General features: G+C 71.2%; 37 protein-coding genes, 1 tRNA gene and 2 pseudogenes (1 of these 40 cut by a window edge). 24 read left to right on the forward strand and 16 right to left on the reverse strand.

What is annotated here, in order from left to right:
* On the forward strand, positions 1-391 hold the 3' end of the coding sequence (locus HCR68_RS01725; protein WP_243858871.1) for a LacI family DNA-binding transcriptional regulator. The gene continues 632 nt to the left of window position 1, outside the view; only the last 391 of its 1,023 coding nucleotides appear in the window; the start codon falls outside the window, past its left edge; its stop codon occupies positions 389-391.
* Between the two features lie 137 nt (positions 392-528).
* Here HCR68_RS01725 and HCR68_RS01730 read toward each other — a convergent pair whose 3' ends face one another.
* Positions 529-1,080 carry a SprT family zinc-dependent metalloprotease gene (locus tag HCR68_RS01730; RefSeq protein WP_167145576.1) on the reverse strand — a complete coding sequence of 184 codons (552 nt, stop codon included), beginning with the start codon at positions 1,078-1,080 and terminating at the stop codon, positions 529-531.
* A 320-nt stretch (positions 1,081-1,400) separates the two neighbouring features.
* Here HCR68_RS01730 and HCR68_RS01735 point away from each other — a divergent pair, with 320 nt between their 5' ends.
* Both HCR68_RS01735 and HCR68_RS01740 read left to right on the forward strand, forming a co-directional pair.
* Positions 1,401-2,525: a hemagglutinin gene (locus HCR68_RS01735; RefSeq protein ID WP_243858872.1), complete on the forward strand. Its 1,125-nt coding sequence runs from the start codon at positions 1,401-1,403 to the stop codon at positions 2,523-2,525.
* Between the two features lie 425 nt (positions 2,526-2,950).
* Positions 2,951-4,477 carry a phospholipase D-like domain-containing protein gene (locus HCR68_RS01740; protein WP_167145578.1) on the forward strand — a complete coding sequence of 509 codons (1,527 nt, stop codon included), beginning with the start codon at positions 2,951-2,953 and terminating at the stop codon, positions 4,475-4,477.
* 291 nt (positions 4,478-4,768) lie between these two features.
* Here HCR68_RS01740 and HCR68_RS01745 read toward each other — a convergent pair whose 3' ends face one another.
* Positions 4,769-9,544, reverse strand: a complete 4,776-nt coding sequence (locus HCR68_RS01745) for a DUF3418 domain-containing protein (RefSeq protein WP_167145580.1) — start codon at positions 9,542-9,544, stop codon at positions 4,769-4,771.
* 136 nt (positions 9,545-9,680) lie between these two features.
* Here HCR68_RS01745 and HCR68_RS01750 point away from each other — a divergent pair, with 136 nt between their 5' ends.
* Positions 9,681-10,766: an endonuclease/exonuclease/phosphatase family protein gene (locus tag HCR68_RS01750; RefSeq protein WP_167145582.1), complete on the forward strand. Its 1,086-nt coding sequence runs from the start codon at positions 9,681-9,683 to the stop codon at positions 10,764-10,766.
* A gap of 81 nt (positions 10,767-10,847) precedes the next feature.
* Here HCR68_RS01750 and HCR68_RS01755 read toward each other — a convergent pair whose 3' ends face one another.
* The 3 genes from HCR68_RS01755 to HCR68_RS01765 form a co-directional block, all read right to left on the reverse strand.
* Positions 10,848-11,669: an alpha/beta hydrolase gene (locus HCR68_RS01755; RefSeq protein WP_167145584.1), complete on the reverse strand. Its 822-nt coding sequence runs from the start codon at positions 11,667-11,669 to the stop codon at positions 10,848-10,850.
* A 329-nt stretch (positions 11,670-11,998) separates the two neighbouring features.
* Positions 11,999-12,910 (reverse strand): copper homeostasis protein CutC, encoded by a 912-nt coding sequence (locus tag HCR68_RS01760; RefSeq protein WP_208320474.1) that lies wholly within the window; start codon positions 12,908-12,910, stop codon positions 11,999-12,001.
* A gap of 56 nt (positions 12,911-12,966) precedes the next feature.
* Positions 12,967-13,881, reverse strand: a complete 915-nt coding sequence (locus HCR68_RS01765) for a cation diffusion facilitator family transporter (protein ID WP_208320468.1) — start codon at positions 13,879-13,881, stop codon at positions 12,967-12,969.
* Positions 13,882-14,092: 211 nt separating this feature from the next.
* Here HCR68_RS01765 and HCR68_RS01770 point away from each other — a divergent pair, with 211 nt between their 5' ends.
* On the forward strand, positions 14,093-14,887 hold the full coding sequence (locus tag HCR68_RS01770) for a trimeric intracellular cation channel family protein (RefSeq protein ID WP_243858873.1): 795 nt from the start codon (positions 14,093-14,095) through the stop codon (positions 14,885-14,887).
* Positions 14,888-14,904: 17 nt separating this feature from the next.
* Here the strand turns inward: HCR68_RS01770 and HCR68_RS01775 are convergent, their stop codons facing one another.
* From HCR68_RS01775 to HCR68_RS01800, 6 genes are all read right to left on the reverse strand, one after another.
* Positions 14,905-15,222: a YtxH domain-containing protein gene (locus HCR68_RS01775; protein WP_167145589.1), complete on the reverse strand. Its 318-nt coding sequence runs from the start codon at positions 15,220-15,222 to the stop codon at positions 14,905-14,907.
* A 147-nt stretch (positions 15,223-15,369) separates the two neighbouring features.
* Positions 15,370-15,708, reverse strand: coding sequence for a hypothetical protein (locus HCR68_RS01780; RefSeq protein ID WP_167145591.1), 339 nt, complete (start codon positions 15,706-15,708; stop codon positions 15,370-15,372).
* Positions 15,709-16,094: 386 nt separating this feature from the next.
* The gene (locus tag HCR68_RS01785) at positions 16,095-17,360 is read right to left on the reverse strand and encodes a phosphatase domain-containing protein (protein ID WP_167145592.1); all 1,266 of its coding nucleotides are present in this window, start codon (positions 17,358-17,360) and stop codon (positions 16,095-16,097) included.
* A gap of 316 nt (positions 17,361-17,676) precedes the next feature.
* Positions 17,677-19,074 (reverse strand): glycosyltransferase 87 family protein, encoded by a 1,398-nt coding sequence (locus HCR68_RS01790; protein ID WP_167145594.1) that lies wholly within the window; start codon positions 19,072-19,074, stop codon positions 17,677-17,679.
* Between the two features lie 60 nt (positions 19,075-19,134).
* Positions 19,135-20,421 (reverse strand): MFS transporter, encoded by a 1,287-nt coding sequence (locus tag HCR68_RS01795; protein WP_167145596.1) that lies wholly within the window; start codon positions 20,419-20,421, stop codon positions 19,135-19,137.
* An 81-nt stretch (positions 20,422-20,502) separates the two neighbouring features.
* A complete protein-coding gene (locus tag HCR68_RS01800) occupies positions 20,503-21,801 on the reverse strand; it encodes a hypothetical protein (protein WP_167145598.1) in 1,299 nt (432 codons plus the stop codon).
* A gap of 414 nt (positions 21,802-22,215) precedes the next feature.
* Here HCR68_RS01800 and HCR68_RS01805 point away from each other — a divergent pair, with 414 nt between their 5' ends.
* The 14 genes from HCR68_RS01805 (at position 22,216) to HCR68_RS01870 (ending at position 36,220) form a co-directional block, all read left to right on the forward strand.
* Complete coding sequence (locus HCR68_RS01805) at positions 22,216-23,073, forward strand: protein phosphatase 2C domain-containing protein (protein ID WP_167145600.1); 858 nt, start codon at positions 22,216-22,218, stop codon at positions 23,071-23,073.
* Entirely contained in the window at positions 23,070-24,554 is a 1,485-nt protein-coding gene (locus tag HCR68_RS01810) for a hypothetical protein (RefSeq protein ID WP_167145601.1), read from the forward strand. Before HCR68_RS01805 ends, HCR68_RS01810 begins: the two co-directional genes overlap by 4 nt.
* A 203-nt stretch (positions 24,555-24,757) precedes the next feature.
* On the forward strand, positions 24,758-25,591 hold the full coding sequence (locus HCR68_RS01815; protein ID WP_167145603.1) for a hypothetical protein: 834 nt from the start codon (positions 24,758-24,760) through the stop codon (positions 25,589-25,591).
* 16 nt (positions 25,592-25,607) lie between these two features.
* Positions 25,608-26,501, forward strand: a complete 894-nt coding sequence (locus tag HCR68_RS01820) for a DUF2993 domain-containing protein (RefSeq protein WP_167145685.1) — start codon at positions 25,608-25,610, stop codon at positions 26,499-26,501.
* 218 nt (positions 26,502-26,719) lie between these two features.
* Entirely contained in the window at positions 26,720-28,048 is a 1,329-nt protein-coding gene (locus tag HCR68_RS01825) for an AAA family ATPase (RefSeq protein ID WP_167145605.1), read from the forward strand.
* A gap of 23 nt (positions 28,049-28,071) precedes the next feature.
* Complete coding sequence (locus HCR68_RS01830; protein WP_167145607.1) at positions 28,072-29,076, forward strand: DUF58 domain-containing protein; 1,005 nt, start codon at positions 28,072-28,074, stop codon at positions 29,074-29,076.
* A 3-nt stretch (positions 29,077-29,079) separates the two neighbouring features.
* Entirely contained in the window at positions 29,080-29,601 is a 522-nt protein-coding gene (locus HCR68_RS01835; protein ID WP_167145608.1) for an alpha-amylase, read from the forward strand.
* Complete coding sequence (locus HCR68_RS01840) at positions 29,595-30,707, forward strand: VWA domain-containing protein (protein WP_167145610.1); 1,113 nt, start codon at positions 29,595-29,597, stop codon at positions 30,705-30,707. Before HCR68_RS01835 ends, HCR68_RS01840 begins: the two co-directional genes overlap by 7 nt.
* Positions 30,704-31,807 (forward strand): VWA domain-containing protein, encoded by a 1,104-nt coding sequence (locus HCR68_RS01845; protein WP_167145612.1) that lies wholly within the window; start codon positions 30,704-30,706, stop codon positions 31,805-31,807. The genes HCR68_RS01840 and HCR68_RS01845 overlap by 4 nt, the downstream gene beginning before the upstream one ends.
* A complete protein-coding gene (locus HCR68_RS01850; RefSeq protein WP_243858875.1) occupies positions 31,807-32,763 on the forward strand; it encodes a hypothetical protein in 957 nt (318 codons plus the stop codon). Before HCR68_RS01845 ends, HCR68_RS01850 begins: the two co-directional genes overlap by 1 nt.
* Positions 32,760-33,257, forward strand: coding sequence for an NUDIX domain-containing protein (locus HCR68_RS01855; protein WP_167145616.1), 498 nt, complete (start codon positions 32,760-32,762; stop codon positions 33,255-33,257). Before HCR68_RS01850 ends, HCR68_RS01855 begins: the two co-directional genes overlap by 4 nt.
* Positions 33,258-33,336: 79 nt before the next feature.
* Positions 33,337-34,029: a TetR/AcrR family transcriptional regulator gene (locus HCR68_RS01860; RefSeq protein WP_167145618.1), complete on the forward strand. Its 693-nt coding sequence runs from the start codon at positions 33,337-33,339 to the stop codon at positions 34,027-34,029.
* A 54-nt stretch (positions 34,030-34,083) separates the two neighbouring features.
* On the forward strand, positions 34,084-34,791 hold the full coding sequence (locus HCR68_RS01865; RefSeq protein ID WP_167145620.1) for a M50 family metallopeptidase: 708 nt from the start codon (positions 34,084-34,086) through the stop codon (positions 34,789-34,791).
* Between the two features lie 211 nt (positions 34,792-35,002).
* On the forward strand, positions 35,003-36,220 hold the full coding sequence (locus HCR68_RS01870; RefSeq protein WP_167145622.1) for an extracellular solute-binding protein: 1,218 nt from the start codon (positions 35,003-35,005) through the stop codon (positions 36,218-36,220).
* Positions 36,221-36,278: 58 nt separating this feature from the next.
* On the opposite strand, the gene HCR68_RS01875 is transcribed toward HCR68_RS01870, so the two are convergent.
* Positions 36,279-36,352 (reverse strand) — tRNA-Gly (locus HCR68_RS01875).
* A 217-nt stretch (positions 36,353-36,569) separates the two neighbouring features.
* Here HCR68_RS01875 and HCR68_RS14115 point away from each other — a divergent pair.
* The 3 genes from HCR68_RS14115 to HCR68_RS01890 all read left to right on the forward strand — a co-directional run bounded on the left by HCR68_RS14115 (position 36,570) and on the right by HCR68_RS01890 (position 39,073).
* A complete protein-coding gene (locus HCR68_RS14115) occupies positions 36,570-36,914 on the forward strand; it encodes a TM2 domain-containing protein (protein ID WP_243858876.1) in 345 nt (114 codons plus the stop codon).
* Between the two features lie 399 nt (positions 36,915-37,313).
* Entirely contained in the window at positions 37,314-37,949 is a 636-nt protein-coding gene (dcd, locus tag HCR68_RS01885) for a dCTP deaminase (RefSeq protein ID WP_167145624.1), read from the forward strand.
* Complete coding sequence (locus HCR68_RS01890; protein ID WP_167145625.1) at positions 37,946-39,073, forward strand: hypothetical protein; 1,128 nt, start codon at positions 37,946-37,948, stop codon at positions 39,071-39,073. Before dcd ends, HCR68_RS01890 begins: the two co-directional genes overlap by 4 nt.
* Here the strand turns inward: HCR68_RS01890 and HCR68_RS14120 are convergent.
* Positions 39,073-39,858 (reverse strand): annotated as a pseudogene (locus HCR68_RS14120) (3'-5' exonuclease); the annotation flags it as partial. The gene HCR68_RS01890 and the pseudogene HCR68_RS14120 sit on opposite strands and share 1 nt — an antisense overlap.
* A gap of 219 nt (positions 39,859-40,077) precedes the next feature.
* Between HCR68_RS14120 and HCR68_RS01895 the strand changes: the two are divergent.
* Positions 40,078-40,926: a serine hydrolase domain-containing protein gene (locus tag HCR68_RS01895; protein ID WP_167145627.1), complete on the forward strand. Its 849-nt coding sequence runs from the start codon at positions 40,078-40,080 to the stop codon at positions 40,924-40,926.
* Positions 40,927-40,968: 42 nt separating this feature from the next.
* Here HCR68_RS01895 and HCR68_RS01900 read toward each other — a convergent pair whose 3' ends face one another.
* Together HCR68_RS01900 and HCR68_RS01905 are read right to left on the reverse strand one after the other, a co-directional pair.
* Positions 40,969-41,688 carry an NPCBM/NEW2 domain-containing protein gene (locus HCR68_RS01900; protein ID WP_167145629.1) on the reverse strand — a complete coding sequence of 240 codons (720 nt, stop codon included), beginning with the start codon at positions 41,686-41,688 and terminating at the stop codon, positions 40,969-40,971.
* Between the two features lie 338 nt (positions 41,689-42,026).
* A complete protein-coding gene (locus HCR68_RS01905) occupies positions 42,027-43,526 on the reverse strand; it encodes an MFS transporter (RefSeq protein WP_208320469.1) in 1,500 nt (499 codons plus the stop codon).
* Positions 43,527-43,670: 144 nt separating this feature from the next.
* On the opposite strand from HCR68_RS01905, the gene HCR68_RS01910 reads away from it, so the two are divergent.
* The gene (locus tag HCR68_RS01910) at positions 43,671-44,546 is read left to right on the forward strand and encodes a helix-turn-helix transcriptional regulator (protein ID WP_167145633.1); all 876 of its coding nucleotides are present in this window, start codon (positions 43,671-43,673) and stop codon (positions 44,544-44,546) included.
* Here HCR68_RS01910 and HCR68_RS01915 read toward each other — a convergent pair.
* A pseudogene (locus HCR68_RS01915) lies at positions 44,543-44,894 on the reverse strand (transposase); the annotation flags it as partial. The gene HCR68_RS01910 and the pseudogene HCR68_RS01915 sit on opposite strands and share 4 nt — an antisense overlap.

Raw genomic sequence — 44,894 nt, forward strand, 5'->3', positions numbered from 1 at the left:
GCGAGGGCTCGATCCTGGGGAGGTGCTTCTGGAGGTCGAGTCCGAGGTCGGCTCGAAGAGCTTCGATGCGGCTTCCGGGGCGGCCGGAGCGGCCAGGCTCCTGAGTGAACCGCACCCGCCGTCGGCGATCTTCTGCGCTAACGACCAGATGGCGATCGGCGCGATGCGGGAGATACGCCGTCGCGATCTGTCGATTCCCGGTGATGTAGCGGTTGTCGGCTACGACGACATCTCCTTCGCCGCCGAGCTCATCACGCCGTTGACCAGTGTGCATCAGCCGATGCGTGAAATGGGTGCGGCCGCCGCCGAGCTGCTTCTCGCAGAGGATGGCCGGACGCGCAGCGAGACCTTCATCCCGACGCTGGTGGTCCGGGAGTCAACGCTCGGGTGATCGGTCCGCGGCGTCGGGTAAGGCTCTTCCTGCCCGGACTGTTGTCGCCGGTCGCGTGAGAAGCGTGCTCAGGAGGCGGAGAAGCGTACGGCTGTTCCGCATGCCGTCACCATGAGCATGCCGTTGTCCGAGCACGCCTATAGGCGTCCTGACATCTCCTTGTGATCTTGTCCTGCCGCTCGGAGTCGCGCACCGTTGAGGAGGCGGCCGTAGCGCTCGCTGATCTCCTCGTGGGCGACTGGCCTGCCGTCGAGGCTCCAGGACAGCAGGTGCTCCAGGTTGAATCGAGGGGCGCAGCGCGAGCAGGAGACGGGAGAGGCCGGACGGCGCATTCGATCCACCTCGTGGCCGGCCGGGCACCTGCCCACCCAGCGTCCACGCAGTCTCGGCGCCCGGGCGTCCACGAGTCGTCGGCCCGTGGCTCCCAAGCGGATCGCCTCGGCGGCCCAGACGGCGTCGTGCCCGTGACGGGGGCCCACGCGCGCATGGGCGATCTCATGCAGGATCGTCTCGCGTACCTCAGCCTCGTCATACAGCCCCATGAGGTGGCGGCTGAGCGTGAGTCGGCGTCGCGCGTGATCCGTCTGACCGGCCCGGCGCCGTGCCCGGTCGAAGGCCAGGTCCCAGTCCCCGACGTCGGCCTCCTCCATGAGGGTGCGCGCCAGGCTCAGGACGTCGGGAAGGTTCACGTCCCCACAGTACGCTCCGCTGTCTTTTGCCAGGATCTCTACTGGGATCGGGGACTGCGATCCTCCTCGAGGACTGCGTTCTGTCGCAGACGACTGGGGGCCGGCCCCAGTGATCTGCGGGAAAACGCAGTCCCCGTCGGAAAAGTACGTCCCCGACCAGGGGCAGGCTCATGCCTGGAGTTGCCAGGCCGGCACAACCTCGCTACCCCGGCACCCGCTGACCCGGGCTCCGGCGCAGCGCCCTGGATGGCCGGTTGTTCCGGGAACTCCTGGAGTCGTGGGGGCGGTGCATGCGGTCTTTGTATGACACGATGATGCCGATGTCCCACCATCCCTCCAGTCGACGATCGCGGGCGCGCCGAGGCGCCGGCGGTTCCACGTCGTCCCAGCCCGCCCGTGCCTCGCAACGCGCCCGCCCGACGGCGCAGCGCGGCACCGACCGTGCCCGTCCCGGGAGTCAGGGGCGTCATCCCGGGCGGTCCCAGGAGCGCCGAGGGGAACGAGGGGATACTGAGCGTCCGGGCCGTCTCAGGGCCAGCGTCAAGCGTCGCAGATCGGGGCGGGCCGGCTCCGTCCTGTCCTTTCTGCGCAGTCCGGTCGGCGTCGTTGTCGCAGCCTTCCTGGTCACGCTCCTGGTGGGCCTGATCGCGCTGCGCGCGGCCGGCTCCTCGCTCAGCGGGCTGATCAACCTGGGGCGGCAGACCTCCGGGACCACCAGCTCCGCACCGGCCCCGTTGGCGCCCGATACGAGCGGCTTCGACGCCGCCCGAATCATCGACGACGAGGTCTTCTACGACGCCGACGCGATGACGCGCGAGGAGATCGCGGCCTTTCTGACGCGGGTCAACGCCGGGTGCCAGCCGGGCAGTGACGGCACCGAGTGCCTGGCCACGGCCACCTTCTCCACGCAGGCCCGTGAGGCCACCTCCTTCTGTCCCGGCGGCATCGAGTCCGCCTCCGGGCTCAGCGCGGCCGACGTCGTCTGGGAGGTCTCGCAGGCGTGCGACATCAACCCCCAGGTGCTCCTCGTCCTCATCCACAAGGAGCAGGGGCTGCTGACCGCCTCCGGTCGGACCCTGAGCGCCCGCGACTACGAGGCCGCGGCCGGTTACGCCTGTCCCGATCACGGGACCTGCGACCCTCAGTGGGCAGGCTTCTCCTCCCAGCTCTACGGGGCGGCCTCCCAGTTCCAGCGCTACCGTCTCAATCCGGGAACCTACGACGTGGTGGCGCAGCGGCCGACTCAGATCGCCTTCTCGCCCGACGCGCAGTGCGGCAGCGGCGAGCTCACGGTGATGAATCAGGCGACGGCGGGCCTGTACAACTACACGCCCTTCCAGCCCAACGAGGCCGCCGGCAGCGGAGGAGACCAGTGCACCTCGTGGGGGAACTGGAACTTCTACGGCTACTTCAAGGCGCTTTTTGGAAGTCCGACGTCGGACTGAAGGTTCTCGAATGTGCTACGACTCCGGCGCCGTTCCAACGATTCTGAGGTAGGGTGTTGTCACACCCGGAAGGCCGTGACCATATCGTCACCAAGCGTCATCATTTAGATGCGTTATTTCCAGCCTTCTCTCAGACAGCGTCGGCAGAGTCATAGTCACCGCTGGACGGTGGCGACCGCGAGGTACTGGGGAGTACCGCTGACCGGCCACCATCGAGTCTGGGCCACAGCCAAGGGAATGTGCTCGGACGTTCCAGTGAAGGAGGACCCGCTGCCGAATGGGAACCGGTAAGCGACCTCGTTGCGAAGGGCCCGGCCCGGTGGTTCAACCGGGGCGGGCCTTCGCAGTGCCTGGGCGCAGGGCCATCCGGCCCGCGCCCAGGCTTCCTTCCGGAAGGTCCTTCGAGGGCATGACATGATGCGAGCATGACGTTGCCGCCGGTACTGGCGACCACCTGGGTCGTCATCGAGTACCTCATCAAGATCGCCGCGCTGGGCACGGTTCCCGAGAACCGTCGCCCGTCGTCGTCGACCGCGTGGCTGCTGCTCATCTTCCTGCTGCCCCTCGTGGGGCTCCCGCTCTACCTGCTCATCGGCAGCCCGTGGGTCCACGGCACCCGCCGCCGCCAGCAGCACACCGTCAACGAGATCACGCTCGACTACACCCGCGCCATGCCGGACCTGCCCAAGGGGGCCCGCCCCTCGACCTACCTGGCCGGGGCGCTGCGCATGAACCGCCGGCTGACCGGACTGCCCTGCGTCAGCGGCGAGGTGGTGGCCGTCCACGCCGAGCCGAGTACCACCTACGAGGCCATGGCCCGCGCCGTCGATGCCGCCACCGACCATGTCCACGTCGAGTTCTACATCATGAGCTGGGACGAGGTCACCGACGTCTTCTTCGCGTCCCTGGAGCGCGCGGCGGCCCGCGGGGTCACGGTTCGCCTCCTGCTGGACCACCTGGGCAGCCGCAAGTACCCCGGCTGGAAGCAGTTCTGCCAGCGCATGACCGACGCCGGCATCCGCTGGCGGCTCATGATGCCGCTGCTGCCGCTCAAGCGCCGGTGGCGCCGCCCGGACCTGCGCAACCACCGCAAGATTCTCGTCGTCGACGGCGAGAAGGCCTTCATCGGCAGCCACAACGTCATCGACCCCACCTACCGGACCCGACGCAACGTGCGGGCCGGGCGTCGCTGGGAGGACCTGTCCGTGGAGGTCACCGGCGAGATCGTCCTGGAGGCCCAGGCCGTCTTCGCCATGGACTGGTACTTCGAGGCCGGCGAGCAGCTCGAGGCCTTCGACCTGGCCCTGGGGACGCCGGTGGAGACCCTGCCGGAGATGGCGGGGCTGCCGGGCGTCCCGGTGGGGACGCCGGCCCCGCGGCCAGGGCGGCCCGACGCCGTCGTCAACGCCATGCAGCTCATCCCCTCCGGGCCGGGCTACCCCACCGAGCCGAATCTGCGGATGTTCCTGGCGCTCATCAACGGCGCCAAGCGGCGCGTGTCCATCACCAGCCCCTACTTCATCCCCGACGAGGCGCTGCTGTCGGCGATGACCTCGGCCGCCTACCGGGGGGTGGAGGTCGAGCTGTTCGTGGGCAAGGAGTCCGACCAGTTCATCGTCAGCCACGCCCAGCGCTCCTACTACTCGGCGCTCCTGGCGGCGGGGGTGCGGATCTACCTCTACCCCTCTCCGACCGTCCTGCACTCGAAGTACATGACGGTCGACGACGAGGTCGGGGTCATCGGGTCCTCCAACATGGACTTCCGCTCCTTCGCCCTCAACTACGAGGTCATGCTGCTGGCCTTCGGCGGGGACCTCGATGACCTGCTGCGCATCAACGACGCCGACTACCGGGCCATCTGCACCGAGCTGACCCCGGAGGTGTGGGCCACCGAGCCCTGGTACAACCGCTACGTGGACAACGTCTGCCGCCTCATGTCCGCCGTGCTGTAGCGAAAGGGCGTCGGCCCCCGCACCTCGGTGGTGCGGGGGCCGACTGTGTGGAACCGGAGAAAGAGGCTGCGGAAGGCGTGGACGGAGAGTTCGAGCCTCCCGCAGCAGGTGTTCTGATGACGTGACTTCAGAGTAGGGGAGCCGGCTCCCGGTGTGATCATCCCGGTGGGTGAATGTGGTGCTGTCCGATCTCCTCCCTTTGGGGGAGGAGGCGGTCATCTCTGTAGATGACGGCTCCCCGCATCCTGCCTCCGCGCGGGGAGAAGCCAGACCGGCGCGTGGTCTGAGACGTCAGGCGATCTGGGCGCAGAGTTTGGTGATGCGCTGGAGGCTCACCTTGCGGCTCGTGCCCAGGGTTTGTGCGAACAGGCTGACTCGCAGCTCCTCCACCATCCAGCGGGCCTCCTCCAGAAGGGCCTCGCGCTGCGGGTCGGCCGGCAGCGAGGCCGCCTTGACGCGGGCCTTGTCCACGACCTCCTGCGCCTGGGAGACCTGGAAGGCCAGGGCCGCGTCCTGGGAGGCGGCCGACGGCGAGGAGGCCGCCTTCTCCACTCGCATCACCAGGGCCCTCAGGTATCGCTCCAGGTGCGTCAGGTGCTCCGGCGGGGTCGCGGTGAGGAAGCCGTCCGGGACCAGGGCCGCCGCGTGCTCGCGCACCTCCTGGAGCGTGCCCAGCAGGGTCAGCGACGTGTGCTCACCCACCACGCGATCCACCTCCCGGGCCGCCTTGAGCGCCGCGACCGCACACCGGGCCACCCGGTAGACCTCGTCCTCGAGCTCGTCGCGCATGAGACCGACGAGGGATTCGAAGACCTCCCGCCTGCGCACCTCGGCCAGCGGTTCACCCTCCGCCGAGTCCGCCCAGCGGCCGGCCACGATCCGGGCCGCAGCCGCCTCCATGTCCTCCACCAGTGCCTGCGTGCTCCGGTAGGGGCTCGCCGCCAGGATGAGTGACTCCTGCGCACTCCATCGGCTCGTCACCCGAGCCGTCGGCAAGGCCGTGCGGGCCAGGGCCAGGGCCGTGACCCCGGCGCCGTGCGCGCCCGCCTGGGCGACGGCGTCGGGCAGGATCCTTAAGTTCGCGCTCCTGGCCGAGGCGGCCACCAGGGCCGGGTAGCCGCGCACCACCAGGCCGGCCCGACCCGCCGACTCCACCGAGGCCGGGATCGTCGAACCGTCCGGCTCTCCCAGGCCCGGAACACCGCTCGGCCAATCGGTCAGACCCCGCCGCTCCTCCAGTCCGGAGGTCGCAGCGCTCGACCCGCCGACCTCGCCTGCCCCGGCAGCGCCGTCGGAACGCCGGGCGGCGGACTGCTGACCGCCCCTCTGCGCGCCCTTCCCCCTGCGGCCCTTACGGCCGGCCTTTCCGCCCGCGCCCCGGGAGTCCTGCCGCTCCTGGGCCTCGGCCATCGCCTGCGCCAGGGCGCCGCGCACCACCGAGCGCACGGCGGCCTCCGTCCTGCCCGACAACCTCTGCTGGAGCGAGACCAGGTCCCGGCTGCGCCCAATGACCCGGCCCCGGGCATCCAGAGCCGCGAAGCCCATCGCCAGGTGGTCCGGCAGCCGCTCGGCGGCCTCGGTCCAGTCGGCCTCCGTGATCTCCACGCCCCTGAGCCGGGAGACCACCTGGGCGAAGGCCTCCTCGAAGGGGGCCTCCGGGCAGCTCGCGCCGGGCGGCGTCGGGAAGTCCTCCCTCAGCTGTGCCCACACCTGGGCGCCCACGTCCGGGGCCGGCACCAGCTGGCGGCGCACCCGCTTGGGCAGGGCTCGGATCGTGGACACGCACAGCTCGGGGCGCATCCCCGGCACCAGCCAGTCGAAGCCCTCCGGGGCCAGCCGCCCCAGCACCTCCACCGGAATCTGGACGCTGACCCCGTCCTCGGTGCGGCCCGGCTCGAACACATAGTCCAGGCCCAGGGTGAGGTCGCCCTGCACCCACGTGTCCGGGAATCCGCTGGCGTCGCCCCCGCCGGGCAGCAGCAGCTCGCGGGTGAAGTCCAGCAGGTCCGGGGTGGTGCGCCGCTGGTCCTTCCACCAGGCGTCGAAGGCCGCCGCCGAGGTCACCTCCTCGGAGACGCGGTCGTCGTAGAAGTCGAACAGGGCGGTGTCATCGGCCAGCAGGCCGTGCTCGCGCCGACGCCGCTCCACGTCCTGAAGCTCCTCGATGAGCGCCCGGTTGCGCTCCACGAAGCCGTGCCGGGCGTGCCAGCCGCCCTCCACCAGGCCCGAGCGGATGAACATCTCCCGGGCCACCTCCCGGGCAGAGTCCGTCCCCACGCTCGCCAGCGTCGCCGGCCGGTCCGCCACCAGGGTCATCCCGTAGAGCAGCACCTTCTCGTGAACCATGGCCGCCCCCTGGCGGGTCGACCAGTAGGGCTCGCCGAAGACATGACGGGTCAGGCCCGCGCGGTCGGCCACCTGCTCGATCCACCGGGAGTCCACCTTGGCCACCGTCCGTGCGAAGAGCCGGGAGGTCTCCACCAGCTCGGCGGTCATCACCCAGTCGTAGGTCTTGCGGCGCAGCCCCGAGCCCGGCCAGATCGTGAAGCGGGTCCCGCGCGCGCCCGCGTACTCCCGACGCCGCTCGTCCCAGTTGCCCACGTTGGACAGCAGCCCCACCAGCAGCGAGCGGTGGATGGCGTCGGCGTCGGGCGTGTCCGCGCTGCGCCCCAGGGCCACGACGGCGGCCGCCACGCCCCCGTTGGCGACCTGGGCCGCGTGGCTGCCCGGATCCAGGGCCTGGGTGGCGGCGCGGATCGAGCGGGCCGTCGGCAGCTCCACCGGGGCGGCGTCCAGGCCGAGGGGCCGGGCGAGCTGGCGCAGCTGGGCGTGGACGTCCTGCCACTCGCGCACCCGCAGGTAGTGCAGGAACTCGGCGCGGCACATGCGCCGGAAGGCCGAGCCGGACAGCTCGCGGCTCTGCGTGCGCAGGTAGCGCCACAGATTCAGGTAGGTCAGGAAGTCGCTCGTCGGGTCGGCGAAGCGCCGGTGCAGGGCGTCGGAGGCCTCCTGCTTGTCCGCCGGGCGCTCGCGCACGTCCTGGATGGACAGGGCCGCCACGATGACCATGACCTCCCCGACGCAGCCCAGCTCGCCGGCCTCCAGGAGCATGCGCCCCAGACGCGGGTCGATCGGCAGGCGCGCCAGGCGCCGCCCGATCTCGGTCAGGCGCGGTCCCCGGCGGCCCCGCCCGGCGTCGTCGGACCGGGAGGAACCGGCCCCGGCCGGCTCGATCGCGCCGATCTCCGTGAGCAGCTGCAGCCCGGAGCGGACCTGGCGGGAGTCGGGGGCGTCCAGGAAGGGGAAGTCCTCCACCGCGCCCAGCCCCAGGGCCGCCATCTGCAGGATGACGCTGGCCAGCGAGGTGCGCAGGATCTCCGGCTCGGTGTACTCCGCTCGCGCCTCGAAGTCGGCCTGCGAGTAGAGGCGGATGGCGATGCCGTCGGCCACGCGCCCGCAACGGCCCGCGCGCTGGTTGGCGCTGGCCCGGCTGATCGGCTCGATCGGCAGGCGCTGGACCTTGGTGCGGTTGGAGTAGCGGGAGATGCGCGCCAGGCCCGGGTCGATGACGTAGCGGATCCCGGGAACCGTCAGCGAGGTCTCGGCCACGTTCGTGGCCAGGACGATGCGGCGCGCCTGGTGGGCCTCGAAGACGCGGTGCTGCTCGGCGGCGCTCAGGCGCGAGTACAGGGGCACGACCTCGACGGCGCCCGGCGTGCGTGAGCGGCCGTCGGGGGTGTAGCGCGCCCCCAGGTGGTCGATGAGGGCCGCCTCGGTGTCTCGGATGTCGCGCTCACCGGCCAGGAAGATGAGGATGTCGCCGCTGGGCTCGCCCATGAGTTCGTCGACGGCGTCGAGGATCCCCGTCACCTGGTCCTTGGGCTCACCGGGCTCGGGGTTCGCCCCGCCGGAGGCGGCCCGCCCGCGACCCTTCCCACGAGCGCCCTGGTTGCGGGGGCTGAGCGAGGTGGAGTCCGCTCCCGAACGGACGGCCTCACGGCGGGCCCGCGCCGCGGCGCGCACCGCCGGGTCGGGGGAGGTCAGGGCCTCCAGCTCGGCCTCGCTCAGCTCCCCGGGCGCCGCAGGGCCGGGCCGGGTGCTGCCGGCGCCACTGGCGTCGTCGGGGGAGGGGGTGACGTCGTCGGGAGTCAGCGGGCGGTAGCGGACCTCGACGGGGTAGGTGCGCCCGGAGACCTCGATGACGGGGGCCGGTACCGTGAAGGGCCGGCCCCGGTCGCCGGTGAGCTCGCGGCCGAAGTGCTCGGCGAAGCGCTCGGAGTCGATGGTGGCCGAGGTGATGATGACCTTCAGGTCCGGGCGCTGGGGCAGCAGGCGCGCCAGGTAGCCCAGGATGAAGTCGATGTTGAGACTGCGCTCGTGGGCCTCGTCCACGATGATCGTGTCGTAGCGGCGCAGCTGGGGGTCGGACTGGATCTCCGCCAGGAGGATGCCGTCGGTCATGAGCTTGACCAGGGTGTTCTCGCCGACCTCCTCGGTGAAGCGCACCTGGTAACCGACGACGCCGGCCGGCCCGATCGGGGTGCCCAGCTCGGAGGCGATGCGCTCGGCCACGGAGCGGGCCGCGATGCGCCGCGGCTGGGTGTGGCCGATCATGCCCGTCACGCCCCGGCCCAGCTCCAGGCAGATCTTGGGCAGCTGGGTGGTCTTGCCGCTGCCGGTCTCGCCGGCGACGATGACGACCTGGTGGTCGCGGATGGCGGCGGCGATCTCCTCGCGGCGGGCCGAGACCGGCAGCTCCTCGGGGTAGACGATCGCCGGGACGGCCGCGGCGCGGGCGGCGAGCCGCTCGGGGGAGTAGCCCGTCCAGGTGCTCCGACGTCGGCCCGGACCCTTACCCGGGCGCCGACCCCGGCGGCCCCCGCCACGGCGGGAGCGCCGGCCCTGCTCGCCCCTCGCGTTGTCGCTGCTGCCGTGGCTGTCGCGATCGGGGTGCCCCTCGTTCTGCCCGGTGCCCTGCTCGCGGTCCTGCTCGTCGCCGTGATGGCTGTTGTGCCGGTCGGCCCGATCGCCGTCGTGACCCCGGTTGCGGTCCTCGCCCTGTTCCATAGGTGACCCATTGTCCCCTATGCGCGCCCTCTGACCCGCCCGGGGACGCTGAGGGCGCACACGACTGCGGTCTGCGTCGGGTTCCTGGCGGTCCTGGGGCCTGGCCGGCGATGGTGGTGTCTGGTTGAGTGGGGTCATGAACCGTCGTCGACAGATCCTGCGGTGGATTCCCGCCGGCGTCCTCATCGCCCTGGCTCTGGCGAGCCTGTTCCTGCCGACGACGGCCCTCGTCCTCGCCCAGCTCATCGCCATGCGCTCGCTGCTGGCACTGGGTGCGGTGCTCACGGGCGTCGCGTTCCTCGCGGCCGCCGGTGGGCTGCGGTGGCGAGTGCGCCGTCGACCTGTGCAGCCGGGGCAGGGAGTGCGCGGGGCGGGGCTGCGCACCGGGGTGGTCGGTCTGGTCCTCCTCCTGGTGGCTGGAGCCCACGGCGGTGTCCTGCTGGCCCGAGGCGTGCGGGAGAGTCCTGTCAACGCGGATCACACCGGTGCCATCGGCGTCCTGAGCCTCAACACCGAGCGGGAGGGCGCCGACATCGAGACGGTCACCGGGCTGGCGGACGATGCTGGGGTGGACGTCGTGGTCCTGCCGGAGACGACGCAGCGCTACGGACAGCAGCTGGCCGAGGCCCTCAAGGAGGCGTCGTCGGCCAAGGGCGGGGAGACCTTCGCGGTCTTCTCCACCAGCGGGATGCCGCCTGGCCTGGCCGAGCAGGGGGTCGACGTCGAATCGGACCCGGCCTACTCCACAACTGTCCTCGTCTCCTCGCGCCTGGGCGAGTACCGGCAGGTGCAGGGACCCACCGACACGGGCTTCGGCGCGGTCCGGCTCGAACCGGCTGACGGGGACGGTCCCGTCATCGTGGGCGCCCACACCTACCCGCCGGTGCCGGGCGCTATGACCTGGTGGCGGAGCTCGGTGGCGGGTGTGGCCTCACTGTGCAGTCGCCCGCCCGGTGGACTCATCGTGGCCGGCGACCTCAACGCCACCCGCGACCATGCCCCGCTGCGAGACCTGGGAGGGTGCGCGAGCGCCGGGGAGCAGGCTGGGATCGGGGGCCTGGCCACCTGGCCCAGTGCCACCGGTACCAGCCGGCTCGGCGCCACCATCGATCACGTCCTGGTCGACGACAGTGCCTGGCGGGGGAGCCACGGAACAGTGGTCACTGTTCCCGGGACGGACCACCGCGCCGTCGTCGTCCGGCTCGTCGCGGACGCGCCTTAGGGCTCGGCGACTGACACCTGTGGACCCGTCCGCGGGCTCCAGGGTGCGTCCGCGAGGCCCGACGGACCCTCGCCACACGATTCAGCGCAGGCGGCGGCGAGCCCACTCCAGGCTCAGGCGGGCGACCTCCTCCTGGGCCTGGTCCAGGGTCTCGGCGTGAACGTGCACCATCTGGCTGGAGTCGGGCAGCAGGGGGAAGCCCTCGGCCGTGGCCTCGGCGGTGTCCGGCAGCTCGTTGGACAGCACCCCGTGCACCATGAGCACGGGCCAGGGCAGGTCGGCCAGGGTGCGCTCCGGCTCCTGCATGGAGAAGTCCGCTAGCGTCTCCTTGGACAGGATGTTCCACTCGCGCGAGTTGGGGTTGTCGTCCACCAGGCGCGTCAGTCCGTGCTGGGCGAGCTCGTCGAGCTGCTCGGGGGAGAAGACCTCCTCCCACAGGATCGACTGCGGGCCCACGATGGCGCCCACGAGCACGGCCGTGCGCACCTGCTCGGGGCGGGCCAGGAGAGCGGCCGTCGCCCCGAAGCCGTTGGCGTGGATCATCTGCCGGGTGAAGCCCAGGCCGGCCAGCCAGCTGGAGGCCGCACGCAGGTCCTCGGCCTCGCCCGCCAGAGTGATGACGTCGTCGTCGGACTCGCCCAGACCGGAGAAGTCCAGGCTGAGGGTGGCCAGGCCCGCCTCGCGGTAGCGGGCGCCGATGCGGTCCAGGCGGCCGTTCTGGCCGTGACGGTCGGTGAGGAAGTCATGCGCCAGCAGGACCACGCCCTCGGCCCGTGCCTGCGGGAGCTGGGCGTCGTCGGGCGTCGTGGAAACCTCCAGATCGATCGGAGCGGCCCCGGCGGGCAGGAGAAGGGTGCCGGCCAGGGTGATCCCGCGAGGGGTATCGATGCGGACGTCGCTCATGGGGTCAACCTAAGACAGAAAATAGGGGCGGTCATGGGGGTCGTGGGTGTCGTTGTCCCAATTGCGCTTCCAGCGTGATGGAGACGTCGAGGCGTCCGATCGCACCGGGTGTTGTGAATATCTACGAACCGTGAGGATTACTCGACGGCGACGGCGATGGGGACGTGGGCGGGGACGGTCGGGAGGCGCGGATGCGACGAGGGGAGTCGAGACAAGGGCCGGGGGAGACGACGACGCCGGGCGCCTCCCCGGATCGCCCGGGGGCGGCAGCCGGCGTCGGCAGCCGGATGGGTCAGGGCCTGTGGAGAGGGTCCGGCGGGGTTGCCGGGCTACTCGGGCAGCGGGACCGCGCGGACCGCCTCGACGGCGCGGCGCACCAGGGCCTCGTCGGTGCGCTGGGGCTCGTCGGGGGTCATCCCCTCACGCGGGCAGCGCATGTGGACCTCGCGCACGCCCGTGGACTCCACCAGGTCGACCAGGCCGTCGGGACGCACGGCCCCGGCCGCGACCACGGTCGGTCCGCCGCTGGTGACGAGCCCGGCGATCACCGAGGCGCCGTCGGCCGCGGTCTGAGCGGCACCACTGGTCAGGACGTAGCGCACGCCGAGGCCCTCCAGGTCCCCGTAGGCCTCGACGGTGTCGCGGCACTGGTCGAAGGCCCGGTGGAAGGTGACCGGGGCGCCGTTGGCCATGTCGACCAGCAGGCGCACCAGGCCGCGGTCGACGGCGCCGTCCTCGGTCAGGGCGCCGACGACGAAGCCCAGGTCCACGGCCGGCGGCAGCGCCCCGCGCCCCCCACCGGTGGCCTGGGGGCGGGTGAACTCGGCCATCTCCAGGGCCAGGGAGGCGATGCGCCGCACGTCGGCGATCATGGCCCGGCCCTCATCGGCGTCGTAGACGAAGGACCCGCCGCGGGGGCGGATGAGGACCCGCAGACCGAAGGGGGCGGCGGCCTCGGACTTGTCCGCCCAGTGGGCGCCGGCCTGGGCGCGGCGCTGCTCCACCTGCTCGGCGGCGGCGAAGATGGCGGCCTCGACGGTCCCGATCGAGGGGGTGGTGCCGGCGGCGGTGAGGTTCGCGCCCAGCTCGGCGCGGTCGGCCCCGGCGCGAGCGGAGATCCTCACGCCCTCGACGTCCTCGACACAGGTCTCCAGGACGATGTGGTCCGGACGGCGCCAGGTGGGGGTGGGAGCGGTGATCGTGTGCTGGCGCAGCGACGGTGCTGAGCCGGTGAGCCTCATTGCGTTCATGAGGCTGAGTCTGACATGTCCGGACGTTGATGAAAACCGGGTAGATGTCAGATGTCTTCAAGATCCTCGTAGGACTTGGGGTCCTCGATCGGCTCCAGGTGCGCCGAGATGCGCAGGCTGGAATCGGCGTCGACCAGCTCGTCAATGATCTGCTCGGTGAAGTCGTGCCCCTGCTTGACGCTCCAGACCGCGGGAACCAGCACGTGCAGCTCCATGAACCGTCGGTTGCCGGCCTCGCGCACCCGCACCGCGTGAAAGTCGATCATGCCCTGGCGACGGTGACGGGACAGGACCTTCTCGACGCTCTGAAGCACCTCGGTGGACGGGGCGATGTCCATCAGCCCGCCCACCGAGTCCCGGATGAGGGTGAAGCCGGTCCACATGATGTTGAGCCCGGCTCCCAGGGCGACGACGGCGTCGAGCACGGCCGAGCTGAAGACCTCCACCAGCGCCACCCCGACCAGGACCGCCGCGGAGGTGACGACGTCGGTGGCCAGGTGCTTGGCGTCGGCCACCAGGGTCATGGAGCGCTCGCGGCGCCCGGCCCGGTAGAGCACCCACGCCGCCGCGCCGTTGAGGATCGAGGCGATCACCGAGACCGCCAGGCCCAGCCCCAGCTGCTCTGGCATCCGCGGGTCGATGAGGCGTCCGATGGCGGAGATGATGATGAAGGCGGCGGCCACGAAGATCATGACGCCCTCGACGACGGCCGAGAAGTACTCGGCCTTGGAGTGGCCGAACTGGTGGTCCGCGTCGGCGGGCTTGGCCGCGATCTTCAGGACGATGAGCGCCACGATCGCCGCCACCAGGTTGACCACCGACTCGGCGGCGTCGGAGAGCAGACCCACCGAGCCGGTCAGCCAGGCCGCGGCCCCCTTGAGCGTGATCGTGCCCAGGGCGGCGCCGATGGAGAGCCACGCGTAGGAGCTGAGGTCCTTGGGGGGTGCGTATCGTGAGGACACCTCCTGATCATCGCGTGGGCCGGTGCGCCCTGGCCACCTGAGGTTTCGCATCGCCGCAACGCGCGAGTCGCAGGCGCCCGGTGCCCGGCCGACGGGCCGGGTGTGGGCTAGTGTGGCTCGCGACGGCGGCTGCCGGGCCCGCACCGGGGCCGACACCGTGGCCGACGTCGGGGCGCAGGAACGACAACATCGGTGAAAGGCGGGGGATCGGGTGCTGGACGTCTCCTCCCTCCTCCCGCCCGCGCTTCACATGCCGGCCTCCCTCACCGACACCTTCCGGGTGCTCGACCTGTGCGGCGTCCTGCTCAACGGGATCCTGGGCGGGCTCATCGCCCGGCGCAAGAACTTCGACCTCGTGGGCTTCGTCGTCCTGGCCATGCTGACGTCCACCGCCGGCGGCATTCTGCGCGATGTCATGATCCAGGCCGGCCCGCCCTTCGCCCTGACCGACCCCTACTACCTCTACACCGCCTGCCTGGGCGCCACGGTGGCCTGGTTCGTGCCCCTGACCTCGCGCCCCACCCGGCGCCTGCTCGTGGTCGCCGACGCCGTCATCCTGGGCTGCTGGGCCGCCACCGGCGCCTCGAAGGCCCTCACCCACGGGCTCGGCGTCATGCCGGCCCTCCTGCTGGGCTGCCTCACGGCGATCGGGGGCTCCATGATCCGCGATGTCGCGGTGGGGGAGACCCCGGCGGTCTTCGGCGGCAACAAGCTCTACGCGATCCCGGCGCTCATCGCCGCAGGCACTCAGGTCGTGGCGGTGAAGGCGGGGGTGGCCGACGCGCACGCCATGCTGGTGTCCACCGCCGTGGGGGCGGGACTGTGCGTGCTCGCCTACTGGCGCTCCTGGCAGCTGCCGGTCATCGCCGACCGGGAGCGGCGCCGGGCCGGACGCCGCAGCGGGGCGGGCGCCCTGGTCGGCTGGCGCCGGGCGCTCATGATGGGGCCGCTCAAGCCTCCGGCCTGGCGCGGTCGCGGTGGAGGGCCGACCGGCCCCGACGAGTAGCCGGCCAGTAGCCGGCCTCAGACCTCCTCGCCGACCGGGCGAACGCTGGCCTCGCCGGCGTCGACGGGCTGGGACTGGCCACCGCTCCTGGCCGACGGCGCCCCGAAGAGCCGCTCCTTGACGGCGTCGGCCACCTTCTCGGTGACGGCCTCGCCCTGGGTGCGCACGGCCTGCTTGACGTGGCTGGAGGCGGCGTCGACCCGGGTGCGCACGAAGGGCTGCTCAGCGACCCTCGAGGCGGCGGACTTGATGCGCTCGTACTGGGCGCGCCCCGCGCGGGTCCCGAGCACGTACCCTGCGCCGAGTCCGAGGATGAAGGGGATCTTGCCGGCCATGTATGTCTCCTGAGCTTGAGGGAAGCGCTGGTTGATGAGTCATCACCATACCGGCCCCTGACCGCGGCGGCCGCCGCGAGGAGGTCCCGGCGGCGGCCTGATCGCCCACAGCGTCACGTGCGGGGGCGTTCGCACGATGCTGTGGAATCACATGGCTGCCGGCGAGGAGTCGTCGCCGGCCTGGCTCTCGGTGCTGGTTCCGTGGGCGCCGGGCTGGGCGCTGACGAGGCCGTCAGGTGAGACGGTGGTGATGTAGGAGCGCCCGCCCAGGACCACGCCGAGGGCCACCAGCAGACCGGTGCCCATGAGGGTCGCTACCTGCAGCACGTTGAGGTCGGCCAGGATCGCGTGGCGGCGCAGCGAGGCGGCGGTCGAGGACGTTGAGGACGCCGAGCGGGCTCTCGGGGCCGCAGTACCCGCGGCGGACGTGGCGGTGGGCTCGGTCGAGGAGTCCTTGGCAGAGACGTCAGTGGAGAAGGGGGACATTGTGGTTCCTCCTGTTCGGTGGGGATGGGAACTGGGCGTGCGCCCCATGTGGAACCAGATAACCGCCGGGACCTGTCGGCCTCGTAGGGCACGTCTGTGGTCTTCCTGTGAAGAGAGGAGGGAGCTGGTCGAACCGCATGCTGCCGGGGATCGGCGGAGTCGGAGGAGGCGGCGTGAGACATGCCGCACCGGGGGAGAGGGCCGCTGGAACCGGCGGGGCCGCCTCCGTTGCCTCCGGTCGCGCGGCCGTACCCTGTGGGGCGCAGGCTGGTCCGAGAGTTCAGGATCCGCGCCGCAGGGCACGGTCGCGAGCTTTTCGGTGACCGACTCTGACCGTCGGTGACCGTCGGCGGCCACCGGTGACGTTCGGTGACTCCCCGAGGTCGTCAGCGGCGCGGCGGGGCCTCCAGCAGCCAGCGGGGCAGGAGCCGGGCCAGCTCGTAGCCGTCGGCGCCCACGACGACGGGCACGTCGGCCTCGGCCAGGGTGCGGGCCTCGGGGCCGATGCCCATGGGGTGAGCGGTCAGCCCGCCGGCGAGCACCTGCTGGGTGGCGGTCAGGCGGCGGATGGCGACGGCGGCGATCCGGTCGGCGTGGTGGCGGGCGGCCTCGCCGTAGATGTGCGGGTCGTGCTGGCCGTCGTCGCCGAAGAGGATCCAGGTGATCTGGGGCAGGTCGATCATGAGCCGGCGCAGCTCGGTGCGCTTGTGCTCGATGCCCGAGCGGAACCAGCCGGTGTTGGTCGGCCCCCAGTCGGTCATGAGCGCCGGTCCCGAGGGGAAGCCGTGGCGGGAGAAGAAGGAGCGCAGCGTGGGCATCACGTTCCACGCGCCAGTGGACAGGTACATCATCGGGGTGTCCGGGTGGGCGGCCCGGATGCGCGAGTAGAGCTCGGCCATGCCGGGGACGGGCTCGCGCGCCGAGGAGTACTTGACGAGCTGGTTCCAGGCGGCCACGAGCACGCGGGGGACGTGCGTCACCATGGCAGTGTCGTCGATGTCGGAGATGATCCCCAGACGCGGGCCCTCGGGGATGATGAGGACCTTGGCGGCGACGGCCTCGGCCCCGGTCGCCTCGATCCGGGCCTCGTGCCAGCCCGGCTCCAGCCCGTGATCGCGCACGACGACGTCGATGTAGCCGCTGCGGTCCGCCCTGGTGCGCACGCTGGCCCGACCCACGTGGACGGTCACCGGCAGGAAGGCCACCGGCACCTCGATGAACAGGCGCCAGCCGCGCTGGGCGTCGAGCAGGCTGGTCAGGGCGAAGTCGCGGGCCTGTGCGGGGCTGACCGGCAGGGAGGCCGGCAGGGAGCGGAACAGCGGGCCCTCGGCCGGGGCGTCCTGGGGGCGCATCACCATGCGGGCCAGTACCCGGGCCATGGAGGCGGGCCGGGAGGCCTCGGCCGCGCGGGACACCGAGGGCGTCCCCGGGCGGCCGCCGCCTCGGGCTCGCGGGTGGATCGCCCTGTGGCGCTGATCCGACGTCGGCCCTGACGGGTTCGATGGGGCTGACGGTTCCGGCCGAGTCGGTGCGCTGGTGCCGTAGCCGTCGTAGGGGATGACGCGGGGGCGCCAGCCCTGACGCTTGAGGACGGGGACGGAGTCGCGGTGGAACTGGTCCTCGACGGCGCGGGCGATGTCGGAGAGGGGCACCCCCCGATCCTAGGCGACGGGCCGAATCCGGGGGCCGATGTGAGGGGGCGTTCTGAGCGTTCTGAAGCGGGGCGCCTCGGATTCCGCCGCCAGGGGGCGGGCTACTCCACGAGCCTCGGGACCTACTGGCCAGGGGTTGGGTGCACTGCACGAGACCCCGGACCTCGTGGAGTACCCCCGCGTCCCGGCCAGTGGACTCCTGGGCTCGTGCAGTGCCCACGGGGCACCACGAGGCACCGCGGGGCGACCGCCCTCGCCCCTCATGTCATCGCAGCGCCCCGCATCCAATAAGTCATCCAATAAGTCATCCACTGAGTCATCCACTGACGCGACCGCTTAAAGCCGCCAGGCGCCGGCCGGACGCCCACCACAGGGTGGCGCCGCAGCCCAGGGCCCACCAGGTATAGCTCGAGCCGACGACCTTGGCCCAGGCGGGCCAGCCCTGCTCGACATGGTTCTGCTCGGGGAACCACCACTGCATCGCCAGGACGAAGACGAGGACCCCGGCGACCCCGGCGACCCCGAGCGCGGTGGAGCGCCAGCGCCAGGACGCCGCCCCCACCGACATGAGGGCCGGCAGGCACCACACCCAGTGGTGCGACCAGGAGATGGGGGAGATGAGCAGGCCCAGCACCATGACCACGCTGACCTGAAGGGACAGGACCAGGCCGGCCTCTGCGGCGTGAGCGGAGTCCGCGGTGCCGGCCACGCCGTCGTCGGTCGTGCTGCCCGAGCCCCGCAGTCGGTCCAGCCGGCGGCACAGGAACCAGGCCGCGACCACCGTCAGCAGTGAGCACGCCGCCCAGGTCGGGTTCCAGGCCGACTCCGGCAGCGCCCGGGCGATCGCGCCCTTGAGGTTCTGGTTGCCGGAGTAGTCGGCGAAGCCGGCGCGCCCCGGGTCCCACATGGCCGAGGTGAAGAACTCCCACGTCTCGGCGGGAGCCATCAGCCCGGCCAGGACCGTCAGCCCGACGGCGCTGCCGGCCATCGTGGAGGCTGCCCGCCACTCGCGTCGCGCCAGGAGCACCAGGATCGCCACCGCCGGCGTCAGCTTGATCGCCGCGGCCAGGCCGCTGAGGACGCCGCGCCACCGTGATCGGGTGGGCACCACGAGCAGGTCGACGGCGACCAGGGCCATGAGGATGGCGTTGACCTGCGCGTACTCCATCGTCTTGGGGAGGGGCTCCAGCACGACCACCCCGACCAGTGCGAGCCACGGCGCCAGGCCGTGCGCCGTGCGGACCCTGACCCTCAGCTGCCTGAGCACCGCGTACACCGTCACAGCGGCGCACAGCGGGGTGGCCACCATCAGCAGCACGGTGGCCGACTGGTACGACATCCAGGTCAGCGGCGTGATGACCCAGGCCGCCAGCGGCGTGTAGGTGAAGGGCCACAGGTGCTGGGGCGGGTTGGCGTACCAGCTGTAGAGGTCTCCTCCCTCGTGCCACTGGCGAACAGCCTCGTAGTAGACGAAGGAATCGAGCTTGAAGAGCCACTGGCCGTTGCCGTCCACCAGGGACCAGTAGGCGGGCACCAGCAGCACGAGCCACCCCAGGACGGCCACGACCGGTGCGCGTGCGGCTGCAACCAGAGGCGCGAGCCGGGTTGCCGGTGCGCGGCGGTCCGTGCGGTGGTCACGGTCCTGACGGTCCTCGGCCTCGGAGCCGGACCGTGCGGATTGGGCCTCGTTCAGTGAATTCCCTGCGATGGACATCGCGCTGAGTGTAGAAGAGGCGCGGAGCCTGCCGGGAATCGAGAGTCAGTCCCCCGGTCGTCAGTGGGCCGACAGGGGGCGAGTGGTCCGCGCGCGCCTGAGGGCGGGCAGGCCCACGATCCCGGCCACGACGGCGGCCCAGGCGAAGCCGGCGACCGTCAGGTACCCGGCCCGCGATCCGCCGGCGTCCGCGGCCTGACCCGCCAGCAGCGACCCGACCGAGACCCCGACATTGAGCGCCGTACTCACCCAGGCCAGCCCCTCGGTGAGCTGGGACGGGGCCACCGTCACCTGCACGATGTTGTTGCCGCTGGTCAGGGTGGGGGCGATGGCCAGTCCCGTCATCAGGGCCAGCACCGAGAGGATCACGAGGTTCGGCGCCAGGGAGAAGGTCGAGGTACCCACGGCCAGCGCCACCGTCCCGGCCATGAGCTGCTTCCACAGCGGCCACCCCCACGTGCGCGATCCGTAGAGGAGGGCGGCGGCGAAGGACCCCACGCCCCAGACCGCCAGCACCAGGCCGGAGGCCGACTTGTGTCCGGCCTCAGTGGCGAAGGCGACCGCGGCCACGTCGTTGGCCCCGAACATGGCGCCGGCGAGCAGGAAGACGACGACGGCGGCCACGACGGCCCCGTAGCGCAGAACCGGACGGTGCCGCGCGGGGTCATGAGCCGCGTCGGCGGCGGAGCCCTTGGAGCTCTCGGCGTCCTCGGCGACCTCAGTCCTGTGCTGCGACCGGTGAGGATGCGGGGCGGGCTCGGTGGCGCGCCGGCTGAGGAACCACAGCCCGCCGAACAGCTGCATCGCCAGGCAGGTCACCCAGCCCGAGGTCACCGGGAGGAACGGCGTCGTGCACAGGGCGGTGGCCAGCACCGGGCCGAGGATGAAGGCCACCTCGTCCAGGGCCGCCTCCAGGGAGAAGGCCGCGTGGACGTCCTCGGGGCGAGTGAGCATCGCCGTCCAGCGCGCCCGCACCAGTGAGCCCATGGAGCCGGTCAGCCCGCCCGCCAGGGCGGCCAGCACCGCCAGAGCACTCAGATGCATGTGCGTGGAGGCGGCGACGACCAGCCCCGCCAGGCTCGCCGACGACGCCGTGATCGCCGGCAGCATGACGCGCGACTGGCCGTAGCGGTCGACGCACCGGGCCAGGATCGGCGCCCCGATCGCCATCGCCACGAAGTTCGCGGCGCTGACCAGCCCGGCGGCCGTGTAGGAGCCGTAGAGCTCCTCGACGGCGAGAATCGTGGAGATCCCCACCATCGACATGGGGAACCGGGCGATGAGGCCCGCGGTCGTGAAGGAGCGGGCGCCGGGGCGAGTGAGTATCGCGTTGTAGGAGGTGGCCATGTCGAGAGCTGCTGGGAGTAGGTGCCTGCTGGTGGCCGGGCCGGTCCGATCCGGTCGAGGGACCGACCCGGGCGGGAGCGCTCAGCGGCCGTGGGTGGTGGATTCGACCCCCTCGCGGCTGAGGGTGAAGCCCTCTCCGCTGACCTGGCTCCAGCACTGCATGCCGTTCTCGGTCGAGGTGCAGGCGAAGCTGGAGTTCTTGGCCGAGAAGTTGTAGTTGAGGCTGCTGCCGCTGGGGGTGAAGGTCGATCCGCAGGACTGGCTGGACTGCCCGTTGGTGCCGACCTTGACTGTCAGGGGCCGTGAGGCGGGGCAGGCGGGCGTCGCGGCGTGCTCGTTGATGGTGCAGGTCACCTCGTTGTCGCCCAGTGTGCAGGTGATGTTGCCGCTGGGGGCGTTGAAGGCGGACATCTCCTGGGCCCCGTTGGGGGCGGGCGCCTTGAGAGTGGGCGTTGCCGAGGCGCTGGGAGTGGCCGAGGCCTTGGGGGAGGCTGAGGCGGCGCTCGGGGCGGCGCCGGCCCCCTGGCCGCTCTGGGCCGTGGCCTGGGTCTGCGAACCGGTCGCCGAGTCGCGGCCGTCGCCGCCGGAGAAGTACCAGGACGCCAGGAAGATCAGGATGATGATCACGATGAAGGCCAGGATCAGCAGGATGCGGTTGGACGTCAGGAAGGAGGACGGGGTCGAGGGCTCGTCGTCCTCGGTGCCGACGCCGAAGACGCCGGCACCGCCGTCGGTGGCGGCTGAGGCCTGCGTGGCGGCGGGAATGACCGGGCTCTGGGCCTGAGAGACGTTCGCCGACTGCTGGAAGGTCTGCTGCAGGGCCGGCTGGACCGGCCTGGCCGGTGACTGGGACGGAATGGCCTGGGTGGGGTGGAAGGTGGGGTCGGAGACGGTCGGGTCGCCCGAGGCCCGGAAGCGGTCGACCTGGGTGTTGGCGCCGGCCGCGCTGAAGGCGCTGGACGCGCTCGCGGCGCTCCTCGAGCTGGTTGCGGAGATCGCGGAGGTCCCGGAGGACCCTGAGGTTCCAGAGGATGCGCTGCCGGGCTGGAGCGAGCGCGGCAGGGTCACCTGAGTCGGAGCCTCCGAGGACCCGGCCGACGGCGACCCCGGCTGGGTGCCGGGGGGCGAGACGACCGCCAGCTGGGGCTCGCCCTGAGGCGACTGGGCCGACTGAGGCTGTCCACCACGAGAGGCCAGGGCGGCGTCGACCGCGGGGTCGCCCAGGGTGCCCAGCCATTCCAGGAGGGCGGGATAGGTCCGCGGGTTGGCGGCGATGTAGGGGCGCAGGCCGGGGTAGTTCTGTGCCAGCTGGTGGAGGGTCTCCAGCTCTGCGTTGGGATCTTGCGCGCGCGCGACAAGCTCGTCCTTGGCCTGAGACATGCTGGGTCCTTCGGGGGTCGGGAAAATTGCGTCGGTCCAGGTTGTGACCGGCACCTGGCTCCGTCGTGGATAGGGTGTCGGGACCACCTGCGGTGCCGAGTCAGGGAACGCGGTACCGCACTGGTGGCGCATGGGCCGGAGAACCGGCCGCGCAGAAAGACTACCTGAGGAGCCTGCGGTGCTGACTGCCTGACGGGTCACGGCCACCCGTGACAACCCGTGAGAAGCGGTCGGGGACGAAGAGGATGGAGGAAGGAACGGATGCCCCGTGCCGGAAGGAGGCGGCGGCGCTGCCGACCGCCTCCGGCACGGTAGAGTCTCCCGTATGGTGGAATCTCCGCCGTGGTGCGGTGGTTCAGGAACGGGTGCTGGGGTTTACTAGGGGGGTGCAAGCAACGCAGGGAAAGGGAGACGATGACCGAGCACGTTCGTGCTGACGCCGAGGCCCTCGTGATCCGCGGCGCAGACGGCGCCGGGCCCTCCGAGGTCGTCGTCGGCGCGGCCACTGACGTGGGGCGCCTGCGCACGATCAACGAGGACGGCTACCTCGCCATCGCCCCGGCCTTCGTCGTCGTCGACGGCATGGGCGGGCACGCCGCCGGCCGGATGGCCACGCAGGTCGCCCTCGACTCCCTCTACTCACTGGCCGGGACGACCGTCACCGACGTGGGGACCGTCGTCCACGCGGTGATGGCCGCCCAGGAGGCGATCGTCTCCATCCCGTCCCACGCCGCCTACCTGCCCGGCGCCACGATCGCCGGCGTCGTCCTGGCCTGGATGGAGGACGAGCAGGGAGTCACCCGGCCGACCTGGATCATCTTCAACATCGGGGACGCCCGGGTCTACCTGCTGCGCGACGACATGCTCTCCCAGGTCACCCGGGACCACTCCCGGGTCCAGATCCTGGTCGAGACCGGGGAGATCACCCCCGAGCAGGCGCGGCGCGACCCTCGCCGCAATGTCGTCACCCGCGCGCTGGGGGGAGGCATCGCCGACTCCGCGGTCCCCGATCTCTACAGCGTCCCGGTCGCCGCCGGAGACCGGCTGCTCATCTGCTCCGACGGCCTGAGCGACGAGCTCGACGACGAGGCCATCGCCACCGTGCTGGCCGCCGGCTACACGGCGCAGCGCACGGCCGAGCTCCTGGTGGCGGCCTCCCTGGAAGGGGGTGGCCACGACAACACCACGGCCGTCGTCGTGGACTCCGTCGAGCTCCCGGTCTCCGCCCCGACAGCCGCCCTCGACGGCACCCCGACCCAGGAGGCGCAGTGACCGCATCACCTCTGCCAGGCGAGCGCGTTCCGCTGCCCGAGGGGCTCACGCGGCTCTCGGACGGCTCTCTGCGGGCCGACGGCGTTGATGGCGTCGCCGTCATCACTCCGGCTGCCGGGGCCGCCTCGCGCACCGTCTCCGTCGAGGCGGGACTGCGGGTCCTCCAGGCCCTGGGGGGCACCTACCTGCCCAGGGTGGGGCCCACGGCGTCGACTGCGCAGGCCGAGGGGGACACGACGTCGACCACAGCACCGACCACGACGGCGCGGCAGACCGGCCTGCGGCCCGTGGAGGCCTGGGATGACGAGGAGGCCTCCGACGGCTCCGTCGGCATCGTCCCGGCGGATCCCGGTGACGAGACCACCCTGCTCAGGCCGGTCGCCCTGGTGACGGAGCTGCCGCAGGACCGGGATACGGCCCCGACGCTCCTGGAGACTGAGGACGTCTGGAGTCCGGACACCGATGAGGACCCTGGTGAGGACTCTGATGACGTCGTGCCCGTCGCGCATGCCGCGGAGCCCGCCGGTAACCGCAGCGCGGAGGCGAGCGCCGCAACGGGCCGGCTGGGCCGCGATGAGGACGGGGAGAACGAGAAGGACAGGGAGGACAGGGAGGACTCTGCCGCGGAGCCCGTCGTGCCGAGCCTCGCCGAATCCTCTCCCGAGATGCTGGAGACGGGCGTCTGGGAGGATCCCGACGACTCCCCTGAGCCTGTGGGCGCGAGCCGGCAGGACGCTGAGGCCGACGGTTCTGACACTGATGGCATTGGCCTGTTCCCGGACTACCCCGAGCCGGAGCCCGGATCGGGGCGTCGACGTCGAGGCGCTCACCGGGCCCCGTCGGCACCCTCGGCGAGCTCGGGAAGCCAGCCGACGGCCGACACCCCCACCGCGCCGGACAACTCCAAGAGCAAGCAACCCCAGCCGGTTCGTGCCCCCCAGCCTCTGGAGGCACTGCCCAACACCGAGGTCGTCTCCGCCTCCGAGGCCGCTCTCATCGCGGCGCCGCCGGTGCGGGCGTCGATCTGTCCCCAGGGGCACGCCAACCCGCCCGAGCTCCGGGACTGCCTGACCTGCTCCCTGCCCCTGACGGGCGTGTTCTCCTACGTGCGCCGACCGGCGCTGGCCACGCTGACTCTGTCGACGGGAGCCGCCGTCGAGGTCGCCGGTGACGTCGTCGTGGGACGGGCCCCCCAGCTGCAGCACGGGGGTGATCCGCACATCGTGGCCCTGGTGGCGGTGCCCAGCCCGCAGCACATGGTCTCGCGCTCCCATCTCATGCTCACGACCTCGGGGTGGAGCATCCTGGCTCAGGACCTCGGCTCCTCCAACGGCACGGTGCTGGCCCGCCCCGGTGCGACCCCCGTCCTGCTGGGCTCGGGGATGCCGACGCCGGTCTTCATGGGGGACCTGATGGATATCGGCGACGGTGTGACGCTTCGTGTTGATCCACCGGCATGGCTGCGACCACGAAGTGGGTGAGGTCATATTCTGCTCGACGATGCTTCGCCGGTGCGGAACCGGGTTCTCGGCAAGACTTGTCGTAGGCGCCGACAGCACCTCGTTGCAACGTCAGACAAGATCAGACAGCACCAGACGGCACTGGACGGATTGGTGCTACTGCGGCCCCGTCGCTCCGTTGCTGACCGCTCCGGAACGAGACCGGAACTGTGGAAGGAGAACTAATGAGTGACCTGACCTGGACGGAGATGCCGGAGGTCAGTCCCGAGCAGCCCGACGAGCTCGTCCTGGACTTCTCCGGCGAGATCTACCGGGTCGCTTCCACCGACACCTTCGTCATCGGCCGAGGCGGCGACCTGGACATCGACGACAACCCCTACCTCCACCGCCGCTTCCTGGTCTTCGGCTTCTCCGAGAGGCTCTGGTGGATCGCCAACGAGGGGAGCCGGCTGTCGGCCACGCTGACCGACGGCGAGGGGCTGGTCCAGTCGCGACTGGCCCCCGGAGCCCGCATTCCCCTGGTCTTCCCCCGGGTGATCCTCACCTTCTCCGCCGGACCCACCACCTACGAGATCATCCTCATCACCTCCGGGGAGGACCACTTCTCCGGGATCGACGGCGTGCGCCAGTCCTCGGGGCAGACCACTATCGGGGTGACCCCGATGACCCGTTCCCAGCTGCTGCTCGTCCTGGCCCTGTCCGAGCCGGTGCTCAAGCGGGCCGGGACCGGAGCCGCCGAGATCCCCTCCTCCGCGGCGGCCGCGGCGCGCCTGGGATGGCCGTTGACCAAGTTCAACCGCAAGCTCGACAACGTCTGCGAGAAGCTCGACCGGGTGGGGGTGCGCGGGCTGCGCGGCGGACGCGTTGCGGGAGCGGCCTCCAACCGGCGCACAGCACTGGTGGAGCACGCCGTGTCCACCCTCATGGTCACGGCCGAGGACCTCTACATGCTGGATGAGGAGCAGGCCGCCAACCAGGCGCCTGGCGACCAGACGGCCGAGCGCTCGGTCAGCACTGCTCCAGTGGCGCAGAGCTCGTCATCGGCACCGAGGCGATGACGTGGCACGAGGTGAGATGCGCGACCGGGGTGACGCCGATCTGCCCGAGGGGTCGGAAAGCGAGAGTGAGACGGGCGGGTCCCGGGAGGCCTTCTTCGAGGAGGTCCTGGAGGGCGACGCCGAGGAGCGTGATTCCGCGGAAGGTGGTCGACGCCGTCCCGCGCGTCGCCGGGGGCGACGCTGGATGGTGGTGCTCCTGGTGCTCGTCGTCGTTCTGACGGCCGGGGCCGTCGGGGCGGAGTACCTCGTGCGCGGACAGGTCGATGCCGCGGTGCGTTCCGCCCTGCCGGGGCTCAGCTCGGACGCGAGGATCGCCACCAGGGGGATCGTCCTGCGCCAGCTCGTCGGCGGCTCGCTGGACAGCCTGACGGTGGACTCCGAGAGTCTGGAGATCACCTCCCGGGGCGAGGGCGGAGGCACGGTCACGCTCAGCGACGTCGACGTCGACCTCAGCCGCATCAGCCTGCGTTCCCCCTACCCGGCCGGCACCGTGACGGCATCGGCAACGATCGACTGGCGGCAGGTGGCCGCGCTCGCCGCCCGGTCTCATCCGAGGATGCAGGGCATGACGCTCAAGGCCAAGCGGACCGGCACGAGTGCCCAGGAGCCGGGAGCCATCCAGGCCTCGGCCTCCCTGCTCGGCCTGAGCGGCGAGGCGGAGATCGTGCCGTCGGTGGGGTCCGACGGCAGCCTGGTCCTGACCATCACCTCCACCCGCATGGGAGGGGAGCAGACCGGGGTCGACGTCGGGGATGACAGCCTGCTCAGCTATGTCGGGCTGGACTCTTCGCAGATCACGGTCCCAGCCGACTCCCTGCCTCGGGGACTGCGCCCGACCAGCGCGATCGTCACCGACGACGGGATCCGGCTGAGCATGGCCGGAAGCCGGGTCAACCTCGGCCAGATGTGAACCGGAGGTCACCGGCTCCAGGACGATTCGTCTCACATTTCCTCTGAAGTGACGTGATAGCGGCGAAAGGTGAGTGAGACTGTGCCGGGCCCGTGGGGAGGACTCTCCCCTCCCGGGTGCCCCAGCCGGCGTCGGCTCGTATAGCCTGCCAACGCGTCGCCCTTCCGGGCGTGAGCACACGGCGCGAGGAATCAAGCCAGAACCGACCAAGGAGAACCATGAGCATGCAGCCTGAGCACCGTACCCAACCCGGCAGTCAGCCGGGCGGCTGGGGCAGTGGTCAGCCGACCGGGCAGCCGACGGGACAGCCGACCGGGCAGCCAGCTGGTCAGCCGACCGGGCAGGGAGGCCCGGCCATGGTCCAGCCGCCGCCGGCGTTCCCGCCTCAGGTCGATCCGCAGGCCTCCGGGGCTCAGGCGTCCCCCTCGGCGCCGTCATCGTCCAGGGCGACGGTTCCCGGCTACCCCTCCGGGCCGGCGGCGCCGGCGGAGGAGAAGGTCGGCACCGGCCCCCTGCCCTCCCGTGAGGCGCTGCGCTGTGAGGCCCGCGCCGCCTCCAGCCGACGCGGCGCCGGGGACGCCGACGTGGAGCGCGCCGGCGTGCTGCTCAAGGCGGTGGCGGATATCTTCTCCCAGCGGGTCGTCGGCCAGGAGCAGCTGCGCACGGCGCTGGTCACCTCGCTGATGTCCAGCGGCCACATCCTGCTGGAGTCGGTGCCCGGCCTGGCCAAGACCACCGCCGCCCAGACGCTGGCCTCCGCCGTCTCCGGCTCCTTCCGTCGCATCCAGTGCACCCCCGACCTCATGCCCAACGACATCGTGGGCACCCAGATCCTCAACTCCTCCACCGGTGAGATGACCACCCAGCTGGGGCCGGTTCACGCCAACATCGTCCTGCTCGATGAGATCAACCGGTCCAGCGCCAAGACCCAGTCGGCCATGCTCGAGGCCATGCAGGAGCGCCAGACCTCCATCGGCGGCGTCGTCTACCCGCTGCCGCACCCCTTCATGGTCCTGGCCACCCAGAACCCCATCGAGGAGGAGGGCACCTACGTCCTGCCCGAGGCGCAGATGGACCGCTTCCTCATGAAGGAGGTGCTCACCTACCCCCGGCCCTCGGAGGAGGCCGACGTCCTGGACCGCATCTCCAACGGCGCCTTCGACAAGCCCGTGACCGGACGGCCCATCTCCACCGACGACGTCGAGTGGCTCCAGCGGGCCGCCGAACGGGTCTACGTCGACCCTGTCATCAAGCAGTACATCGTCGCCCTCATCAACACCTCCCGCGGCGGAGGACCGCGGCCCGTGCCCGGCCTGGACCGGCAGGTGCGCGTGGGCGCGTCCCCGCGCGGCGGCATCGCGCTGATGAAGGTGGCCCAGGCCGTCGCCCTGCAGGAGGGGCGCACCTACGTCATTCCCGACGACGTCCGCCTGCTGCGCCACGGGGTGCTGCGCCACCGGCTGGTGCTCACCTATGACGCCCTGGCCGACGGCGTCGCCCCCGAGGCGATCATTGACGCCATCTTCGCCGCCGTCCCCACGCCCTGAGCCCGGTGGGGACCAGCTGAGCGATGAGTATGGAGGCACCTGACGCTCTCGGAGCACCCGAGTCCGACCCCGGCGGCGGGCGGCGCGGCGCGCGGATCGAGCGCCTGCGCGCGGCCCTGAGCCTGCCGACCCTGCGCCGGGCCACCGGGCTGCTCGACGGGCGCCACAAGTCGGTCTTCGTCGGGCGCGGCCAGGACTTCGACGACATGTCCTTCTACCGGCCCGGGGACGACATCTCCGACATCGACTGGAAGTCCTCGGCCCGTCTGGGCCAGCCGGTCATCAAGCGCTACCAGCGCGAGTCCATGATGTCGATGGTCCTGGCCGTGGACACCGGACGGACCATGGCGGCGATGGCCCCCTCCGGGGAGGACAAGCGGGACCTGGCCCTCGGGGTCGCCGAGGTCTTCGCCTACCTGGCTCGCATGCGGGGCGACTCGGTGGCGCTCGTGGCCGGGGACGCCGGCCGGACGATCTCACGCCCGGCGCGCTCGGGGGCCAAGCACGTGGAGACCCTGCTGACCCTGCTGGCCCGCACCTATGAGGACCTCGACGTACCCGTCGAAGGAGCGCCCGACGGCGTCTTCGAGCTGGCCCCCGGCGCGCCCCCCTCCAGCCTGCCGCGGCTCATGGAGCGGGTGAGCACCTGGCACCGTCGTCGTAGCCTGGTGGTCCTCATCACCGACACCGCCCACCCCGGCCCCGACGCCGCGACCTGGCTGCGGCGCCTGTCGATCCAGCACGAGGTGATCGTCGTGCAGATCGAGGACGACGACCCGCTGCGCCCCGACGGCGGCCGCGGGCGGGACATCGACCTGCCCTTCGAGATCCCGGCCTTCCTGCGCGCCGACACCTACCTGGTGGCTCAGGCGGCAGCGGTGCGCGAGCAGTGGCGAGCCGCCGTCGAGCAGGTGCTCGACGCCCGGCACGTTGAGTACGGCGTCGTCTCCTCCGAGGAGACCCTCATCGACTCCATCGCCGAGCTCCTCCAGCGCGAGCGCGCCGCCGTGGCCCGAGGGAGGCGATGACCCGTGCAGATCATGCCCCCGGTTCTCATGCCGATATGGATGGTCATCGTGATGATCATCGGGCTCCTCCTGGTGAGCGCCTGGCTGCTGCGCACCTTCCTGGTGACCCGTAGAGACACCTCCCTCGAGGTCGGAGACATCCCGATGGCTCCTCGTGAGCGCCGTCAGTGGGGTGATCGCCTCACCGATATCACCCAGCGCTGGGACGGCGGGGAGCTGGACCTGCGCGAGCTGCACCTGGAGCTGGCGGCGCTGCTGCGCGGCTTCGCCGAGGCCCGCAGCGGCGAGGAGATCACCACCGCCACGGTCTCGGAGATCCTCGACATGGCCGATACCGCCGGCCCGCACTCGGTGGAGGAGCGCCGACGCAGCGTGCGCGAGGCGGGCCGTCCCCTCGACACCAACCCGCTGGGGCATGTCGGTGAGCTGCTCGCCGTGTGGGAGCAGCCCTCCTTCGACCGTGAGCCGGAGTCCGCCGCGCAAGAGGCCCTCAATCACGCACGGGAGGTGGTCACCCAATGGTGATGCCCTGGCTGTTCGGCATCCTTGTCGCTCTTGCCGTGGTGGCGGTCATCGCGGTTCTCGTCCGCGATCGCCGCTCGAACGGACTGTCCGGCTCCTCGTCCCGAAAGCGCCTGGTGCTGCCCTGGAGGCGTTCGGAGATCCAGCAGACCGTGGAGCTCCCGCGGCGCCTGGCGAACTCGGCGAGCCTGTTCCAGCTTCCCGCGGTGCGCTCCCGTATCCGGTCCCAGCGCCGGCTCCACGCGCTCCTGGCGGTTCTGCTGGCCGTGTGCCTGCTGAGCGCCTCCGCCATCGCCGGCCGCCCCGTACGCGTCACCGAGCGCTCCGACGCCCTGGCCAACCGGGACATCGTCCTGTGCCTGGACGTATCGACGTCGATGGTGAGGATCGACTCCTCCGTCCTGACCACCTTCGCCGACATCCTGGAGGACTTCGACGGCGAGCGCGTGGGGCTCGTGGCCTGGAACTCCGCGGCGCAGACCATCGTTCCGCTCACGGACGACTACGAGCTGCTGCGTCAGCAGATGGACGACCTGGGCGACGTCCTGGACATCGATCCGGACAATCCCACCTACAAGCAGGCGCTCAGGTACAGCGAGGCCTTCAGCGGGACCCAGAACCGGAGCATCAACGGCTCCTCCCTGGCCGGTGACGGGCTCGCCTCCTGCGCGCAGGCCTTCGACAACCAGGGCCTGGAGCGCTCCCGCTCCATCATCCTGGCCACCGACAACCAGGTCATCGACCCCGACAAGGAGCAGATCTACACCCTCCCCGACGCCGTCGACCTGCTGGCGGAGCGCAAGATCCGCCTGTTCTCCATCTACGGCGCCGACGACAAGCAGTCCCACCAGTACGAGCTCGACCAGAGCCCCGAGGACTCCCGCGAGGAGCTCAAGACCGTCACCGAGGGACAGGGGAGGGGACGCTTCTACGACGTCGAGGACTCGGGCACCGGCGGCGACATCGTCAAGCAGCTGGAGAAGACCGAGGTCAACGCGCTGGGAGGCCGGAAGCAGACCCGTCGCACCGACGTCCCCCAGACGCTCGTCATCACCCTCTCCCTGGTGCTTCTGGGCTATCTGGGGCTGACCACCTGGAGGCGAGCATGAGACCAGTTCCCATCATCGGAGACTTCGCGTTCATCCCGGTCACCTGGTGGATTCTCGTCCTCCTCGTGAGTGCCGCTCTGGTCACTCTGCTCATCGTCTCCCGCCGTCGACTGGACCGTGATGCCGCCGAACCGGTCGCCCGCTGGGCCTGGTGGCGACGCCTGGCCATCGTCGTCGTCATCGTGCTGGCCATGGCGGGGCCGGCGATCCGTGGCAGCGAGGCCATCAGCGTCTCCAACGTGGAGATCTACATGGTGGTGGACCGCACCGGGTCCATGGCGGCCGAGGACTACCAGGGCAAGGGGCCCGACGGCGTCGACCAGGCGGCCTCCACCAGGCTCGACGGCGTGCGCTCCGACATGCGCGCCGTCCGGGACGCCTTCCCGGACTCCCGGTTCTCCATCATCGCCCTGGACAACACCGCGGCCACGGAGCTGCCGCTGACCCACGACACCAACGCCGTCGACTCCTGGATCGGCTCGCTCAAGCAGGAGGTGACGGGCCACGCCACCGGCTCCTCGCTGGAGGTGGCGCTGCCGCTGCTGGGCCAGTCCCTGGTCCAGTCCCGTCAGTCCGAGCCCAAGGACATCCGCCTCGTCTATATCTTCTCCGACGGCGAGGCCACCGATGACGGCCGCGGCGCCCAGGCGGCCGACAGCGCGGGCATCTCCTGGCAGTCGCTGGCCGGCCTCGTCGACGGCGGCGCGGTGCTGGGCTACGGAACCGCCGAGGGCGGGCAGATGCGCAGCTACGACGGCTCGGCCGCCACCGGCGAGCACACCCAGTCCGACTACATCGCCGACGGGGAGGGCGGACAACCGGGCGTGTCGAAGATCGACGAGAACGAGCTCCAGACCGTGGCCAAGGACATGGGGCTGTCCTACTACCACCGCACCGGCGGGTCGGGTGACGACCCGACGAGCGCGTTCACCAACCTGGACATCGAGGCCGTCACCTCCGACGGGCGGACCAAGACCAACGCCCGGGTCTACCTGACCTGGCCCCTGGGGATCATCGCCTTCGGCCTGCTGCTGTGGGAGATCATCGACCTCATGCGAGCCGACCGCCGCCTGCGTCTTCTCATGGGGAAGGGGAGATGATGACGACAGGAAACACTCCCGGAGCGGATTTCTCCCAGGGGGCTGGCGAGACCGCCGAGGGCGAGACGTTCGACTACCTGAAGGAACCGGAGTCGAACGCGTCCCAGGACGCCTCCGCTCCCGAGGACCCCCGACGGCGCGAGGCCCGCCTGCGCCGGCGCCGTCGGCTCCTCAAGATCGGCGGGGTGCCCGCCGTGCTGGCCACGATCATCTCCCTGTGGCTCGGGTCGATCTTCCTCATCTCCCTGGCCGGTAACCGTGCGGCGGCCGCCGGTCACTACGACACGGCGCTGTCCCGCTACCGCACGGTGGCCCGGATCAATCCCTGGTTGGAGCAGTGGCGCGTCTACTTCAACCTGGGGACCGGGCAGCTCGCCGCGCAGGATCCGACCGCCGCGGTCTCCACCCTCAACAAGGCGCTCACCAAGGCTCCGAGGGCCAAGAGCGACCCCCAGACGAAGGTGAAGCAGGCCGGCTCCCCGGAGTGCATGGTTCGCGTCAACCTGTACGTCGCGCACATCTCGCTGGCCACCCAGGCGCAGGAGAGCGGCAATGCGACGTTGGCGGACGAGCACGCCGAGGCCGCCAGGAAGGCCGCCGACACCTGCGAGGTGCCGCCCCCGCCCGAGCAGGACCCCTCGGCGACGCCCAGCTCGGATCCCTCGGCCACACCCAGCTCGGATCCCTCGGCGTCCTCCAGCTCCGACCCGTCAGCCAGTTCCAGCAGCGACCCGAGCTCGACGCCCAGCTCGGATCCGTCGGCCACGCCCAGCTCGGATCCCAGCGCAACCCCCAGCTCGGACCCGTCATCATCGGCCTCGAGCTCACCGGGTGAGACGGCCTCCAGCTCACCGACCCCGGCCGACGACCGGGCCCAGCGCCTGCGCGACCGCAACAACGGCGGCACGGGGTCCAGTGAGAAACCCGGCGGAGACGGCGGGGGGAAGCCCTGGTGAGCGGATCCGATACCGCGAGTGCCTCCCGGCTCGTGGTGGCGGCCGCGGTCCTGGACCGGCTCGAGCGCCCGACGACGCTGCTGTGCGCGGCCCGCTCCTACCCGCCCGAGCACGCGGGGCAGTACGAGCTGCCCGGGGGCAAGGTCGAGCCCGCCGAACAGCCCACTCAGGCCCTGGCCCGTGAGCTGGATGAGGAGATCGGCCTGAGCGCGCGCCTGGGTCCCGAGCTCCTCCCTCCAGAGAACCTGGCGGTCCCCGCCCCGCCGGGCGGCGGCCTCGGCGACGACGCCCCGGCCTGGCCGGCCATGCACGGATTCCGGATGCGGGTGTGGCTGGCCGAGCCGGCCCGGCCCGGAGAGCGGGGGCGGGCCGGCGCTGACCACCAGAGGCTGGAGTGGGTGAGCCTCGACCCGCCGGAACGGCTGGGACGGTTGCCGTGGCTGGAGGCGGACCTGCCGATCATCGACGCGCTGGTGGCGACGCTGGGTCGCTGACGACGCCGATGCCGGCAGGCGCTCGCCGGTTTCCTGACACTTCTATCACCCGCGTCATCTCGTAGGTTAGGGTGACCTCATGCCGAAGATCCTGGGTTCCTCACTGGCCGAGCATCGAGAGCGCACGCGCACGGCCCTGTTCCAAGCGCTCTCCGAGCTCATGAGCCAGCGCAGCTTCGACAAGATCACGCTGTCCGACGTCGCCAACCACGCGGGCGTGGGGCGCACGGCCGTCTACAACCACTTCGCGGACAAGGAGGACCTCCTCCTGGCGTTCATGGAGCACGAGGCCGGCCGCTACGCCGAGGAGCTCTCCCGCGCACTGGCCGGGACGCAGGACCCGATCGACCGCCTGCGCATCTACGTGCGTCAGCAGGCCCTCATCGCCCGCCACTTCCACTTCCCGACGTCGGGGCCGCTGGCCAACTCCGTCTCCCGCGGCACCGCCGGTCGCCTGCGGGCCCACGGCGCGCTCCTGGCCCAGATGCTCGCCTCGATCCTCACCGACGCCATGGACCAGGGGCTCATCCCCGCCCAGGAGCCCGAGCAGGTCATCCCCCTCATCCACGCCACCGTCATGGGCGGGCGCCCGACCCCCACGGACCCGGAGCGGCGCCGGGCCTACCTGGAGTCCTTGGACGCCTTCGTGCTGCGGGCGGTGGGAGCCAGCCAGCCGGCTCACGCCGTCCCGACCATCCCGCGTCCCCACGGCACCGAGCCGGTGGAGGGAACCGGCCGTTCTGGTTCGATTCGTCACACCGCGGTCGGCTGACAGCGTGCGCCGTGGGCTGCCGGGCGCACAGGTGCACCTGGCAGACTTCCGCCCGTGAACCTGAGTTGGACTGATACCTGGAACGACCTGCTGGCGCGCGCCTCGAGCGTCGTCGGCCTGGACCCCGGCGTCCTGTGGCCGGCGCTGGCGATCCTCCTCATCGTGCTGGCATGGGCCCCGGCCCGCCGCTGGGGACGGACCCTGGTGACGATCGTCCACGAGGCCGGGCACGCCGCCGTCGGCCTCATGGTGGGTCGGCGCTTCCTCGGCTTCGTCGTCAGCCGGGACCTGTCCGGGCACGCCGTGACCGCCGGCAAGCCCACCGGCCCCGGCCGGGTGGCCACCTCCTGGGCCGGCTACCCCGCCCCCGCGGTCCTGGGCGCCGTCGTCGTGCTCCTGGCGCTCCACGGCTGGGCGAGCGCGGTCCTGCTGCTCGGGCTGGTCCTCCTGGCGGTCCTGCTGGTCATGTCCCGCTCAGTGCGCACGGTCCTCCTCGTGCTGCTGGTGGCGGTCCTGACCGGCTCGCTGTGGTGGTGGGGCGGATCGTGGCGCGACGGCGTCGTGGCCGGGATCGGGCTCGCCCTCATCGTCGGGGCCTGGGACTCCCTGCGCGACGTCTCCGTCTCACGTGATCCGCAGCAGGACCACCGTACGCTGGCCCAGCTGACCGGCATCCCCGCCGGGGTGTGGCTGGCGACCTGGTTCCTCGTGGACGCGCTGGCCACCGGCGTCGTCGTGATGGCGGTGCGCGATCTCCTGTGAGGAGGGGGCCGGCGCCGGATGAATGGCCCCGAACCGGACCGTGGGCCGACCCGTGGTCCAAGATGGCCTAATCTTCCTCCTGGCGACGCCGAGCCCCGCGGGCCCGTCCGCCGTCCCCACCCGACGTCGATCGCCGTGCGCTCCCGCGCGCAGCCGGCGGCCGGGGCCCATCCCGCCCCCGGGCACCCCGGGATTCCCTCAAGGAGAACACATGATGCTGACCCGTCGGACCCTCGGCCTGACCACCCTGGGACTGGCCGTCTCGGCCACGCTCGCCGCCTGCTCGTCGACGTCCCAGGACGAGGCCACCGAGGAGGGCAAGATGGCGCTCATCGTCTCCGACGCGGGTGAGGCCGCCTCGGAGGAGCTGTCCAAGGCGGTGGAGGCCTTCACCAAGGAGACCAAGGTGGAGGTGGACGTCAGGACCGTCTCCGACATCTCCCAGGAACTGGCCCGCGGGATCACCGCCGCCCCGACCGTCGACGTCGTCGTCCTCAACCCGGCCCAGCTGTCCAGCTACGCCGGCTCCCTGCACGCCTGGGACCAGGGCTCGTCCGCCGTCAAGGACGCCCACCCCGCCCTGGTGACGAGCGCCACCAGGCAGGGGAGGATCAGCGCTGCGCCCAGGGACGTCTCCACGCTCGCCCTGTTCATCAACACCTCGCTGTGGTCGGCGGCGGGCCTGAGCGAGTCGGACTACCCCACCACCTGGGAGCAGCTCGAGCAGGTGGCCGCCGCCCTGACCTCCGACGGCGTCGTCGGACTGACCCTGGATGCCTCCTACTCGCGCGTCGGCGCCTTCATGGTCCAGGGCGGCGGGGGGCTGACCAGTGCCGACGGCACCCGGGCGACGGCCTCCTCCGAGGGATCGGTCGCCGGACTGACCGAGGTCAAGAACCTCCTGTCCTCCGGCTCGGCCGGTTGGGGCGCCGACCTGCCCGCCGGGTCGGCGGCGGACGCCTTCGGCCAGGGGCAGGCCGCCATGGTGGTGGAGACGGACGCCCTGGTGAAGACCCTGGCGGATGTCTACTCGGGCGTCTCCTACACGGTCGTCGAGCTGCCTGCCGGCAGTGGCGGCAAGGGGACCCTGCAGTTCCCCACCTTCTACGGCGTGGTCGAGGCCTCCAAGCACAAGGCCGACGCCATCAGGCTCGTCGAGTACCTCAGCGGCGCCGAGCGGCAGGTGGCCCTGGCCGGCGCGGCGGGGACAGTGCCCGCCGGCCGCTCCGCCGGTGAGACCTGGAGGGGCAAGCACGCCGACCAGGCCGCCTTCCTGGCCGGCGTCGAGTACTCACAGGCCGTGCCCTCCGCCCCCGGTGTCTCCGACGTCATCGCCAACCTCGACAACGAGCTGCCGGGGCTGGCCGCGGGCGACCCCGCCGGCATCCTGGCCGGCGCCCAGGTGAACCTGGAGGCTCTCCTGTCCTGACGCGGCGGGCGACAGACGACAACGAGGGCCCGGACCGTGACGGTCCGGGCCCTCGGCCTGGAGCGGGTGACGGGAATCGAACCCGCGCTGTCAGCTTGGGAAGCTGAAGTTCTACCATTGAACTACACCCGCGTGGCACCGGTGGACCTGCGTCCCAGGTGCGTGCGGAAGTCTAACCCAGACTCCGGCCGTCTGCGCAAATCGATCTCAGGGACTCGCCGGCTGTGTCGGCGGTCGGCGGGGTGCCGGCGCACTGCCGTCCTCACCGTGGACAGGCCCTGCCGGTGATGGCCTCTGCCGTTAGAATCGCAGATGTTCTTCCGGACACCTCGACGCATGCGGTGAGTACATGACCTATCCGACCGATCCCTACGATCCCGCCTCGGGCCTCCAGCCGGATGCACCGGCGCTTCCACCAGGATCCTCTGCGGGGGAGCACCCGGGGGCTGAGTACCCGCCCAACGCCGGTCAGCCCGGTGACGGAGCGCAACCCGGATACGACCCACGGGCGGGCTACGGGCCCCAGCCCGGTTACGGTCCCGGCTATGCTCCGCCGCCCGGATACGGCCCCTATCCGGGCTACGGCCCCGCCCCGGGCAAGTCCAAGGTGGCCGCCGGTATCTTGGCGCTGCTCATCGGCACCCTCGGGATCCACAACTTCTACCTCGGTTACACGGGCAAGGGCCTCATCTAGCTCCTGGGCTCGCTCCTCAGCTGCGGATTCCTGGCCATCCCGATCGCCATCTGGGCCTTCATCGAGGGGATCCTCATCCTGACGGCCCGGCCGGGTGAGCCGCCGTGGGGCGTCGACGCCGATGGTGTGCCACTGACCGGCTAGGTCGTGTTGCGAAACTAGGCCCGCGGGGATCTCTCAGAGCCGCAGCAAGGCACGCGCCTCGTCGCGGTCGTAGGGTAGGTCGCGCGTTCGAGGGGTAAAGGGTACGACCGCGCGACCTACCCTACGAACCCGCGGATGCCTCGCCGTGCTTTCGCAACACGACCTAAGGCACGAGGGAAGTCCGCGTGGGAAGTCACTGGCGCCGTCGGAAGACTCTGTTCCGGCACTCCCCGCCGACCTGGCACAATCGGGCCCGTGCTGCTCTCCGACCGCGATATCCGCACCGAGCTCGACGCCGGACGGGTCGTCCTCGACCCCTGCGACCCCGAGATGATTCAGCCGGCCTCCATCGACGTGCGCCTGGACCGCTGGTTCCGTCTCTTCGACAACCACCGCTACCCGGTCATCGACCCGGCCGCGGACCAGGAGGGCCTCACTCACCTGGTCGACGTCGGCGCCGACGAGCCCTTCGTCCTGCACCCCGGCGAGTTCGTCCTGGGGGCCACCTACGAGCGCATCACCCTGCCCCACGACGTCGCCGCCCGCCTGGAGGGCAAGTCGAGCCTGGGCCGCCTGGGCCTGCTGACCCACTCCACCGCCGGGTTCATCGACCCCGGCTTCACCGGGCACGTCACCCTGGAGCTGTCCAACACGGCCACCATGCCCATCAAGCTCTGGCCGGGGATGAAGGTGGGGCAGCTGTGCTTCTTCCGCCTGTCCAGCCCCGCTCAGGCCCCCTACGGCTCGGGCGCCACCGGCTCGCGCTACCAGGGGCAGCGCGGACCGACGGCCTCGCGCTCCCACCAGTCCTTCCACCGTACCCGTATCCCCGACGCCCCGGCGGCCCCCGCCGACGGCGCCGGTCCCGTCTCCCAGGAGAAGCACGCATGAGCGACTCGACCGACTTCGCCGTCTCCCTGCCCACCGACACCGGCACCTTCACGGCCTCCTCCATGCTGCCGGTCGGCCTGCTGGACACCAACCACGTCCTGCTCCTGGCCGACGACGTCGCCCCCGACGAGGTCGAGGCCCTGGCCCTGTCCCAGGACATCCAGGCCGGCTGGGTGGGGGTCTCCAGCCTGCAGCTCTTCCCCGGGGTCTCCCTGCTGGGGCCCTGGCAGGTCGACGCCGAGATGCGCAACCTCCTCGGGGCGCCGGAGTGGACCACCCAGCTGATGATCCTGGACTGCCCCCGAGTGCGCGCCGGTGCCCTGCCGGCCGAGCTCGCCGGCCTGGACCCGCTCTCCGACGCCTTCCCCAAGGCTCAGCCCACCGGAGCCGAGCTGGTGGCCCTGACCCGTCTGCGCGCCATCGCCCGGCGCCTGGCCGGTGCCCTGCGGCTCATTCCCGGTGGGGACACGGAGGAGCCGGTCCTGGTCGAGCCCAGTCCCGAGGTCTCCGCCTCCCTGACCGTCTACGCCCCGGTGTGGCTCGGCCCGGAGGACCTGGCGGCCGTCCTGCGGCCCGTGGCCCCCGAGGTGACCACGGCCCTGGAGGCCGTCCAGCCCCGGGGCGCCGTCGGACTCGACGCCATCGATCCCGAGCAGCTCGAGAGCCTCGTGGAGCGCATCGGCCCGGAGGTCTTCGAGAAGGCCTGGCGCGGCTCGGAGAAGGTCCGCCAGGACACGATGCGCCAGGAGATCGTCGCGGCCGCCACCGGCAACGTCATCGAGGAGCTGCGCGACGGCTACGCGGTCGTGACCCCGGTCGACCCCGAGCACGAGGGCTGGGGGCGTATCGAGGTGCGCGCCGGCGCCACCGACGGGCTGCCGCTGGCGGTGCGCGGGGAGCCGTGGGCCCGCGGGGCGGTCCTGTCCTACGACCTGCGCTGGATCCCCCAGGACCAGGCCGACGCCTACGCCGAGGTGGTCTCCCGCTCCCGGCGCCGCGAGCGTCAGACGGCCCGGGACCTGGTGGAGGAGCTGGCCACCGTCCTGGTCTCCGCCGTCTCCGGGGTCGCCGTGGACGACGACGGATTCCTCGTCTCCCTGGGCGAGGACGCCGAGGAGGCCTGAGACCCGGGCCGGGGGCGCTCGGCGCCGGGACCTCTCCGAGCCGTGAGGTGCTCGACGCCGGCCCGCGCCCTTCCCGCGTCCCAGTGCCAGCCGGTGAAGCGCCGGGCATCAACGAGCGCCCGGGCCCAGGCCACCGGCTCCTCGCCGCGCTGCGCCCCCACCGCCAGGTAGTGGCGCAGGAGGCCGGCGGCGGCCAGGGCGTCGTCGAGCGCGTTGTGGTGGCGGCCGATCTCCACGCCGGCCACCTCGCAGCAGGTGGTCAGGCGCCGCGACGGCGTTGTCATGAAGTGGCGCGCCCACTCCATCGTGCACACCCGCGGCACCCGCGCACCGCGGTCGAGCAGCCCCCGAGTGCCCAGCGCCTGGGTGAGGAAGCCGACGTCGAAACGGGCGTTGTGGGCCACGACCGCCCGCCCGGCCAGGTCGGCCACGAGCAGGTCGGCGACGTCGTCGAGCCGGGGCGCCCCGATGAGCTCCTCGGCGACGAGACCGTGAATGTGAGTGGGGCCGACGTCCACGTCCGCGCCGGGGTCGATGAGCGTGGACCAGCTGCGCTCGACCCGTCCGGTGGCGTCGGCGAGCACGAGCGCGATCTCCAGGATCGAGTCCGTCGTGGGGGACAGGCCCGTGGTCTCCAGATCGACGACGGCGTAGCCGACATCGGCGGCCCCGGCCGGCTCTGCGGGTGCGGGGGCGGCATCCGCCTGCGCGGGGGCCGCGGGGGCCGTGGGGGAGAGGGGGCGCAGCGGTCCGCGGTCGGTGGGCGGGCGGTGATAGAAGGGCATCGCCCCGATCCTCTCGCGAGCAGGCCCGATTCGCAGACTCGTGGCGCGCCGAGTTCTGTGCGGCCCCGTGCTGGCCGTCCCCGGGCCCGGCTCGGACAGGGCTCGCGACCGCGCTCTGCGGCTCGCGGAGGCGCCGGGGCCTCAGGTCTGGAGGCGTAGGGTACGGTCGCGAGGGAGCAGGCCTCCCGTGTTGAGACACGATCCTGGTGAGGAGAAGCGATGAGCACCCCGGACACCTCTCAGGCGGATGCCGCCGCCCTGCCGGCCCTGGCCGACTTCCCCTTCCCGACCGCCCTCGTGGTCACCGGTGCACCTGCCACTGACGGCGTGCTCCTCGAGGCGGGCGAGGTCGACGAGATCCTCCCCTTCGCCTCGGTCACCAAGCCGATCGTCGCCTGGGCGGCCCTGGTAGCCGTCGAGCGGGGGTTGCTGGACCTGGACGCTCCGGCAGGCCCTCCGGCACCGGAGGGCGCGACCATCGGGAACCTGCTGTCCCACTCCTCGGGGATCGCCGCCGACTCCGACAAGCGCCTGGCCGCCCCGGGCACGCGGCGCATCTACTCCAACCGCGGCTTCGAGATCCTGGGGGACCGGCTTCAGGAGGCCACCGGCACACCCCTGGAGACCTGGGTGGAGACCACGGTGCTGGAGCCCCTGGGGATGGCCAGCGTCCTCGTTCCCGGCTCACCCGCCCACTCCGGGGAGGGCAGCGCCCGGGACCTGTCACTGCTCGCCCGCGAGCTGGCCGCGCCGAGGCTCGTCTCGCCCGCGCTCGCGGCTCGGGCCTGCGCGCCGGTCCTGCCCGGGCTCGACGGCGTCCTGCCCGGCTACGGGCGCCAGGTCCCCAATCCTTTCGGTCTGGGGGTGGAGGTGCGCGGAGCCAAGTCGCCGCACTGGACCGGAGCGGGCAACAGCCCGCAGACCTTCGGGCACTTCGGCCAGTCCGGCTCCTTCATCTGGGTGGATCCGGTCGCCGAGCGTCAGGCCGTCTTCCTGGGAGCCGAGCCCTTCGGGGCGGTTCACCGCAAGACATGGCCCGCGCTGGGCGACCAGATCCTGGCGTTGTAGCGAGCACGGCCAGTCACAGCCGCCTGCTCGCCGGCTCCTTCGTCACTCGGCCTTGACGTTGAAGATGACGCCGGTGGTTGACTTGTCGTCGATGAGAGGCTTTTCCTGCTTCTGGGTGATGGGCGTGAGAGTGATCTTCAAGGCGTTGACGTTCGCGACGTTGACGTCGAAGGCGTGCGCGTCATTGAAGGGAACGTCAACCGTCTCGATCTCCTTGCCGTCGGCGAGGACCGCGACCCTCACCAGGAGATCGGAGCTCTCGGAGTCGTTGGCCTGACCGACGTTGAACGTGACTTTCTGGAACTTGTTGGCCAGGCGCAGCTCGATCTCACCGTTGTGCAGCCAGTCGAGCTTGGTGCCGACTCCCATGGTGTTGGTGGTGGAGGCGACGTCGTAGCGCTTCTCCTCCCAGCTGATGTCAGAGCTGGGCAGCTGGAAGTCTGAGAGCCGGAGTTCGCGTCCCTTGCTGTTCTCCGGGGTGAGGCCGTTCGTGGTGGCCTCCGCCGAGGGGTCGCCGGAGGCGGTGGCGGATGCCGCGCCGGTGGCGCTGGCCGTGACTGAGGCCGACGCGGAGGCGGAGGCTGATGCGGAGGCGCTGGGGGTGGCTGATGGGGAGGGGGCGGCGGTCGTCGCCTCGGGGGTCGAGGACGTTGATGGTGACGAGCCGAAGGGCAGGCTGCCGCAGGCGGCCAGGGACAGGGTGGCGACGGGAATGAGAGCGGTGGCGATTCGACGTGTGGGAGAGAGTTGTGAGGAGCTCATGACGCAGAGAATAGCGACGCCGGTCGGTGGATTCTGCTGTGATTCCGGAGTCCGGTACAGGAAGAATGAAGAAGTATTAGAATTCGACCGATTGAGGTAATATATTTGTGGGTCATGTGAAGCGGTGTCATTATTGGCATATCGGGGTGCTGATGAGAAATTTGCAGGTCTGCTGCAGAGGTGATTGCGGGTCGTCCCTGCCGGGATGGGTAGTATTCCCCTAGGGCCTTGGTCTTATTTATCTGTGTGGGTCATGAATTCCTGCCTGAGCGACGCCAGGATCCGTATCGCGTCGAGAGGCCGTGCTTATTCCGGTGGGCGTCATCGCGGCGGCGGGCTCACTGCCCGGATCGGGACAACCACCTGAGGGCGAGAGCGCCCAGAGCCGCGCACAGGAGCACGGCCAGGGCCACGGCGAGGTGAAAACCGTCGACGAAGGCCGCCTTCGCCTGGTCGACGACGGAGGCGGATCTCGCGGCGTCGAGACTCTCCCCGACAGTGGGGGCCGTGCCGGGGCCGCGAAGGCGGAACACGAGGGTCGCCGTCGAGCCGAGGAGGGCGATGCCCAAGGCGTTGCCGACCTCGTTGGAGGTCTCGGCGATCGCTCCGGCAGCCCCGGCGCGCTCCGGGGGAACAGCTCCGACGGCGGTATCGGCCACCAAGGAGAAGGAGATCCCGTAACCGACCCCGGCGACGGCCGTGGAGGCGATGAACCAGCCGACGCCCGCGGCGGTGCGAGTGAGCAGCAGGAGGGCCAGCCCGCCGGCCATCGCGACGTGGCACGTGAGCAGAGCCCTGCGCTGACCGATCCGGTCGGCCAGGGCGGGAGTCAGGACGCAGGACGTCGTCAGGACGAGTGCGCCGGGAAGGGCGAGCAGCGCTGCGGTGAGAACCGACAGTCCCAGGACGGACTGCAGGTAGACGCCGCTGAGGTAGGCCGCCGCGGACCACACGACCAGCGAGATCACGCCGGTGAGGATGGCGATGGTGAAGACCCGGCCCTTGAACAGCCCGACGTCGACCAGGGGATGCTCCAGCCGACGCTGTCTCATGAGGAACCAGGTCAGCAGGCCGGCTCCCGCAGCCGCCGACATCGCGACCAGTGGAGACAGGCCGTAGGCCGCCGCCCGTTTCACGGCGTAGACGGACAGGAACATGCCGGTGGCGGACAACCCGATGCTGAGGAGGTCCACTGCGGCGGGGCGGGCGGCTCTGACCTCGCGCAGGACGAAGGGCGCCATGAGCAGAAAGACTGCGACGACCGGCAGGTTGATGAGGAACACCGAGCCCCAGGGGAAACGGTTCAGCAGCAGCCCTCCGATGACCGGGCCGATGGCGAAGCCCGCGGCGAAGGTGGCTGCGAAGATCCCGATGGCCCGGGAGCGCAGGCGGGGGCTCACGAACAGCTCGCTGAGCACCGCGAGCCCGGAGGGCAGGAGCGTCGAGCCGCCCAAGCCCATGACCGCGCGTGAGGCGATCAACCAGCCGGGGGAGGGCGACAGGGCCGCCAGGCCCGAACCGACGCCGAAGACGAGAACCCCGCCGAGCAGGAACCGCAGGCGTCCGAACCGGTCGCCGAGGTTGCCGAAGGTGATGAGCAACGAGCTGACGGCGAAGCCGTAGATGTCGAGGATCCACAGCGCCTCATCGGCGCTGGGCCCGATGGACCGGGTGATGGTGGGCATCGCCAGGAAGAGCACCGAGCCGTCCATGGAGACCAGCAGCACCGGGCCGAGCACCACCAGAAGGCCGAGCCAGGCGCGCCGCGGAGCGCGGTCGACGTCGTCGAGGGAGCCGGATGCCGAAGGAGGGTGAGCGGGCGCGTCCGTCGTGTTCATGCCCATCATGCTCAGGGGCTCCGCCTCCGCCGGCCACGCCCCTGGGGTGGGTACACCCCGTAGGGGTAGGCGCGGCGGATGGCGGCCGCCTACGCTGAGTGGAACATTGTTCGGGACGGTTGCGAGCGATGGTGCGGAGGTGGGATGGAGACGGCGAACACCACGGCGGAGGTCTCCGGCGAGACGCTGGGAGCGTTCCTGAGGACCTGCCGGGACCGGGTGACGCCGCAGGCCCTGGGACTGAGCTCCTATGGGACGACCCGACGTGTTCCGGGGTTGCGGCGTGAGGAGCTCGCCCAGCTGGCCGGGCTGAGCGCGGGCTACTACACCCGGCTCGAGCAGGGGCAGGCGGGTCGCGCCTCCTCCCAGGTGCTCGACGCCCTGGCCCGGGTCCTGCGGCTCGACGGCGTCGAGACGACGCACCTGCACAACCTCGCCCGCGGTCCGGCTCTCTCCCGTCTGGAGGTGCCGGACGAGGAGGAACCCGATTCGCACGTGCTCGCTCTCCTGCACGCTCTGGGGGAGAGTGTCCCGGCCGTCCTGCTGGGGCGGCGAGGAGATGTCCTGGCGTGGAATCGGACCGGTCACGCCCTGCTCGCCTCGCACCTGGACTACGACTCGCCGCGTCTTGCCGGCACCAGGCCGTCCATTCCTCGAATGTTCTTCCTCGATCCCGTGCACCGAGACCTGTACCGCAACTGGGAGGATCTGGCGCGCATCCACGTGGGCTACCTGCGTCTGACGGCGGGGGCGCACCCCACGGATGCCTACCTGGCCGGGCTCATCGGCGAGCTCGCCATGCGCAGCCGGGTCTTCTCCCGGCTGTGGTCCACCGGCGAGGTCGCCGACTGCACCACCGGTCCGATGGATCTGGACCATCCGGATACCGGCCGTGTGGATGTCGACTATCAGATCTGGCTCCAGCCCGACAGTCCCGACCACCGCCTCGAGGTGTACACGCCGCGGGATGGCGCGTCGCATGATGCGCTCAGGCGCCTGGCTGTCCGGGCTTCCAGCTAGTGTCGCGTGTCGTTAGTTTGTTTTTGGTTGGCATTTGGTGAGGATCTCGTCGGGGGTCTTGGTCCAGGCCAATGGGTGGCAGCGTTGGTTCCAGCCGTTGATGAAGGCGCGGATCTTGGCGTTGAGGTCCTTCACGGAGGTGAAGACTCCTCGGCGGATCGCCTGGCGGTCGATGACGGAGAAGAAGATCTCGACCATGTTGAGCCAAGAGGCGCTGGTGGGGGTGAAGTGGACGTGGATGCGGGGGTTGGCCTCCAGCCAGGCGCGCACCTCGGGGGTCTTGTGGGTGGCGTAGTTGTCCATCACCAGGTGCAGCTCGTCGTCGGGGTAGGCGCGCGCGACCTGGCG

This window comes from Actinomyces sp. ZJ308, assembly GCF_011752065.1.
Taxonomy (GTDB): domain Bacteria; phylum Actinomycetota; class Actinomycetes; order Actinomycetales; family Actinomycetaceae; genus Actinomyces.

Bases quoted from the DNA above. Each gene is read 5' to 3' on its own strand.
- HCR68_RS01735 (WP_243858872.1), top strand. From the start codon at position 1,401: ATGTCCCACCATCCCTCCAGTCGACGATCGCGGGCGCGCCGAGGCGCC.
- HCR68_RS01740 (WP_167145578.1), top strand. From the start codon at position 2,951: ATGACGTTGCCGCCGGTACTGGCGACCACCTGGGTCGTCATCGAGTAC.
- HCR68_RS01745 (WP_167145580.1), bottom strand. From the start codon at position 9,544: ATGGAACAGGGCGAGGACCGCAACCGGGGTCACGACGGCGATCGGGCC.
- HCR68_RS01750 (WP_167145582.1), top strand. From the start codon at position 9,681: ATGAACCGTCGTCGACAGATCCTGCGGTGGATTCCCGCCGGCGTCCTC.
- HCR68_RS01755 (WP_167145584.1), bottom strand. From the start codon at position 11,669: ATGAGCGACGTCCGCATCGATACCCCTCGCGGGATCACCCTGGCCGGC.
- HCR68_RS01760 (WP_208320474.1), bottom strand. From the start codon at position 12,910: ATGAGGCTCACCGGCTCAGCACCGTCGCTGCGCCAGCACACGATCACC.
- HCR68_RS01775 (WP_167145589.1), bottom strand. From the start codon at position 15,222: ATGGCCGGCAAGATCCCCTTCATCCTCGGACTCGGCGCAGGGTACGTG.
- HCR68_RS01780 (WP_167145591.1), bottom strand. From the start codon at position 15,708: ATGTCCCCCTTCTCCACTGACGTCTCTGCCAAGGACTCCTCGACCGAG.
- HCR68_RS01790 (WP_167145594.1), bottom strand. From the start codon at position 19,074: ATGTCCATCGCAGGGAATTCACTGAACGAGGCCCAATCCGCACGGTCC.
- HCR68_RS01795 (WP_167145596.1), bottom strand. From the start codon at position 20,421: ATGGCCACCTCCTACAACGCGATACTCACTCGCCCCGGCGCCCGCTCC.
- HCR68_RS01800 (WP_167145598.1), bottom strand. From the start codon at position 21,801: ATGTCTCAGGCCAAGGACGAGCTTGTCGCGCGCGCGCAAGATCCCAAC.
- HCR68_RS01805 (WP_167145600.1), top strand. From the start codon at position 22,216: ATGACCGAGCACGTTCGTGCTGACGCCGAGGCCCTCGTGATCCGCGGC.
- HCR68_RS01815 (WP_167145603.1), top strand. From the start codon at position 24,758: ATGAGTGACCTGACCTGGACGGAGATGCCGGAGGTCAGTCCCGAGCAG.
- HCR68_RS01820 (WP_167145685.1), top strand. From the start codon at position 25,608: ATGCGCGACCGGGGTGACGCCGATCTGCCCGAGGGGTCGGAAAGCGAG.
- HCR68_RS01825 (WP_167145605.1), top strand. From the start codon at position 26,720: ATGAGCATGCAGCCTGAGCACCGTACCCAACCCGGCAGTCAGCCGGGC.
- HCR68_RS01830 (WP_167145607.1), top strand. From the start codon at position 28,072: ATGAGTATGGAGGCACCTGACGCTCTCGGAGCACCCGAGTCCGACCCC.
- HCR68_RS01840 (WP_167145610.1), top strand. From the start codon at position 29,595: ATGGTGATGCCCTGGCTGTTCGGCATCCTTGTCGCTCTTGCCGTGGTG.
- HCR68_RS01845 (WP_167145612.1), top strand. From the start codon at position 30,704: ATGAGACCAGTTCCCATCATCGGAGACTTCGCGTTCATCCCGGTCACC.
- HCR68_RS01850 (WP_243858875.1), top strand. From the start codon at position 31,807: ATGACGACAGGAAACACTCCCGGAGCGGATTTCTCCCAGGGGGCTGGC.
- HCR68_RS01860 (WP_167145618.1), top strand. From the start codon at position 33,337: ATGCCGAAGATCCTGGGTTCCTCACTGGCCGAGCATCGAGAGCGCACG.
- HCR68_RS01870 (WP_167145622.1), top strand. From the start codon at position 35,003: ATGATGCTGACCCGTCGGACCCTCGGCCTGACCACCCTGGGACTGGCC.
- HCR68_RS14115 (WP_243858876.1), top strand. From the start codon at position 36,570: ATGACCTATCCGACCGATCCCTACGATCCCGCCTCGGGCCTCCAGCCG.
- HCR68_RS01890 (WP_167145625.1), top strand. From the start codon at position 37,946: ATGAGCGACTCGACCGACTTCGCCGTCTCCCTGCCCACCGACACCGGC.
- HCR68_RS01895 (WP_167145627.1), top strand. From the start codon at position 40,078: ATGAGCACCCCGGACACCTCTCAGGCGGATGCCGCCGCCCTGCCGGCC.
- HCR68_RS01900 (WP_167145629.1), bottom strand. From the start codon at position 41,688: ATGAGCTCCTCACAACTCTCTCCCACACGTCGAATCGCCACCGCTCTC.
- HCR68_RS01905 (WP_208320469.1), bottom strand. From the start codon at position 43,526: ATGAACACGACGGACGCGCCCGCTCACCCTCCTTCGGCATCCGGCTCC.
- HCR68_RS01910 (WP_167145633.1), top strand. From the start codon at position 43,671: ATGGAGACGGCGAACACCACGGCGGAGGTCTCCGGCGAGACGCTGGGA.